Raw genomic sequence first — 56,588 nt, forward strand, 5'->3', positions numbered from 1 at the left:
CCCTTATAAAGGAGGACTAAGGTGATGGCAAAAAAAGCACCTGAAATTGGTGATTACAAATATGGCTTTCATGATAAAGACGTCTCCATTTTCCGATCAAAGCGCGGTTTAACAAAGGAAATTGTGGAAGAAATTTCAAAAATGAAAAACGAGCCTCAGTGGATGCTTGATTTCCGTTTGAAATCATTAGATCTTTTCTACAGCAAGCCAATGCCGCAATGGGGTGGAGATTTAAATTCATTAAACTTTGATGAAATTACGTACTACGTAAAGCCATCTGAGAAATCAGAGAAATCCTGGGATGAAGTTCCAGATGAAATCAAGCAGACGTTTGATAAGCTGGGAATTCCGGAAGCAGAGCAGAAGTATTTAGCAGGGGTTTCTGCTCAGTATGAATCAGAGGTTGTTTATCATAATATGAAGGAAGACCTGGAAGCGCAGGGGATCGTATTTAAGGATACGGATTCTGCTTTACGCGAAAATGAAGATATTTTCCGTGAGCACTGGGCGAAGGTCATTCCGCCGACAGACAATAAGTTCGCAGCGCTTAACTCGGCAGTATGGTCTGGTGGCTCCTTCATCTATGTTCCAAAGGGTGTAAAAGTCGAAACCCCATTACAGGCGTATTTCCGAATTAACTCAGAGAACATGGGTCAATTTGAGCGTACGTTAATTATTGTTGACGAAGGTGCTTCCGTGCATTATGTAGAAGGCTGTACAGCACCTGTCTACACAACGAATTCCCTACACAGTGCGGTTGTTGAAATCATTATTAAGAAAGACGCTTATTGCCGTTATACAACCATCCAAAACTGGGCGAACAACGTGTTCAACCTAGTAACAAAGCGTGCGGTTTGTGAAGCGAACGCGACAATGGAATGGATTGACGGAAATATCGGTTCTAAATTAACGATGAAGTATCCGGCTGTTATCCTAAAAGGTGAAGGTGCACGTGGTCTAACGCTTTCTATCGCGATTGCCGGTAAAGGACAGCACCAGGATGCCGGTGCGAAGATGATTCATTTAGCACCAAATACATCCTCAACCATCGTATCTAAATCGATTTCTAAGCACGGCGGTAAAGTAACGTACCGCGGTCAGGTTCACTTCGGCCGTAAAGCAGAAGGTGCCCGTGCAAACATCGAATGTGATACGTTAATTATGGATAATCAATCAACATCAGATACGATTCCATATAACGAAATCCTAAATGATAATATTTCACTTGAGCATGAAGCGAAGGTATCAAAGGTATCAGAGGAGCAATTATTCTACCTCATGAGCCGTGGTGTTTCTGAGCAGGAAGCAACTGAAATGATCGTTATGGGCTTCATTGAACCATTTACGAAAGAACTACCAATGGAATATGCCGTTGAAATGAACCGCCTCATCAAATTCGAAATGGAAGGTTCTATCGGATAATATCATGTCAAAACCGCTTGCCAAACAGGGCAGGCGGCTTTTTAATGTGGAACTATTTATGGTTTTATCGATAGGTCTCTTCCATAACATACTGCTGGCTACATTTACATTTACCTTCTAATTAGCTATTCTTATATCGTAAACTAGGAGGCAGGAACCTTTCGAGGCTGCCGAAAATAGAAGGTGAATAGATGGAGTTTGTCATTCTTGTCATACTCGGGTTTTTAGCAGGGACAATTGGAAGTCTCGTTGGTCTAGGTGGGGGAATTATTATTGTACCTGCCTTATTATTTTTAGGAGCGTCAACCACATTGATTGGAGAGGTGTCACCGCAGGTTGCGGCAGGTACCTCACTTTTGGTGATTATTTTTACCGGCTTATCCTCGACGATTGCTTATTACAAGCAGAAACGTGTCGATTATAAAAGCGGACTGATCTTTTTTATTGGTAGCGGCCCTGCGGGAATCTTTGGAGCTTGGGTTAATAAACAGCTAGATGTGGATACGTTTTCGATTTGGTTCGGCTTTTTTATGATATTCATCTCGTTTGTTCTCATGTACAAGGACAAATTAAAGCCGTTAAAGCGAAAACCGGAAAAGGGAATTTGGCGGACCTATATCGATTCTGCAGGTAATGAGCAATCCTACGGCTTTCGACCGAGTGTTGGTATTGCGATATCTGTTCTTGTTGGTTTCTTGGGCGGGCTACTCGGTATTGGAGGCGGATCATTAATGGTCCCAGCGATGATTCTTTTATTCTTTTTCCCGCCCCATATAGCGGTTGCGACCTCGATGCTCTTATTATTTTTAACCTCCATTACCAGCTCCATTGCTCATATCGTGATGGGAAATATCAATTGGCTGTATGCACTTGCGCTTATACCTGGTGCCTGGTTTGGGGGAAAAGCTGGTGCACTCTTAAATCAAAAGCTTCCAGGAAAAACAATTGTGACACTATTAAGAATCATCTTAATAATAGTTGGCATTCGTCTCATCCTCAGCGGACTTTAACTTCATTCAGCAAATGCTTTTTGTACCGAAAGCATACGATAGGTACAGAAGTCTTCCACTTCTACAAGTGGGGTTCAAACCCCGGCTGAATGAAGTTAAGCCTCCGGCGGATGTCACGGATTTTTTAAAGGTAGTTTACCCGAGCGAGCTCAGGTAAATCCGGACGCAAATTCGACGGGCGAATTTGATTAAAGGAGTTTTTAGGTCTTTTGTGCTAAGATGTAGAAAAGAAAGCATTATCCAATCACTTAGATGGGGAAGGAAAGGTGATTGAATTTGGAAGTAATCCATATTTATCATACGAATGATTTACATAGCCATTTCGAGAAATGGCCTCGGATAAACCATTTTTTAGCTGAGCGCAGAAAATGGCATCAGGATGCAGGAGAAGAATTCTTTCTATTTGATATTGGCGACCACGCCGACCGTTCACATCCTTTAACAGAAGCGACCCAAGGACAGGGCAATGTGCAGCTTTTAAATGAAGCAGGCTATCACGCGGTCACCATTGGAAATAATGAAGGAATCACCTTTCCATTTGATGAGCTAGATCATTTATATGATCAACGCCAGTTTGATGTATTATTGGCTAATTTATTCTATCAGGATGGCCATTCACCTGGTTGGCTTAAGGAGCATACTATTTATGAAACGAAAAAAGGGGTCAAAATGGGTCTTACAGGACTGACAGCCAATTATGCCCATCTTTATCAGCTTTTAGGCTGGCAGACAGCAGATCCCATTGAAGCGCTTAAACAGCAGGTCACACGGTTAAAAGAAAAGTCAGATATCATCATTCTGCTTTCCCACTTAGGGATTACGGATGATGAACGGATTGGACAGGAATTTCCAGAGATTGATGTTGTCATTGGTGGACATACTCATCATATTCTTCATGAAGGGAAAATGGTCGATACCAGCTTACTAACCTGTGGCGGCAAATGGGGAATGTATGTGGGTCATATTCGCTTGGTGGTCGATCCCGCATCAGGCACCTTGGTCGAGAAAAAGGCTTGGTTATATGATACGAATGATTTGCCTTCCTTTGAGGCTGAAGAGGAGCAAATCAATCATTTATATAAATGGGGCAAGGATATTCTCTCAGCTTCAGTCGTTTCTCACGATTGTGAGGAGAAATCTAAGGATGAGCTTGCCCAGCTGCTTTGTAAAGCGATCCATGACTGGTGCGAGGCAGATTGTGCCTTTATGAATGAAGGTCTCATATTGAATCACTTAGCAGGTGGCACTGTCACGAGGTATGATTTGCTGAAGCTCTGTCCGCATCCAATTAATCCAGCTGTTGTCGAGCTAACTGGTGCAGAACTAAAGGAAGTACTCGTGCAGACGCGTGATGAAAAATGGAAAAATCTGCAGATATTTGGTCTCGGGTTTCGCGGAAAAATTATGGGGGAAATCCTCTACAGCGGTATCGATGTAAAAGTTGAGGCAGATTATCTTCATTTTTATATCCATGGGAAACCGATTGAGAGTGAGAAAATCTATAAGCTGGCCATTCCGGATATGTTCACCTTTGGCCGCTTTTTCCCATCCATTTTTCGTGCCAAGAAAAAGCAATATTTCCTACCAGAATTCCTTCGTCACCTACTAGAGTGGAGATTGGGTGAAACGGAAAAACAAATTGTAAAATAATACACGCATAATGCCTTTCCGACATATTGTGTAATAGGAAAAGGAAAGGAGCATGTATAAATGATCGATGTTTCACCAATTGAAATTAGTGGACATACCTTTTTAAGTATCTCTGTTTCTTTACCCAAAACGAATTTACTTGTTGTCACAAGTGATAAAGGATATATCATGTGCGGCGCCCTTGATGTCGGATTGCTGAATGCGAAATTAAAGGACAGAAAGGTGATTGCCGGTAGAGCTGTAGGAGTCAAAACGATTGACCAGCTTCTAGAAGCACCGCTTGAATCGGTCACCCTTGAAGCAGAGGCAATGGGGATTCATAAAGGCATGATTGGAAAAGACGCCATGCTGAAAATGATCTAAAAGGAGGGGAGTCATCACGACTGCCCTTTTTTTAACGTTCGAAAAGTCGCAATAAAATAAGGACTATTGTAGCTTGATACGATAGAAAAACGAAGGGTATCTTGGAGGTATGTGTATTTTTACATCATTAGCTGGTAAGAAAATATGAACCTGTAGGAGCATATGTATGAGATTAGTAAAGACATCATCTGTAGAGGCAAATACAAAGCTTGGCAAAGCCATATACAATGAACAAGGCAGAATATTAATTAATAAAGGTGTTGCTCTAGAGGGACGTATGTTAAAAAGGCTTTTGGAGCTTGGAATTACCTTTATCTATATCGAGGATCGCCAGACAGAGGATCTTGTCATCCATGACCCAATCTCAGATCCTTTAAAACGAGAAGCGCTGACCACCATTGCGACAACCTTTCATAAGATTTATACCGAGCCGCTTGAATCAAAATCCTTCATTCTGGAAAAATCCATAAAGGAATACAAAGCGGTCATCAAGCATATTATGAGCGAGTTAAATGAAAAGCCTAAATTGATGTCGATCTTGTCAGATGTTTGTGTCCATGATACCTATATTTTTACTCACTCCTTGAATGTAACTCTGTATTCATTGGCCGTCGGCATGGAGCTCAAGCTTCCCTCAGATAAATTAGAAGCCATCGGACTTGGTGCTTTAATGCACGATATTGGCAAAGTCTCGGTACCAAAAGAAATCTTGATGAAGCCTGGAAAGCTGAACGATGAAGAATATGCCGTTGTGAAGCAGCATTCTACCGCTGGATTCGAATTATTACGGAACACTCATACCGTACCGCTGCTTGTCTCCCACTGCGCCTTTCAACACCATGAACGGCTGGATGGCTCAGGCTATCCTAGAGGACTTCGGGGCAATGATATCCATGATTACGCCAAAATAGTAGCGGTTGCCGACGTTTTTGATGCGGTGACCTCACATCGGGTCTACCGGGAGGCGATGCTACCGCATGAAGGCTTGGAAATGCTGTACGCAGGCTCTGAGCGTCATTTCCATCCTAAAATAGTGAAAGCATTTCAAAATTCAGTTGCCATCTATCCAGTCGGCATAACCGTTTCCCTTAATGACGGTAGGAAGGGCGTCGTCGTGAAACAAAATAAATCGCTGAATGACCGTCCGGTTGTTAGAATCATTGAAACCGGTGGCTTTCCAGTTGAACCCTATGAAATCAACCTAGCAGAGGAGCTTTCACTTGTTGTAACAGAATGTGATACAACGTATAACGGCAGGTAAATAATTTTATTGCTTTCATGAGAAAATTTTAGCGTTAGTCCCCCTTTTTTTGCATACATATCATGTAGAGGGGGGAATGGTCTTGGCGAAGCTTTTTCGCAGAATGAAACACAAAAGAGGACCGCTGCCGTTACGATATGTACTCTTAGTGACCTTAGTCTTTTTTATATGTTCAACCCTAATCTGTTTATGGGTAATTGAAAAGGAATTAGAGCCGACCTTGATGAGCTATGCGAAGTCGGAATCAAGAAATATCGCTACATTAGTCATCAACAATGCGGTTGATAAGCAATTTAATGCAGCTGAATCAGAGGACCTTTTTCGGACTATTCCTAACACGGATGGTTCCAATAATATTCAATTAGATACAGAAAAGATCATTCGTAAACAGACCGAGATTGTAAGTCTCATTCATGAAAATATTAAAGAAGCAGAGGAAGGGAATACGGATGTTCTCCGTTCTCTTACAGATGTTGAAATTGAAAAGAAAAAGCACGAGGAAGCAAAAGGAATCAATTTCTCCATTCCATTAGGGCGGGCAACCGATAATGCCTTGCTTGGTAATCTTGGTCCAGATATACCGGTAGAATTTTATGCAATCGGAGATGTGCAATCAGATGTCAAAACGAAAATAGAGGAATTCGGCATCAATGGTGGCATCATTGAAATATTTATTGAAGTGCAGGTCAATATTGAAATTATCGTTCCTTTTTCCTCCGATATTACGGTTGTGAAACGTAATATTCCAATTGGAATGGGTGTCTTCAGAGGCGACGTACCACAATTCTATAACGGCAATGGAAACAGCACTCCAGCCATACAACTGCCAAAGGAATAAAATAAGGGTGTCAGGCACAGCAGTTGGACAAATGATTGATTTTGTCTTTTTGCGGTGCCTGACACCCTAGTTTTCTTGTCTATTTCGCTCGTAGTCTTTCCTGTCGTTCCCACAGCCGTAAATGCGGATACGGATCAAAGGACCATTCTGTTCTTCCATTGTCCTTATACATTCCATAATGCAAATGAGGCGGGAATTTGCCAGATGTACCTGGAGGACCATAACCGGAGCTGCCAACACTGCCAATCATCTGACCTGGTTCAACCACTTGCCCGATATGTAGATCCTTGGCAAATCCATTTAAATGTGCAAAATAGTGGTAATTATTATTAATGTCGCGAATCCCGACCCGCCAGCCGCCGTATTTATTCCAGCCCTTCATCTCGACAATTCCATACGATGTCGCACGAACCGGAACCCCGTAGCTAGCAAAAATATCAGTCCCTTCATGAATCCGTCTGCCGCCCCAGCCCCGTGCATCTCCCCACGTGTTTTTGTAGCTGTGGTTACTGCGAAGCGGAACAGGAAATGCGTGATTCTCTAAATTCAAATGTCCAAAATGCCTGTAAATCTTGGCTTTTCCCATAATAATACTGACCGTTTTGTCACGCTTATAATAGTTCCATAAAGCCAGCTTTATATTATCGTGATCAGTACCATAATCTAAAATATGGCGGGCAAAGGAATAAAGAACATCTGCATCACTTTTAAGGGATGCTTTATTATCTCCGTCACCATCAGAACCAATCCCTTCAAAAAATTGAATCGTAAGCGGGTTTTCATCTGATCGATTTGGATTTGTGAGTCCGACCCATTCCTCCGCTGGAAAATAAATACCTGTTAAACCCTCTGCTTTTGGTAAATCCTTTCGGGATTGGCGGATATTTCGTTCATACTGGTCAACAGCAGCTAAATAATACCAGGGAATATTTGTTACGGATTCGATTTTTTGATATAGCTCCATTCTCCCAGCAAAGTGATCGGTTTGTTTATTTTCTGCCTTTGCCATGACAGGTTCATGTACAACAAGCAGTATGAAACAAAGCGAACAAAGTAAAGCCTGCCGCATACAAATCCTCCCTTCATTTTTAAAAGATAACTTTATCATTCGTTTTTTCAGCCCCTCAACATCTTAGACAATGGTAACCGGGAAGCCTGCACTTTTCTCTTCCTCATTAGTTTGTGAGGAGAAAAGGATTTCATAAATATAAATTTTTGGAAATACATGCTGTGGTTTCGATTTCTTGTTGTTCAATCTTTTTATATGTTAAAGTGGGAATGATAGAATTTCTGTATGGAATATTATTCTGAAATAGAGTGGAGTGAGGATATGTCCAATAAAAAAGACCTACAACGTAAACCAGAATGGTTAAAAATAAAACTCAATACAAATGAACATTACACAAACCTGAAAAAAATGATGCGCGAAAATGATCTACATACGGTATGTGAAGAAGCGCGATGCCCTAATATTCATGAATGCTGGGCGCAAAGAAGAACCGCTACTTTTATGATTCTTGGTGATACCTGTACAAGAGCCTGCCGTTTCTGTGCGGTTAAGACTGGACTTCCGTCCGAATTGGATTGGAAGGAACCGGAAAGGGTAGCAGATTCAGTCCAAATCATGAATTTAAAGCATGTCGTTGTAACTGCCGTTGCACGGGATGATTTAAAGGATGGTGGTGCTGCTGTCTTTGCGGAAACCGTTCGGGCTATCAGAAGAAAAAACCCGCTAACCTCGATTGAGGTATTGCCCTCGGATATGGGTGGGGTGTATGAGAATCTGAAAACATTAATGGATGCGAAGCCGGATATATTAAATCATAATATCGAAACGGTTGAAAGGCTGTCTCCAAGTGTAAGGGCAAGGGCAAAGTATGAACGTTCGTTGGAATTTTTACGCCGTGCGAAGGAGCTTCAGCCGGAAATTCCGACGAAATCTAGCCTTATGGTCGGTCTCGGCGAAACGAAAGAAGAGATACTAGCCACAATGGATGACCTGCGTGCCAACCAGGTTGATATTATGACCATTGGTCAGTATTTACAGCCGACGAAAAAGCATTTAGCGGTAGAAAAGTACTACCATCCTGATGAGTTCAAGGAGTTAAAGGAGATCGCGATGCAAAAGGGCTTCAGCCACTGTGAATCCGGTCCACTTGTCCGCTCCTCCTACCATGCAGATGAGCAGGTAAATGAAGCAGCCAAACAAAAGCATTCATTAGGAGACCAGGAGTTAAAAAATGCTTAGAATCAAAAAGAGCTCAGCTTGGCATCAGGCTGAACTCTTTTTATATTCGCATCAGCATCACTCTTTTTCAACATGGTTTGAGCGGTTTTGGATATGAATCATGTCTCCATTAGCATTTTCCTCATCATAAACCGGCTGACCTTGAGGTGTTTTTAGCATATCTCGAATCAGCTTATCAATGCCTGTTTCGGCATTTCGGCTGTTGGAATCAAGGTAGGAATAGCTTTCCATCGTTTCTCTAAGGTTAAAATTATCGCTGACATAGACACGGTACCAGCGAGGTACAACAGACATACCGGTTTTCTTAACCTGATCTGCAGTCAGATTCCGATTCTTTGTATCGGTAGCATATATAATGAGAACCTCTTCATCTGTCACAAGTGTCGCGGCATCCTGGACATTGGGAAGGTCCGTACAATATTTAGAAATCGTATCGGCGACCTTTTCGCGGTCAAGCGCTGTATAATGGTTATCTGAATGGTTTGTCCCTATTACAGGACTTTTTTGATGCCGTACGTAGCCGAAGTTTTCACTTTTATTCCCGTTTTGATGCTCCTTATATAATTCACGCCGGTCATCATTGACGTTAATCGTGTTGCCGCTATCCTTGTAGATATCCTCTCGTGCGCTATCCTTCTGACAGCCTGCTATGAGAGTGAGACTGCACAGTCCCATTATCAGCCATGTATTCTTCATTTTTGCTACTCACCTCCCTCTATAAATGTTGATTTATCAACGGTTTGACCCGTTGGTGGAGTGTCAAAAAAAAATTTTTCGACACGCTTCCTAACAATATTTTTATATTATGTGAAACTATTCCATCATATGGGTACGCTACGCGGTCACTACTGGATAATTGTGGTAAGTAGTGTCAGAGAATTATGTGATGCACAATGGATCTCTGCGTAACTTATGATGACGTACCCTCCCATATCTCTGGGCATCTGTGTGCCTACATTCCTTCGTTCGGTCTAGTCATAAGGCAGAGGCTAGCGAAGCTCCTTTAGGGACTCTAGGTCGAATGGTGAATATAATGCCAGCTTCTCCGTGTCATCCTGTTGTCTAGGTCTGTAAAGGGGATGTAGAAATCTATATAGTCTCTGCGAGACTCGGAATATCCTTCATCATTCGCTGCGCATCAAATGCTTTGTGCTTCGTGCTGATTCCATGTAACACTTTTAATAGTTTTCCGCATAGAACCACGATGGACTGCTTCTTACGTAATGGATTAACCTGACGATTTGTATAATATTCGTGCAGTTTTCTAAAAGCTTCATTATAGCGAATCATCGGCATCATGACTCTAAATAGGAGGGCACGCAGCTTTCTTCTGCCACGTTTGGAGATGCGCTTTTGCCCTTTGTGCTGTCCGGAAGAACTCTCTCGTAATGTCAACCCCGCGAGTTTGATTAGTTGGCGTGGGTCTTCATAGTATGAAAAGCTTCCGATTTCAGCTAATAAATCAACTATCGTTGTATCTCCTAGTCCTGGTACCGTTGATAGCCACTCGTACTCTACAGAAGTTTTTACAAGCTCAACTAAGTGCCCCGTAATCCTCTCGATATCTTGTTCCAGCTGATGGTAACGGCGAACGAGCGTGGCGATTTCAATACGGGCCATCTCACGTCCTTCTGTTACTCCAATGGAATAAGCAGCGACTTCAATGAGGCGCACTGCTTTTGGTCGTTGGGGAGATTTGAGCCCCTCGATCTTTCGATAAAGGGATAAAACCTCATCAGCTTGTTTCTGATGGAGATCACTCGGAAATGGGGTACATTCTAGTACAGCCATTGCCATCTTTCCAAATGACGGAAAGACCTGAGTAAACTCAGGAAAATAGCGATCTAACCAGCGTATAATCATGTTTTTGACAGCACTAAGTTCCTCTGTCAATTTCCCTCTAAACGTTGATCCAACACGAAGTTCAGCCTCCATGTCTTTCAAGATACGTGGATAACTGAAGCGTCCATCTTTAATAAGACGAGCGATTACTAGCGCATCTTTACGGTCATGTTTTGTTGGTAAATTGTCATCCAATTCCTTTGACTTTTTAACGTGCAAAGGGTTGGTCATGACCAGGGGAATACCCCGTTCTTCAAGGAAATAGGCTAAATTTAGCCAGTAATGGCCTGTTGGTTCAATCCCAACAATGACCTCCGTTTTTTCGTATTCTTTCATTGCAGTCAAAATACGTTGATAAAACCACTGGAAGCCATCACTAGACTGTAATACTGGGAAAGATTTTTGGAGCACCCGACCACGGTCATCTACAAAGCAAGCAAAATGTTTTCGCTTGGCAATGTCAATTCCGACTACGAGTGTATTCTCGGTGACTTGATTTATTTTCTGATTTTCGTTAAAATCCACTTTGGAGTCCTCCTTGGTTAACTAAGTTAGGGGTCATTTCGCCACACGATTTGACACCCCGTATCATACCAAGAGGGCTCTTTTTTGTTCAAGTCCCCGAAAATTCTTCTAACAGGAATGCTCCTTAAGTATATAGTGACCGATGTGACTCTTTTTTCTCATAGCAATTGTTGGCGATTCTGCTACTAGCTTGCACTTTTTTAGAATTTATGGCTAAATCTTCTTATAGCAATCATTCCAAGCACGGCGACAATAGAGGACGTTCGGCAAACATCGAGGTTCTTGGAATGTCATGGGAAGCGTATAGATAAAATACTGTGTCTACATTACGGTTGGCTGAAAAGCCCCCATTTTTGGAGAGACACTTTCGAGGGGTGAAAAGAATGGTTTGCATTGAAAATACCTGTTACGAAATCGTTGAGGAAAGAGGTGATGGCTTCAACGAGGAGGCTTTTCGCAGCCGATTTAGCGATATTTTAACAAAATATGATTATATTGTCGGAGACTGGGGGTACGGGCAGCTCCGTTTAAAGGGCTTTTTTGACGACCAAAATCAAAAGGCCTCATTTGATACGAAAATCAGCACGGCTTCAGAATACCTATATGAATTCTGCAACTTTGGCTGTGCCTACTTTATCGTCAAAAAAGTAAAAAAATAAGGTGTCAGGCACCGCAAAAAGACAAACTGCTAGTATTTGTCGATCTGCGGTGCCTGACACCTTTATTTTATTCATCATGCGGTGGGTGAGCCCCTTCCATCTGCCGGGGCAGATGCTCGTGTAGCGATTTATTCTCATAGTTAAAAGCACTGTAAGGGCGTTGTCCTTCCTGCCATGGGGTGCTTTTATTTTCAACCGGTGTATTTTTGCCAATTGGTGAACCGACAGGCCCTTCGGGAAATTCCTCAGGGACGATATATTCTTCCATCGCTTCCACATTAGAAAAATTACTATATTTTTTAATTTCTTTATCGCCCAATATCATCACCTCTGCTTCAGTATTCGCTAACGGAGGGAAAATATGAGCGATTCTCCATTCAATTAGACGATTTCAGCCAGAAAGCTAGTGAGTTCTGCTGCAGCCTCTTCATCTAAGCGGAATACATGCTCTATATAACCTTCTTCCTCAAGGTCGTCTTGCCCGATAATCGCAAAGTTGCCGCCTTGAATATCGAGCACTAATATTTTTCCGTAATAACGGTCTGAATACGTGATCGCTAAATCAAAGCGATGATTCTCCCCCATAAAGCTAACAAACCTTGTTTTCGTGTTCTCCGTATCATCATATAAGAAAAAGCGCTCTGCCATCATTCTCTCCCCTTTATTCACATTCGTTACAAATATTTCACAATAAAATATTGTTATCCCTATATTAGCAGAAACGAGTGTTATACACTAATGGTTGAGACTGTCAAAAAAATATTTCATAAATAGATTTGGTGAAAATTATGGTACAATATACATAAGTATATTAATATGACGGAACCGGGCTTTGAATTTCTCCAACTAGCGGCAATAAAGTCACTTGGCTTATCAAGCTTGTGAGTAATCGAACTTGTTAAACCGTTTACAATGACAGATTACGTTAACTTCATTCATCAGTAGTCCTCGACTTCTACAAGTTGGGGATGAATGCAAATAGTACTTCGATTCAGAGGGGGTTCAAACCCCTGCTGAATGAAGTTAAGCCTCCGGCGAGTCTTGCGATTTTTAAAAGGTAGTTTACCCGAGCGAGCTCAGGTAATCCGGACGCAAATTCGACGGGCGAATTTGATTTTCAAAGATAGATTGGTTTTCTATGCTTCTGAGAGGAAGGAATATTCGATGAGACTCGATAGGAAATACAGAAAATGGATTGATTGGTGGAAAGTCATTCTTCCGTTACGAAATATCAGATTTTTCCCACCACGTTTTATCATAAGAGATCCGATTGTAGAAGGGGTTTCACAGGCATTTAAGAAAGGGCACGAAGTGGCTGTCATTGTCTATCATATCAGAAATCTTCAGGATATATCGCAGTGGTTTGGTGAAAGTGAAATGGAAATGGCCATTCAAACGTTGAAAAAAACATTTCGTGAAGTAACCGAACAGGAACAGAGAACAGATAGCATAATCCTGATTGATTATCATTATGGAGATGGGTTTACAGTCTATTTTCAAGTAGAAGATGATATCGAGCAGAGAGTATTTGATGTAGAAGCCTTAATGAATAAATTATACATGGACATGAAGCATTCGCTATCTTCTAATCCAATATATGATCAGTTAATTGTTGATAAAGGTTTTATGTTTATTGATAAAAGCTACACATCTGTTCAGGATGCGATTTACTCAGGGCGTAAGCAGGCCTTAACGATGGCTGAAAAAAGGGTCAAAAGTGAATACCTTGAGATGCGTTATAAGATGAAAAAAATCATTCAGAAAAAAGAGATTCGGATGTTTGCTCAGCCAATCATGGATATGATGACAAAGGAAATTCATGCATGGGAGATGCTGACTAGAGGTCCTGAAGGGACTAATCTTGAAATGCCGTTACGTTTATTCTCCGTTGCAAGACAGACAGGAAATTTGTATGATTTAGAAATGATTGTCCTTGAGAGAATCTTCGAAAAAATGAAGGAAACAGGCTGTCATCAAGAGATTTTTGTTAATTTTACACCACTGACACTTGGAAATAAGCGCTTTGTTCAAGATTTGCAAACTCAATTAGCCAACTTCAGCACCGTTAATCCACGTCAGATTATTATTGAGATGACGGAGCAAGATTCAGTGGATGAGAAAAAGGGATTAATCGATAATATTAAAAAGCTGCGAACGCTCGGCTTCCGCTTTGCCTTAGATGATACCGGCGCCGGCTATTCTAATCTTTACTCCATTGGCGAAATTCTGCCGGAAATTATTAAGATTGACAGAGCGTTAATTCAAAATATTCATGAAAGCTCTGTAAATGAATCAATGCTAAGAGGAATTCTGCTTGTCGCTAGAGAAGTAGGTTCTAGAGTGGTTGCTGAAGGTATTGAAAAAGGGGAAGAAATCAGTGTCTTATCCAGACATGAGGTGGACTATGCCCAGGGCTATTATTTTGCGCGGCCAACCGATTTCACCCATCAGTTGCTCGCTTCACATTCATAAAAACGGCACACTCATACATAAGCAAATATTATAGAGCAACAAAAATCAAATGGACTGGAAGAACGATGAGGGAAGGATGATAAAGATGTATTTTGTCGATAGAGAAAAAATTGAAGAAACACTCCATTACCTTGAAGACCGGATTGACTTGTTCGAGGAAAATAGTACATGGGAAACGGAAATGGAAAAAGCGGCCTTGGAAAGAATTCTACATATGATACTTGAGTCGATCCTTGATGTTGGCAATGGCCTAATCGACGGCTTTATTATGCGTGACCCAGGCAGCTATGATGATATTATTGATATTTTAGAGGATGAAAGGGTCATTACAAAGGAAATGTCTGAAAGCTATAAAAAGGTAATTGCTTTCAGAAAAAATCTTCAGCAGCAATATACTCAAATTCAGCATGCAGAACTTCTAGAGGGCTTCCAGCAGGAATTAATCCAGTTAAAACAATTTGCGCCAAAGGTACGAGAATACATGATAAATGAGCTTGGACCGGTTACAGCCTTTAAACCAACGGCAAAATAAGCTGAGTGTAGCAAGCGGGAGGTCTGTAATTCCGCAACTTTAATGGGAAAGGACTCCGAGTTGAAGCTATTTTTCCAGGTACAGAACGCTTAAATGCTTTTCTTACAAGGATGGTGGAGGAAATGTTAATTAATACGCGGAATACAAAGGAACAAATATTGGCCCTTTTAAAGCAATACGGCAGCTTAACAATCATGGAGCTGTCCAATGAATTAGGCATAACAGAGATGGCTGTGAGAAGGCATGTACAGACATTAGAGCGAGACAAGCTCATTCGTTCTAATGTTAAAAAGCAGACAATGGGCAGGCCTTCTAAGGTATACGAGCTTGCCGAGCAGGGAGAGAACTTTTTTCCGAAAAAATATAAAGAACTTAGCCTTGAAATCTTAAAGGGATTAAAGGAAGCTGGGCACGAGAATTTAATCAATGAGATTATCCAAAAGAAGAGAGAGCAGTTTCTTGAACAGTATAAACTTGAGCATAAGAATGAAACATTAGCCGTAAAGCTTGAGAGCTTAAAGCGTATTCAAGAGCGTGAAGGCTATATGCCGCAAATTGAGGAACATGAGGGCAAGCTCCACTTTAAGGAACTGAATTGTCCATATGTTGAATTAGCGAAGGAATTTCCGGCAATTTGCCAGGCTGAGCGCGAGTTTATCAAGCAGTTCCTAGATGCAGATTTAACGACACTGTCATCAATGGCGGATGGACATACATGCTGTCACTATTCGATTCAAGAAAACTAATCACACACTGGCTCCAATTTTTCTTCAAGAAGCTGCAGCAAACGGAGGTGGATGAATGAAATCCTATAAAGGGTATTTAATTGATCTCGACGGTACCATGTATAGAGGAACCGAGGTTATTCAGGAAGCCGTAGATTTTGTTAATAGACTAAATGACCGCGGATTGCCTTACCTTTTTGTCACGAATAATTCTTCACGGACACCGGCACAGGTGGCTGAAAAACTGCGTGGGTTCGGGGTAAAGGCAAAGGAAGAACAGGTGTTTACCACTAGTCTAGCAACGGCAAATTATATTTATGAACAAAAGCAGGATGCCTCAATTTATGCGATTGGTGAGGAAGGACTCTTAACCGCTATAAAGGAAAAGGGCTTTTCCCTTGCAGGAGAAGAGGCTGATTATGTGGTAATTGGCATCGATCGCTCCATTAGCTATGAAAAATTAGCGATCGCTTGTTTAGCTGTCCGTAAGGGTGCTATCTTCATTTCTACTAATGCTGATATTGCACTGCCAACGGAAAGAGGATTCATGCCTGGTAATGGTTCCTTAACTGCCGTGGTTACGGTAAGTACACAAACTCAGCCAATCTTCATTGGCAAACCAGAGTCGATTATCATGGAGCAGGCCTTAAAGGTCATTGGAACAAGTAAAGAAGACACCATCATGATTGGCGATTACTACGACACCGATATTATGGCAGGAATGAATGCGGGTATCGATACATTGCTTGTTCATACGGGAGTGACGACTAAGGAGCTGCTGAAGGGATACGAGAAGCAGCCAACCTATGTTTTGGATAGCCTGAATCAATGGGAAATCATATAAAAAAGCACGCACCAGCTGCGTGCTTTTTTATATAAACCCTTTGCAAACGGCTCATCGGCGAAGGGTATGGATGTTGCGGAGAAATTATTCTACATTTTCAGCACGGTGGGCAAGGCGGCTGGAAGCGGCAGCAGCAATGGCACCGACGATATCATCTAAAAAGGTATGGCAGAAACCGGAGGATTTATCATTTAGCTTTTTTAGAATACCAGGCTTTTGTTTATCAATATAGCCATAGTTTGTGAAACCGATTGAACCATACACATTGACAATGGACAAGGCTAGGATTTCGTCCACGCCATATAGACCCTCATCCGTCCCGATAATGGATTGCAACGGCTCTTCAAGAAGTCCCTTTTCTGCGAGCATGTCAAGCTGAATCCCCGTTAAGATCGCGTTTTGCACCTCTCTTTTCGAAATGACACGCTCCACATTATGCAGACAGTCCTCCATTTTTAGGTTCGTATGATAATCCTTTTGCAGATAATAAACTAACTCGGCGATTTCTTCCGTTTTCACTCCTCTTTCATTCAACCATCTTCTGGCTGTTTCTTCAGTTATATCAATCGCTTTTCCTTCTTCGCTCATCATGTTTCACCTTTTTCTTAAGATTTTCACAACACTCACTGCAAACTATTGAATACACTCCTACATCTTCAGCATTTCCGTTGATTTTACCCTTATTCAAGAAGTGCACAAGTTTCCTGTTCCTTCGTCATAAAATATAATACATCAGCTTTTGCCAAAGAAGCTGAATAATAAATAGTATTAGGATTATTCTATCAACTTTTTGTGTATCTGCCAAAGAAGAACACATATTGTTTTGTAAAAAAAATTTCTTCCGCAATATTCGTCATATTAAAAGAGGTGAGGAAGTATGCTGCAAAAGCTTCTAAAACAATATTATGGGATTGAGGCGTCTGAAGCGATGCCGATAGGTCATTATCATTCCTGTAAAAAAGAGAATCAGCGGTTTATTTTAATTCCAGTTAATCATGCTACAGAAGAGGAGCTGGCAGAATTAGAGCAAATAGCCAATCATCTAAAAAATAATGGAGACCGCTCAGTCAGTACGTTTCTATATACAAAAGAGAATCATAGAGTTTTAGCTTTAGAATCGGATAAGTACTGTGTTCTCGTGATCAGGGAGTCTCCGTCAAGAATCGGTCAAATGGGAAGAAAACTGGCGAAATTCCACTATCGAGGCCGGTCTATTTCTTTTCCAGTACAGAAGATTACAAGAATCGGACAATGGAAGAGCCTGTGGGAAATGAGAATAGACCAAATGGAAAAGGTTTGGAGCAGTATGCTTTACCAGCCTCCCGAAAATGAATTTGACCGCATGTTTATGGAGTCTTTTCCCTATTATATGGCCATCGGAGAAAATGCGATTCAGTATTTAGTGGATACTGAGTTGGATGATGACCCAAAGACGATTGACAATGGAACGGTCTGTCATATTCGTTTTACAACCCAGACCTGGGGTGATTCAAACCTGAGAAACCCGTTTGATTGGGTTTTTGATCATTGTAGCCGTGATTTAGCTGAATGGACGAGGGAATGCTACTTCCATCATTATCGGACGTATCAGCCGGAAATCCAAAGTTTCTATAAGGATTATCAATCCATTGAACCTTTAAGTTCCTTTGCCTGGAGATTATTATATGCAAGATTAATCTTTCCGCTTCATTATATGGAATGTATTGAGGATTATTATTCGACGAGCTCTGAGCAGCAGCAGCGCCTCTTAACGGAAAGGCTGGAAAGCTATTTGCAGCACTCGGGTGATCATGAAAAATTTCTGCAGGATTTTTATCCATTGGTGGAGGCTCCTGTTCATAAATTCCAAATTCCTGTTATGGATTGGCTATAAAAACGCGAGACGATTCGTATTCTGAGAATCGTCTTTTACCTTTCACTTTTTTCATTTCTTTTGTGAAAAAGGCTATTTTCGCAGTATAATAAAAATAATGAAAAAAATAAGAAAATAAGGAGGCTAAGGGAAGTCCTGCATCATACATATGGAGGCAAAAGCAAGGAGAAAAAGGATTTATGTCCATTTTTGTAGCTGTGTATGAAGGTAGAAAAAATTTTCAACCTCACTCTGAGTAGAGGAAAATAAGGTAAGGAACCGTTTTCACTGTCAGACAGTAGAAAATTATTCCTTGTAAAACCAGTATATTCACACTATAATGTCTACTATACACATACAAATGTACACTTATAAAGCACAGCAAAAGGGGAGGGCTAGCAGTGAACGTGATTTCAATTGGTTTATTAGGACTAGGCACAGTGGGTTCGGGTGTTGTAAAAATTATCGAAGATCACCAGGATAAGCTTATGCACCAGGTCGGCTGTCCAATTAAAGTGAAAAAGATTCTAGTGAAAAGCTTGGAGAAAGAACGTCCAATTGATATTGAACCATCTGTTTTAACAACAGATGTTAATGATATATTGTTAGATCCAGAAATTGATGTTGTTATTGAAGTAATGGGTGGTGTCGAAAAGACAAAAGGCTATCTCTTGCAGGCATTAAAAAATAGAAAGCATGTCGTAACAGCTAATAAGGATTTAATGGCCATTCATGGAGCAGAGCTTCTACAGACAGCCTCTGAAAATGAATGCGATTTATTCTTTGAAGCAAGCGTTGCCGGCGGTATTCCTATTTTAAGAAGTATCGTGGACGGTTTGTCTTCAGATAAAATCACCAAAATTATGGGGATTGTTAACGGAACTACGAACTATATATTAACAAAGATGAGTAAAAACGGTGCTGCTTATGATGAAGTACTGAAGGAAGCGCAGGAGCTGGGCTTTGCTGAAGCGGATCCAACTGCGGACGTAGAAGGCTTCGATGCGGCTCGTAAAATGGCTATTCTTGCCACACTTGGTTTCTCCATGGAGATTGATTTGGATGACGTGTCAGTACAGGGAATTTCATCCGTAACAGAAGAAGATATCCAATATGGTAAGCAGCTTGGCTATACGATGAAATTAATTGGCATTGCTAAGCAGGATGACGATAAGGTAGAAGTAAGCGTACAGCCTACCTTTTTATCTGATTCCCATCCGCTTGCAGCCGTTCAGAACGAATATAATGCTGTCTATGTCTGTGGTGAAGCGGTCGGTGAAACCATGTTCTACGGACCGGGAGCGGGCAGCCTGCCGACAGCTACATCCATTGTGTCAGACCTCGTAGTAGTGATGAAAAATATGCGCGATGGTGTAACAGGAAAAAGCATTGTATCACCACAATATCCGAAAAAATTAAAGGACGATAATGAGATTTTCTCAAAATACTTTCTACGTCTGCATGTATCAGATGAAACAGGAGTATTCGCAGAAATTACTTCGCTATTTGCCGAGCATAATATCAGCTTTGAAAAGATTCTTCAGCTGCCTGTTATCAAACGGGAAGTGGCTGAAATCGTTCTGGTTACACATCATGCCTCAAAGCAGGACTTTGAAGATATTTTAGTGAGATTAAGGGATTTAAAATCGGTAAAGGATATAAAGAGTACGTACCGCGTTGAGAGAAGCTCAAATTAATGTGATGGAAGGGGTTGCTTGGAATAGCAGTTCCTTACAGTTACCGGTCATATAGGACCCAAATACAGCCATTCAGTATAGAATAATGACACCAGTAAAGCTGCCATATGACGAGACGCAGGTTGCTGAGCATATCAAGGGAGTTGTCAAGGTTATGAATGAAAGTGACATGCTCATAATAAAGGTTCCCGCCAGTACGGCTAATCTTGGCCCAGGCTTTGATTCGATTGGCATGGCATTAAATCTTTATTTAACTCTAGAAGTAGAAAAAGCAGAAAAATGGGAGGTTGTTCCACTAAGTAAGGAAATGGCCTCCTTTCCGAAGGATGAAAGCAATTTTATCATTCAAATCGCAATGAAAACGGCCGCACGGTACAATCGAGAATTAACGCCGGCAAAAATAGGCGTAAAAAGTGAAATCCCCCTAGCCAGAGGACTTGGGTCCAGTGCATCAGCAATCGTAGCCGGGATTGAACTGGCTGATGTTCTAGGCGATTTAAACCTGACACGGCAGGAGAAATTTGTTATAGCGTCAGAAATTGAAGGTCATCCTGATAATGCAGGGGCGTCTGTATTCGGGGGCTTGATTATTGCCTGTCAAACTGCCGAGTCAATAGACGAGGTTGTGACCCATGAGGTTGATTTTGAAATTGTGGCGGTTGTTCCGCGCACAGAGCTTTTAACAAAAGAGGCTAGAGGGGTCCTTCCTGAGGAGGTAGCCTTTAAAGAGGCAGTGACTGCCGGAGCGGTCTCCAATGTCCTAGTTGCTGCCCTATTTAGCGGGAACTATGATTTAGTTGGAAGGATGATGGAGAAGGATCGCTATCACCAGCCATATCGACGAAAGCTTGTTCCGCACATGGCCATCATTGAAGAGCATGCACCGAAGTATGGTGCTTTTGGAGTAGCTTTAAGCGGTGCAGGGCCAACCATCCTATGTTTAACTAAGCCTGGTGCTGCACAGACTGTAATAGAAGGCTTACAGAAGGTTTTACCGGACATGGATTATTTAAGCCTACAGGTTGATCAATCTGGAAGTAAGGTTTATTCCATGACAGGTATATAAAAAAGAAAGCGACTATGATAGTCGCTTTCTTCATCTTCTGCTTAGAATACTTGTTCAACTTCTACAACACCTGGTACTTCTTCAAGCAGTGCTCGTTCAATACCGGCTTTTAACGTAATGGTTGAGCTTGGGCAGCTTCCACAAGCACCTAAGAGGCGTAATTTTACAATCCCATCCTCAACATCTACAAGTTCACAATCTCCTCCGTCACGAAGAAGAAAAGGACGCAATTTATCTAATACATCTTGTACTTGCTCTGTCATTGTTTGTTCTGACATCACGATCATCTCCTTTCCTACTCATAATTATTATTATAATCAGAAGAGGGGAAAAAAGCTATAAATGAGAATCGAAATCCAGCATTTGCTTTTAATGTTTTAGGTTGAAAATAGTATGATTATAGAATGAAAGGAGGAATGTAAAATGAGTCACAAAGTGGTGGAGATGGCTGTTTATGGAGCAGAGCAGATCTGTGCCAGCTGTGTGAATCTGCCCTCTTCAAAGGATACATACGAATGGCTGGAAGCAGCAGTAAAACGAAAGTTTCCCAACCAACCCTTTACCTATACTTATATAGACCTGTTCGAACCAACTGACGATGAAGAAAAGCAACGAATGATTAAAAAGATTATCGAAGAGGATTTATTCTATCCAGTCGTTGTCATTGAAGGTAACATTGTCGACGAAGGAAATATTCGCTTAAAGAACGTCTATGCGGAACTAAAAAAATATGGGTATCAGGAAGCGGATTAATAAGAATGGTCTTCAACCATAATGGCTAATAAAAAATCCGCAAAATTTTGCGGATTTTTTATTAGCCATTATGATATTTATACATCCAAAGAATACCTGACTTAATCAAGCGGGCAACTCTTCCTGTCACCGGCTTTTCGGCTACAAGACCAAAACCATGCTTTTTCCCAAGGGAGCCAAGGATTCCTTTTAGCTTAATCGTTGGTAAGGCTTCAGGAAGTGGTTCACCCTTCCAACGTGACTGTAAAACCTGTACGATCTGCTCGGCCTGACCTTCGGCTAGCTGAGCACTTGGTGCATGTGGCAAGCTAGCACAGTCACCAACTACATATACATGCTCATTATCAGGAAGATTATGATATGGCGTGATAACCACTCTGCTTTGTTTATCCTTTTGCACGTCCATTTCTCTAACAATCCGGTTCGGCTGTATCCCTGCCGTCCAAACGATGACATCGCATTCAATCGGTTCATCATGATTATAAAGGGTCTTCTCTTCCACTCTCGTGATATTGGAATTGTTGATAATTTCTACTCCGTGATTATCAAACCAATTCTGAACATATGTGCTCAGTCTCTCAGGGAAGGCAGAAAGAATATAGTTGCCTCGATCAAACAGCTTGATTTTAAGGTCCTTACGGCTTTCGTTTAGCTCAGATGCAAGCTCTACACCGCTTAAACCAGCTCCGATAATCGATACAACAGAGCCTGGAGGTAGATTATTCAAGGCTTTGTATGTTTCACGGGCTTTTTCAATGCTCTGAATACTGTAGGTATATTCGGCAGCACCAGGCACGCTATGATATTTATCTTCACAGCCCAAGCCAATAATCAAATCGTCATACGTAACCGGGTCTGCATCAGATAGAATTACTTTGTTTTCTTTTACATCAATTTTTTCAATCTCAGCATAAATGACTTTTAATTTTGCGTGTTCAGGAAGATCAACACGGACATGCTGGTCAGATATCGTACCAGCAGCAAGAGCATAGTATTCGGTTTTTAAACAATGATAGGGTAATCGATCAATTAAAGTAATGGATACATCTTCTGGTAATTGATTCGGCAGTAACCGAGCTAACACTCTCATTCCACCATAGCCTGCACCTAATATAACAAGGTTTTTCATTTCAATTTCCCCTTTTTGCTTCGTTCATCTAGCGGTTGTTTCCTTTCTATTATTTCGATGAAGGAAGTCATTCTCATTAATAGTTAAGTAGTAATATGTTTGTAGAATGCCTTTTCATTTTAAGGCACAATGATGGAAGCTTTTCTGTCTAGACAAAAAGGCTTCTACTATAATGTATTAATTATTCATAAAATACTGTGGATACACAAAGTATATCTAAATTGTGACAAAATAACAACAGATATGGGTAGAAATATTGACAAATTACCTATTCTATTAATTTACATCACTTTTTTAGTAGACAAGCGATTCTTTTGCGATGATGATATAAAAAAAGTATTATGATTTTATAATACGAGGTGAAAAAAATGATTAAACCAATTATAGAATTTTGCGTGAGCAATTTAGCCGAGGGTGCACAGCGGGCCAGGGAAAAATTTGAAAGCGATTATGATTTAGATGTTCTGGAGTACGGGTGCTTAGGCTACTGCGGTAAATGTGCTCATTCTTTTTTTGCTCTAGTCAATGGTGAGGTAGTAACAGGAGAAACACCTGAACAGCTTGTGGAAAATGTATATCAGTATTTAGAAGAAAATCCTCTTTTTTAGATAGAGCTGAAATGGATAAGGGTGCATAGGGTGCACCTTATCCATTGATATCCTGTCGAATATCCTGCCATCTTTCCTTTGCTATTTCTACAATTCTCGTTTCTGTTGCTCTCCGTTGTCCCTCAATAACCTTCGAGAAATACCTTCCTGATTCCTTTTTATTACCAGCTCGGTATGAAAGCTCTGCCAAAAGGTATAGCACACGTATTTCTGATACCTGTGTCCCCTGATAATCCTGGGTCATATAGGCCTCCTCATACTCCTGGATAGCCAGCTTCATAAAACGCTGCTCCTGCTCTGTATTTTCAAGCTCACGATAAAGCCAAGCAATTTTTAGATACATACCAGCTTGTACAATATGCTTTTCTTTTTTTAGCGACGCACAATAGACTGCCAGTTTATAGGTTTTGATGGCATCTTCTGCTGATCGTTTATCTGAAAAGCTATGGGGTTTCCATTGTGAACAGACCTTTTCCTGAATCGCCTCCTTTGTATCAGGTGGAAAGAAAGAGGAAAAATCATCCGAAAAGGAATAACCGCAAGCTGGACAAACTAGGATATGATAGAGCAAGGGATTATTTTCAGTGGGTGAATAGACAGGACATAGGTCTGTATCGGTACGAATTAATTTAATAAACCGCGAACGGAGTTTTTTTGATGTGAAAGAATTCCCACAAAGGGGACAATCACATTTTTTATCAAATAAGGCATCTAGTGCTGTCAATTGTATCACCTCTTATGATGTAAACTGATTCTTCTGTCCTAATATTATAGCTTAGTTAGTACAAAAGAACGAATAATTGTGCTTTTTTTGCTAGGTTAGTTAAGTTGTGGAGTGGTTGGGAAGTGTATATAATATAAAGAAAGTGTTAAAGGAGGAAAGTTCATGAGTGAAACAGTTAAGATAACCGAGGCAGCGGCTCTTCAGATAAAAGAAATGATGGTACAAAATGAAGAAGAAGGATCACTATTACGTGTGGCGGTTAAAGGCGGTGGCTGCAGCGGTTTGACATATGGAATGGGATTTGTTCAGGAAGCAGAGGAAGATGATGTTCAGCATGAGCAGCACGGAATCCAGGTGGTTGTGAAGAAAGAGGATGCGGCTATTCTAAATGGTACAATCATAGATTACAAGCAATCGATGATGGGCGGCGGGTTTACGATCGAAAATCCGAATGCCATTGCAACATGTGGTTGCGGATCATCGTTCCGTACCGCAACACAAACCGGGACACCGGAAAACTGTTAATCCAATAAATAAAAAGCGGTTAGCTTCATGGCTATCCGCTTTTTTGCGACTTTTTATTTAAATAAATCAGAGCTGTGCGGGACATGTTTTTTAGCGCTTGGGTCAAGATACATTTTTGCCTGTGAAACGGCTATTGGTGCTTCTCCAAAGCCATTTGCAATCAGCTTTACCTTTCCGTCATAGGTGCAAATATCACCGCAGGCATAGATTCCGGTAATACTCGTTTCCATTTTCGAATTGACCACAATCGAATTCCGTTCAATCGTTAAGCCCCATTCCTTAATCGGGCCAAGGGAAGAAACAAAGCCATAATTCACAATGACCGCATCTACATCAAGCGCTTCTTTTGCCTCTGTTTTTATGTTCTGAATGAGTACCTGGGTAATCCCATGTTCATTACTCATTAATTCTAACGGGACGTAGGGGGTTTTAATCTTTACCTCTGAATGCTCTAGATTTTCAACGCTATGTTCATGGGCACGAAATTTGTCTCGTCGATGAACAATTGTGACCTGATCGGCAACAGACTCAAGCATTAAAGCCCAGTCAACAGCAGAATCACCGCCGCCAAAGACAACGACCTTTTGACCGGCAAATTGCTGTAAATCATTGATGAAGTAGTGGAGGTTTTTTCCTTCAAATTGAGATGCATTTTCTAATTCAAGTCTGCGGGGCTGGAAGGCACCGTTACCGGCAGTAATGATAACGGCCTTTGAGTAGTGGATTTCTCTATTCGTGGTTAATTTGAAAATACTGTTCGCTTGTTTTTCTATTTTCTCAACGGATTGCTCAAGGATGATGGTTTGTTCAAACTTAGCTAGTTGCACTTTTAGGTTATCAATTAATTCCTGAGCCCGGACCTTAGGAAAGCCAGCGATATCATAGATGAATTTTTCCGGGTATAACGCAGATAATTGTCCGCCTAGCTGCGGCAGAGCTTCGATTAATTTAACTGAAGCTTGTCTCATTCCTCCATAGAATGCTGTAAACAATCCGACCGGTCCGCCGCCAATCACCGTAATATCATAAATATTCTGATCTTCCTTCAATCGTACAACCCCCTATTATGATTATTGATATTACTCAATATAATAACATACTTAAACATTTTTTCTTCGAAAAGGAAGTGTTAATTTCTATATTTTACTGTTAATTTAGATTATTTAGAATAACAAAATACCCAAGGGGAATATCGACTTCAATCTATTGAAAAAAGGGTAAATATAGAATATTATTATAGGAAGAGAGGTTGTTAACCTTTTGTGAATTATTTTATATTATATGAATATGTCTGTATTAGTGAAAAATATCACAATTAAATCTCCTTTTATCGCATCAAGGAGGATTTTATCGACAGGTGGGAAAAACTAATTTAAAGGGGATGATCATTTTGCTTAAGCCAAAAATCGTGATTCTGGGAGCGGGTTATGCTGGATTGATGACGCTTACAAGGCTGCAAAAAACAATCAATGTGAATGAAGCAGAGATCATATTAGTAAATAAACATGATTATCATTATGAAACTACCTGGCTACATCATGCAGCTGCCGGTACGCTGCATCATGATCGCGTCCGCTTTAACATAAACAATTTGATTGACCGTAATAAAGTGAAGTTTATCCAGGGGACTGTCGTTGAAATCAATACAGATAAGAAAAAAGTTAGATTAGAGAATGATGAAGTGTCCTATGACTATCTTGTTGTGGCATTGGGCGGCGAATCAGAAACCTTTGGAATCAAGGGCTTAAAGGAACATTCCTTCGCGATTGTCAGTGTGAATGCGGCACGAAAAATTCGTAACCACATCGAATATCAGTTTGCTACGTATCATACTGCAGGCGAAAAAACAGAGGATAAATTAACGATTGTGGTCGGCGGCGCAGGATTTACAGGTATGGAGTTTCTTGGCGAAATGACGGACCGTATCCCGAAGCTTTGCCGTGATTATGATATTAAAGAAAACCAAGTGAAATTCATTTGTGTGGAGGCGACTGATTCACCATTGACTGGCTTTGACACAGATTTAGTCAGTTATGCAATGGCTTATTTGGAAGGCAGGGGTGTTCAATTCAAACTGAATACGGAGATTAGGGAATGTACACCAGGTGGCGTGATAATCCAGTCAGGTGATGAACAAGAGGAAATAAAGGCGAGAACGGTTATTTGGTCAGCTGGTATCCGTGGCAGCACTGTGATCGATCGCTCAGGCTTTGAGGCAAAAAGAGGACGTGTAGTGGTACAACCTGATTTGCGAGCACCTGGATTGGATAATGTCTTTATTATTGGTGACTGTTCCATTGTCCTAAACAAAAAGGATCAATACGAGTATCCTCCGACAGCGCAAATCGCCATGCAACAGGGAATAACGTGTGCGAATAACCTCAGCAAATTAATTCGCAAAAAAGCAGATTTGGAAACCTTTGTACCTAATATTAGGGGCAGTGTCTGCTCGCTTGGGGAAAATAATGCCATTGGAATTGTCTATGGAAAGAAATTATTCGGTCCAAAAGCATTATTTATGAAAAAGGTCATTGATAATCGTGCCTTATATATGATGGGCGGCGCTTCACTTGTATTTAAAAAAGGAAAACTAAACCTATTTGGTTAATAAAAAAGGACAGAGCCGACTCTGTCTTTTATTTATTAAGAATTCTTTTTTTAAAAAAAGCTCTGTTAAAGCACAGTGTTGATTTTTTAGCAGGTTGATTTTCGTTTCAGGCACGAAGACTCCTGCAGGAGAAGCGAGACAGGCGAGACCCCACAGACACGAAGTGCCCGAGTCGGCTCGGCGGTCGCCTGCGGAAAGCGAAGTGCCTGGAACGAAAATCAACATCCAAGTTTAACAGAGCCTTAAAAAAGTAAAAAAACTATATTGTTATAAAATTGACGCTTCTCTATCCATTCAGTAAACTTAAAATGGATGGTACAGGGAGGGAAACTAGACATGCAGATGAATATTGTTGTACTAATCATATCAATGCTGCTATTTTTTGTATTATTTTATGGTATCGGCTTTATCCTCAATATGCTATTAAGAATGACATGGATCATGACGATTATTTATCCGATTATTGGGATATTCATTGTGGACAAGGTTCGATTTATAGAATATTTTACAAGCAGCAGAGACGCTTTTTCTGATTTATTTTCTCGTATTGCACATTTAGCCGCCGCAGATATATTGATTTTAGTCTCTGGCTGGGCCGGTGCCATTGCTGCCGGATACACGATTAAAGCTCTTCGTAAAAGAGGATATCAGATGTTCTAACCAAAACCTCCGCTTATGCGGAGGTTTTTTCGTTTTCTGCTCCACTTTTTACCTTCATTCAGCAAAAGTCCTCCACTTCTACAAGTGGGGGATGAAGGCAAATGGTTCTTCGATTCAGTGGGGATTCAAACCCCGGCTGAATGAAGATAAGCCTCCGGCGAGTCTTGCGATTTTTTTAAGGTAGTTTACCCGAGCGAGCTCAGGTAATCCGGACGCAAATTCGAGGGGCGAATTTGAATATTTATGAATAATTTCATTCTCCATGGGAAAAGAATAGTTTTGGGAGGAATGAAATTAACATGAAAAGTGTAAAGGTGGTAACCACCCGTTTAATGATGATGATTTTGTTTTTTACTGCTCTATCGACAACGCTCTATTCCGTAACAGGAGTGGAGGTACAAGCTCTCGTTTCTAGTATTTACGAAAAAATAAACGAGGATTCAAATCGTTTTTATCTATCTCATACACTCACGTCATTTGGAGCAGGTCTTCAATCGAATCCAAAAGCAATTAAGACAGCTGTTGAACACGATGCAGCACCGAATGAGGCAGCATCTACCAAAACTCCTGCGCTGGAGGATGCCTTCGATTGGTCGAAATATCCCATTAAGAAAGTGGTTGCAACCGGTTATACAGCGGGATATGAATCTACTGGGAAAGACCCAAACCATCCGGAATACGGGATTACCTATTCTGGAGTCATGGTCAAAAGAGATTTGTTTTCAACTGTGGCGGCCGATTTGGATATATTTCCAATTGGAACGATTTTATTTATTCCCGGCTATGGCTATGGTGTTGTAGCCGATAAAGGTGGCGCCATCAAAGGGAACAGGGTTGATCTTTATTACGAAACTGTAGATGATGTATACAATAATTGGGGTAAAAAGGAAATTGATGTATATGTCATAAAAATGGGTGAAGGCAGGCTGACAGAAACAGACCTGCAGCTCCTGAATGAAGATAAAGCCATGCAGGTATTCCGCCAGCAATACATTAAATCAGAGCAAAATTAAAAGGTGTCAGGCACCACAAAAAGACAAAGTACTTGAAATTGTCCATTTGTGGTGTCAGGCACCTTTCTTGTTTTCCATTAGTTTTACATTATAGATGAAATAGAAAGTGTAATCCTAAGGTGAGGAGTATGCCAGTCAGGCCACCAAAGAATACTTCGATTGGTTCATGACCGAGTAGTTCCTTTAATTCCTTTCGTTTCTCTTGCTCAGGGAGGTCCTGCCAGGTTTTGGCGTCTTGAACTAATTTATTAAATTCTGCTACCAGCTGGTTTAGCACAGTCGCATGCTTTCCGGCCTGTCTACGGACACCGGAAGCATCAAACATGGTTACGATGGCAAATACAGCTGATACTGCAAAAATGGGTGAATCCAGTCCGGATTCAAGTGCTACGCCTGTAGAAAGTGCGGTTACAGCAGCGGAATGAGAACTGGGCATGCCGCCTGTACTGGTCAGAAGTGACCAGTCAAATTTTTTTGTTGCGATAAACTGAATCGGTACTTTAATAAATTGAGCGAAAAAAATCGCTGCCAGTGAAGCCCAAAGTGGAAAATTTTCAAACAAACTCATGTGCAGACCTTCCTTTAATTAAAATCAAAATCGCTCGTCGAATTTGCGTGCTTTATTTGTATTCTATATTCTAACAAATATGTGATACCTTTTATAGTGAATCTCAGCTCGAAAAATATAACTTCATTGAGCATTCATCCTCCACTTCTACAAGTAGGGGATGAAGGCAAATAGTACTTCGATTCAGTAGGGGTTCAAACCCGGCTGAATGAAGTTAAGCCACCGGCGGATGTCACGGATTTTTTAAAGGTAGTTTACCCGAGCGAGCTCAGGTAATCCGGACGCAAATTCGACGGGCGAATTTGATCCCGCTTTAAGCTATAATGGTAGTATGACAAAAGGAGGGTTATATTAATGTTTACAGTTTATCAAGAAAAGCCGTTTTTAAAAACGCATGACTGTCTGATTATTGGTCTATTTGATCAGCCTGTAAAATTCACCGGCAGCCTGTCTGCTGTGGATGAAGCATTCTCAGGCGAGCTAACTGAGCTTGTAAAGAGCGGTGATATCAGTGCCAGGGAAAGCAAAATAGCAAAAATACATACGTTTGGCCGATTGGCAGCCAAGCATCTTTATTTTGTTGGTTTAGGAAAAGAAAAGGAATACTCCTTCGAACGGCTTCGGGAGGCATTTGGCACGGCGTTTAAGAGCATACAGAGTGATAAGCGCGAAGAAGCTGCCATTTACCTTGATTCTTTTATTTCGGAGCAGGTGGATGAAATGGATGCTGCTCACGCAATGAGTGAGGCATTGGCATTATCAACCTATAAGTTTGAGGGCTATAAACAAAAATCCAATGAACCGGAAAAGGAATTAAACTCCGTAACCGTCTATGCAGAAAAGGCTGATGCGGAAGAGGTTCGAGCTGCCCTGACTGTCGGCTATGTATACGGAAAAGGAACCAATTCGGCTCGCACACTTGTAAACATGCCCGGGAATTTATTAACAGCAACCGATCTTGCACAGCACGCAGTGGAGCTAGGGGAGCAATATAATTTTGAGGTTGAAATCCTCGAAAAGGAAGAAATGTTAAAGCTGGGCATGGGAGCCTTACTAGCAGTGAATCAAGGGTCAACAGAGCCGCCGAAAATGATTGTCCTTAAATATCAGGGAAAGGACGACTGGCAGGATGTCATTGGACTGGTTGGGAAAGGAATTACCTTTGATACAGGAGGGTATTCGATTAAGACGAAGGCAGGTATTGTCGGCATGAAAACCGATATGGGCGGTGCCGCTGCTGTTCTTGGTGCGATGGAAATCATTGGTGAGCTAAAGCCTGAGCAAAATGTGGTTGCCGTCATTCCAGCAACCGACAATATGATTAACGGCCATGCGTTAAAGCCTGATGATGTGATTACCTCGATGAGCGGGAAAACGATTGAAGTGTTAAATACAGATGCAGAGGGACGACTCGTGCTTGCTGATGCCGTCACCTATGCTAAACACCATGGAGCTAACTATCTTGTTGATGTGGCAACCTTAACAGGAGGTGTAATAACGGCACTTGGTACAGAAACAACAGGTGCGCTTACGAATCATGAGGCTTGGTTTGAGCAGGTACTTGAGGCTTCGTACGAAGCAGGGGAACCAATTTGGCGTCTGCCAATTTTTGAAAGCCATAAAAAACGAGTAAGAAACAGCAAAATAGCTGATTTAAATAATTCTCCGGGAAGTGAAGGCCATGCCATCATGGGGGGAGCTTTCATTGGTGAGTTTGCCGAGGATACGCCGTGGGTACATCTGGATATTGCCGGAACAGCGACAACCAATAAGGCTGGCTGTCTAGGGCCGTCAGGGGCAACGGGAGTCATGTCACGGACATTGGCATTGCTTGTGGAACGCTTTGAAAAATAGAATAAGGTGTCAGGCACTAGAAAAAGACAAAATGAACTATTTTGTCTTTTTTTGGTGCCTGACACCTTTACTTAAGTGGCGGGCCATCAACCATAGCCTTCAACCTGTTTATCAGCTCCTTTGAATGCGAAGCTGTAATGATTTCGCCATTTACCTTTGCGTATGGACTCTCTTTGCATAATTCACATTCACTTAAGCAGGTGAATTCCTTCACTGTGACCTTGTCGTCATAAAAAAATGCTTGAAATAAAAGCATCGATTCCTCATCTAAAAATTGATCTAAATTTCTTTGGCAAAATTCAATATGAACTTTTTTCCTTCTCTGGAATATTTTTTGCAGCATAGATATCATTTGTAAGGCCCCCGAGTTTGTATGCTATTTATATAAATACTATAACAGCCTTAACGATAAAAAAGTCAAGGGAAATGGTTCTTCTTTGTGACATAATGGGCGGAAGTTTCACATGTGGAAAAACTTTTGGGAAATGTTGGACAACTGCCTAGTCCCTTTTAGTCACTATATGCATATGAAATAAAGTAAGCAAGACTAAGAAGGAGGTAAACTCAGTGTACGAATACAGAGGCCCACATCAAGACCAAAGAATCTGGTTTGCTGCTCCGTTCGTTGGCGGCCTATTAGGTGGCTTTATAGGAGGCGCATTGTCATACCCGCGTCCTCGTCCCTATCCATTTTATCCACCGCCCTATTATTCCTATCCGCCATATCCAGGATATCCACCTTATTATGGAAAACCCTTTTAAATAGCCTATGAAGAGGCTGATATTCAATCCTCAGCCTCTTTTTACTTGCCCAAAACACCCAAGCAGTCATGAATAAATAAGTTGTATCATAAACTATAGCAGGAAAAATCAGCTATAATAATGTTGGTATACATAAGGTTAAATTACATCGGTACAAAGGAGAACGTACATGAATCTTCAAAAAACATTAATGCATTCACTGGGGATAGAATTGAAGCAGATAGAAAAAGGGCGCGTTACAGCAACGATGCCTGTAGATGACCGAACGCGCCAGCCATTTGGACTTCTGCATGGCGGGGCAAGTGTAGCGTTGGCTGAAACCGTTGCAAGTGTGGGTGGTTATGAATTCGTTGATAAAGAGAATGAGGCGGTAGTTGGACTCGAAATCAATGCCAATCATATTAAAGGAAAAAAGGACGGCATCGTTACGGCAGTCGGTGAGGTTATTCATAGTGGCAGAACGACAATGGTCTGGGAAGTGAAAATAACGGATGAACAAGACCAGCTAATCTGTATTTCCCGCTGTACACTTGCCGTTATTAAGATAAGAAAATAGAGAAAAAAGAGGTGAGCACGAATGAGTTTGTGCCACCTCTTTTTATGATTATAGCTGTTGCTTTTTTTCCGTTTTTAATTCATCCCTGACACTCTTTTCCCATAATGGTACTCCTGAGTAGTAGGCCGCTCTGTTAATAAGGTGACCGGAAACAGGAGATGTAAGAAAGAGAAACACAATGGCAAGGAGAATTCTTGCATTAAAATGACCGACCTCAAGGTAATAATATAAAAAGGTTGCCAATAAAATAGCAGAGATTCCGAGCGTTGTTGCCTTTGAGGCAGCATGATTCCGCGTGTACACATCAGGAAGTCTTATTACGCCAAAAGCAGCTACTAAATTTAAAAATGCTCCAAGTATGATCAAAATAAAGATAATCACGTTAACGATTTCGTTCATTTTCGATGATAACCCCCTTTTCAAGATACTTTGAGAAGGCTACCGTTCCAATAAACGCAAGAATGGCAATTAATAATATAATATCAAGGAAAGCACTAGTTTTTAATAGAATCGATGTAAGGGCGACAATGGCGACAAGATTAATTCCAAGTGCATCAAGAGCAATTACTCGGTCCGGTGTTGTAGGCCCCTTAATGACGCGATAGATTAACATGGCCATAGCGATAGCTATCATCAGGAGTGCTATGGATACAATTGTTTCCAGCATTAACGGCTCACCTCCTGAATCAGTCTTTCAAATGAGTGTTTAATACTACTAATTGTTGCTTCTACATCAGGAACATCCATTGCATGAACATATAAAATTTTATTATCGTCAGATACCTTCATGACCAGCGTACCAGGTGTTAGTGTAATCATGCTCGAAAGCACTAAGATTTCCCAGTCCTTTGTCAGCTCTGTCGGCAGGGCAAATATGCCCGGCTGCATATCAAGCTTTGGCTTTAAAACAACCTTCAAAACGGCAAGATTAGATAGGACGATTTCCTTAAGCAGAACAAGAATTAAATGAATGACCGCAACGATACGTGCTCCATAGAACCGAGAGTTGAAGAAGCGTCTAAATACAAAAATGATGATAAAGCCGGTTAAGTAACCGGCAAATAATGATCCGGCATCATACGAGTTTTTTAAAAACATCCAAGTAAGTGCAAGAAAGAAATTTAATGCGATTTGAAATGCCATCCTCACCTCTCCTTTATTACAGCATCAATGTAGATGTCAGGATTTAATAGGGTTTCCGCAGCAATCGAGATATAAGACAGAACGGTCTCAGATCCTACCCCCATGACGATTGATAATACAACCAGTATGACTGGTGCAATTAAGAGTGTTTTCACCGGGACATTCTTTTCCCCTTCATATGAACGGGCTGAGCCCCAAAAGCCAGTAACAAAAATCTTCATCACGGAGAACAAAATGAGTAGGCTTGATAACAGGACAATAACGGCACCCCAGAAAACGCCTTGGCCAAATCCACCTTGGATAATCAACAGCTTGCCGAAAAATCCACTTAACGGGGGAATCCCTGCCAGTGATGCAGCAGCAATAAAGAAAACCCAAGCAAGACCGGGATAGCGTTGAATTAACCCGCTGATCTTAGTTAAATTGCTTGTCCCTGTTATTGAAATCATAATCCCGATGAGCAAGAATAAGGCTGCTTTGATCAACATATCATGGACTAGATAGTAAATACTACCTGTTATCGCAACGGGAGACATAACGGCAACGCCAAATAGAATCACGCCAATTGCAGCAACAATATTGTAGATAATAATTTTTTTGATATCCTGATAGGCGATGGCGCCAATTACCCCTAATACGATGGTCAATAGCGCTAATACACTGATGATTTGATGCGTAAAGCTTTGATCATGGTAAAAGAATAGGGTGTAGGTTCTCATAATAGAATAAACACCGACTTTTGTCAGCAGGGCACCAAACAACGCCATTACAGGCGCAGGTGGTGCGTAATAGGAACCTGGCAGCCAGAAATATAATGGGAAAATAGCTCCCTTTAGGCCGAAGACAATTAAGAAAAGTATCGCAATCACAGTAAGAATTCCGGTTTGTCCCATTTCGCTGATTCGGCTTGAAATATGGGCCATATTCAAGGAACCGATAATGGAATAAAGATACCCTACTGTGATAACAAACAGAGCAGAAGAAATGACATTCACAAGAATGTATTTAATCGATTCTCTTAATTGAATGGCTGTTCCGCCCAGTACAAGCAGTACATAGGATGACATGAGCATCACTTCGAAAAAGACGAATAAATTAAAGATATCTCCTGTTGTGAAAGCACCATTAACCCCCACAATTAAAAATTGAACGACAGCATAGTAATAAAATTTTTCTCTTTCTTTTCCAATTCCAAAAAAGGAATAGATGATACACGAGAATAAGATAATACTTGTGGTTAGTACAAGCAGAGCTGAAAGCATATCTGACACAAGTGTGATGCCAAAAGGGGCTTCCCAATTGCTGAGATTAAGGGTTTGAATTCCATCGGTACGAACTTTCTGGACTAATAATGCTGAAATAATGATGGTTCCAAATGAAGACAGAGCAGAAATCCAACGCTGAGCAGTAATATGCCGAGCAAGAAAGAGCAACAGGATTCCCGTCAGCAATGGAACGATAATCGGTAATAGTAAAAAATTAATCATTTCCTTCTGTTCCTCTCAATCGTTCAGTATTATCTGTCCCAAGCTCTTGATAGGTGCGATAAGCAAGAACAAGGAAAAAGGCAGTAACGCCAAAGCTTATAACAATCGCCGTTAAGATCAGAGCCTGTGGAATTGGATCCGTATAAGAGGAAGCATTCTCGCCAAGGAGCGGTGCCGCTCCTCTTTTTAATCCTCCCATTGTTAGGAGCAGTAAATGGGCTCCATGGCTTAAAAGACCTGTTCCAACAATGATACGTAAGAGACTTTTAGAAAGCATTAAATAAGTGGCCGACATAAATAGTACGCCAATGACAACAGCCATTAAGATCTCCATTATTCATCCTCCCCTATCGTTTGAATAATGGTCATTGTCACACCGATAACAACCAAGTAAACGCCTAAATCAAAGAGTGTTGCCGTATGGAGTGAAGTATCACCTAAAATCGGCAAATCAATATGACCGAATGCATGCGTTAAAAATGGAACATTAAAGAATATCGCTCCTGCCGCCGTTCCAACAGCAAATAACAAACCAACGGCTATCATGATTTTATAATCAATCGGAAGAATCTTCGCCACGGTTTTCTTATCATAAGCAATCAATAGTAAAACAAGGGCACCAGATGTCATAAGACCGCCAATAAAGCCCCCGCCCGGTTCATAGTGACCAGCGAAGAAGGAATGAACCGAAAATAGGATAATGATAAACAGAACGACTTTTGTACAGGTCTGTAAAATAATATCATTTTCTTTTGTTTTCATGATTCTTTCCTCCCCGACAGGCGAAGCTTAATCATCGAGAATATACCAATGGCAGCGATAGCTAACACCGTAATTTCAAACATAGTATCAAAGCCCCGGAAATCAACAAGGATGACGTTAACCATATTTTTCCCTGCCGCTTCCGTATAAGTGTTCTCAACATAATACTGGGCAATCGAATCAAATACTTTATTGCTGTGTGCTGAGATAGCTATAAGCGTAACAACCAATCCTACCCCAATCGATATAATCGCATTGGTTAACTTAAAGCGCATTCGTTCTTCATTGCGTTTTTTCGGCAGATGATAGAAGCAAAGCAGGAATAAAGCAACGGAAACCGTTTCGATCACGAGCTGTGTTAAGGCTAGGTCCGGAGCACGGAATAAAACATAAAAAAGTGAAACCGTGTAACCGACAGCTCCTAATAGAATAATCGAGGTCATTCGGGATTTTGAGAATAGAACGGCAATACAGCTGATCACAATTAACAAAGCCAGAATGATTTCCCAAATTCCAATAGTCCCGAGGTTACTGGTATCTAACGTAAAAGCATTTTTCAAACCCATTGTCGAAAGTAATAGGACAATGAAAAACGTAAAAATATAAAGCAGGTAGGTTCGGATGGAACCATTCATGTAAAAATCGGTAAACGAGCGTGATAAGCTTTGCGAATGATTTAATAACCCATTGTATACATGATTGATAGTTAATTTCTCTGGAAAAATGCGATATATTCCCATCCATTTTTCCCTTGTTAAAAACATTATCGTTCCCAAAAGGATAACGCCTATTGTCATATAGAGCTCGATCGTAAACCCGTGCCAGGCAGCGATATGGACATGAAAGGTTTCTGTCCCAGTCAGAAGACTCGGTAGTATCGAGGCCATTGCCGGAGCAATAAGAGTATCGGCCAATAGATTTGGAAAGAAGAATATAATGATCACAAGAGATACTAATATAATCGGTGAAATCAGCATACCCATTGGTGCTTCATGTGGTTTCTTTTCCAGTTTTTCAGGCTGATATTTTCCAGTAAACGTTTTGAAAACGAGAATCATGCTGTAGATAAAGGTGAAGATACTAGCAATCCAGGCGATAATTGGGAACAGAATTCCCAATGTTTCCAGATTGAATAGTCCTGCTTCTTGAATTCGAACCATTCCAGTAAAAAACATTTCCTTACTTAAGAATCCGTTGAACGGCGGCAGACCTGCCATTGAAAAGGCTCCAATAATGGAAACCGTAAAGGTAATCGGCATGAAGGTCATTAAACCGCCAAGATTACGAATATCACGTGTTCCTGTCTCATGGTCGACAATCCCAACAACCATGAAAAGACTGCCTTTAAACGTGGCATGGTTGATAAGATGAAAGATAGCAGCGGTTGTAGCAACCGTAAAGTAGCTGTCATGGATTCCTTCGAAATGTAGTGCAGCTGCTCCCACTCCAAGTAAGGACATAATCATCCCCAGCTGACTGACTGTTGAATAGGCAAGAATCCCTTTTAAATCAATTTGCTTGACTGCATTAAAGGATCCCCAGAACAGAGTGAACAAACCGATTCCAGATACAAGCCAGAACCAGACAGAGCTCTCACCAAAGAATGGTGTAAATCTAGCGACTAAATAAATACCTGCCTTAACCATTGTCGCTGAATGTAAATAGGCACTGACAGGTGTTGGTGCTTCCATTGCGTCAGGCAGCCAAATATGAAATGGAAACTGCGCGGATTTGGTAAAAGCACCAAGAAGGATAAAGATGAGAGCAGGGATAAATAAGCTGTTATGGAAGAATGAATCCGCTCCCATATTCATTATTTCAGAAATGCTAAATGTACCTGTCATCAGATACAGGAGGATGATACCTCCGAGCATGCATAACCCGCCAAAGACCGTAATCAGCATTGATTTTTGTGCGCCATAGCGTGACTTTTCTCTGTTGTACCAATAGCCGATTAACAGGAAGGACGAAAAGCTCGTCAGTTCCCAGAACATATAAAGGACAATTAGATTGTCAGATAAGACAACGCCCAACATCGCGCCCATGAACATTAATAAATAAACATAGAAGGTATTCAGCTGTTCCTTGTTCTTTCCTAGATAGTAAATAGAATAGAGGACAACTAGTGCCCCGATACCTGTAATGAGAAGGGCGAATAACAACCCAAGTCCATCCACTCTCGCGGCAAAATCAATTCCTAAAGAAGGAATCCAAGAAAGCGTTTGAGCTGCAAATTGGTTTCCGCTTGTGATAGGGATATAGGTAAGAAAGTAACTAAATAATATCACCGGGAGCGGTAACACAAACCAGCCGGTATGTATAGGCCGAAAGTATTTATAGAAGATTGGCACGAATACGGCTAGCAGTAATGGTGACAAGATGGCCAAAAGTAATAATGACAAGTCAAAGCCTCCTTTAAACAAAATTTATTCTATTGATTTAGATTGAAAATGAATAGCTAATCAATCATTATCAACTTCAGAAAAGATTATATCGTAAAATAAATTCCTTTGCATTTAATCAACTAGCGTGCTAAGTGAGTTTTCCGCTTTGATATTAAATAGGTAGAAACATATATATTTTGTGTAAAAAAAATTTTTTTATGTTGTTCATTTTTTACTGACCAATTGCGAGTATAAAATGGGTCTTTCCTTGCCATGCTAATAATGGTGGTGAGTGAGATGATGAAAAAAGTGGCTGCTGCAATGGGGATTTTTGTTTTGTTATTTTCAGGGGCTTGGGTACTAAATCAAAAAAGCCATCAGGCGTCAGATTCTAGCTATGTGGAAAATCAGCCGGGAATCATGAATGTAACTCATACAAACCAACTGGAAAATCGACTTGTGGAACCCTTTATTAAGTTTTATCCGCGTGAATATGTTCGGATTGAGGACTGACTTCGTTTGGAGTCAGTCTTAATTTTGATTTCATTCAGAGAAGTTAAAGGGAATTTATCGAGCTCAGGTCATCCGGACGCAAATTCGACGGGCGAATTTGGTCTATATGTTTGGCACTATTTGGCAAATTAATTGAATAGAAGACTAAAAATGCTCCTTTATTTATGGTATAATAAGAGAATAATTGGATTGAAGGGACTATTTATCACTCTATTATGAGAAATAAAGGTGGTGGAGGGATGGCAGAAGATCAGCAATATCTGTTTATAGATTTTGAGTTTACCATGCCAGAAAAAGGGCGAAGGACAAGGGGATTTTATCCGGAAATAATCGAGGCCGGAATTGTGGCGGTTGTGGATAATCAAATCCTCGAAAAGTATTCTACCTATGTAACTCCAGTTCGTTTTCCGATTCTATCAGGTCATTGTAAATCATTTCTTCAAATTCAACAGGATCAGGTTGATCAAGGAATCACCTTTATTGAGCTTGTTAATAAATTTACACAACTATCACAGGGCTATAAGAATACGGTTGTCACCTGGGGCAATATGGATATGAGGGTATTAAGGCAAAATTGTGAGCAGGCTGCCGTACCATTTCCATTCAGAGCTAAGGAAGTAGACCTTTCTATGGAATATAAACGCTTTTTTGGTGATCAAAACCAAACAGGGCTTTGGAAGGCAGTACAGGAATATGGAAAAGATGGCGTCGGGAAACACCACCGTGCTCTCGATGATGCACTAACAACCTATCATATTTTTAATTTGGTAGAAAAAGATAAAAGCTATCTTCATAATCCAGAGCCAACCACGATTGGCGACCGCATTGACTTAGCACATATACTTAATAAATTTGCCTAAAAGGCCAAATCACGTAAATGATTTGGCCTTTTGTTTTTATCAAAGGAATTACTCCTGCTTAACCAAAATAATCCTGCTCTAATTGATTGATATTGTTCAAGCTTTGCTGTGCCCAGTCCGATGAATCGCTTTTTAGTTCTTCCTTCAGTACTTGAATAGCTGCCTTTAATGATCCCTCATAATCTGGTACCTCTTCATGGAAGACTTTAACCATTTTTTTCGGCACATTGGTTTGTTCTCGGAATGCAAGTGCACGTCTTTCATGAAAAAATGGTACAGCGGCATCCTTAGGGTGATGTAAATCTCCCTGCATTGGGTGCTTAATCACTGCAAGTATTTTGACTAGATAATGTTCAGGGCGGATATCGGTCACTTCTCCTATATATTTCCCTGTTTTATAAATGGCGGTCACTGTATCTCCAACTTTTAAGGTATCCAACTCTCTCTAAACCTCCTGATAGAATAATTGTGTGTGCTTCATATCTGCTTATTATGACGTACGAAAGCAGAAAAACAAAATAATAAGTTGTGCATATCCAGAGATACTAGTCGGAAAATTAGAAGGATTTGAAAAAAACTGTTATAATTGGCTAGTAAATGGCTGATTAGAAAGGACTAGTGCAGATGAATTTATCATTTATTATAGGATTATTTTTATATTTTCCGGAAGACAAATCGGAGTATATTCCAGCACTTATACAATTAATAATCTTTTCATTGCTTGCCTTTTTCGCCGTAAGGCTTTTTGTTAAGCTATCCAAAAGGGAAGAGAATCAAGCAAAAGAATTAGAAGAACGATTGCAGGCTAAGCAGGAGGAGAAGAGCTAAAGCTGTTCTGTTATAAACCGTATAACTTCCGGCTCCTTCGTCAAGACTGAATACAAAATGTCTTGACGGAGGATTTGTATTTATGAAAAGAAACGGGATTTGGATATTACTCTTATGGTTGATGGTCGGATGTGCAGAACAACAAATTACCAATATGGATGTAGAGATGCATAATGGTTCCGGTGACTCACTTGGAATAGTAAAGCTTGAGGAGCAATCAAGCGGTGTCAAGCTTAGTGTTGACTTAGAAGGGCTGCCTCCAGGAGAACATGCGATTCATATCCATGAGAAAGGAACCTGTAAAGGACCTGATTTCAAATCAGCAGGAGGACATTATAACCCGGAGGAAAAGGAGCATGGGCTGTTGCATCCAAAAGGAGCACATGCGGGTGACTTGCCTAATCTCATTGTACAGGATGATGGTACCGTTAAAGCAGAACTAATGGCCCCTAATGTCACCTTCAAGGAAGGAAAGACAACCTTATTAACGAAGGAAGGTCTTACGATTGTTATTCATAATGAAAAGGATGATGGAATGTCACAGCCTGCTGGTAATGCCGGTGATCGAGTTGCCTGCGGCGAAATTTCGAAAAAATAGTATCGTGGAAGCAGTGATAAACACTGCTTCTTTTTATGGATAAAAATATAGATTATGATACTGAATTCCTGGTCTTATTATAAAAAAAAGAGATTAGTCCTAAAAACGCCTGCGATATTTTTTTGATTTTGCATAAAATAACAGTAAAAATTCGAGAAATTTTGCTATAATGTAACTATTTAAAATACTTGGAGGTCTTTCCATGAAGTTAACGCAAAAAGAAATGGAAATAGTGGAGATTCTTGAAAAGGATGCCCGCTTAACAACAGAAGATATTGCTAAAATGGTCTGCTTAACGGTCGAGGAAACAGAGCAGGCAATTAAAAAGCTTGAGGATCATAAAGTGATTGTTAGGTATATTTCACTGATTGATTGGGGAAAAGTGGAGGAATATACAGGCGTTAAAGCTATGATTGATGTGAAGGTTCAACCCAAAAGAGGCGTTGGCTTTGATGAAATAGCGGAAAGAATCTACCGCTTTAAAGAGGTAACCTCTGTGTATTTAATGTCAGGTGCCTATGATTTATCCGTTATTATTGAAGGGAAATCAATGAACGAAATCGCAAGCTTTGTATCACAGAAGCTGTCTACTTTAGATTCCGTTTTATCCACCACCACTCATTTTATATTAAAAAAATACAAGCATGATGGAATTATTTTTGAGCCAGACAATAAAGACAAACGAATTGTGGTGTCACCGTAATGGAATTAGCTAAAAACTCTCATTTATCCAAAATTGCAAAAGACCTTAAACCATCTGGAATAAGGAAATTTTTTGACCTTGCAGCGGGAATGGAAGGCGTGATTTCGCTCGGTGTTGGGGAACCTGATTTTGTTACTTCCTGGTCCGTACGGGAAGCGGCAATACTTTCCCTTGAGCAGGGAATCACCTCCTATACGGCTAATGCAGGTTTGCCGGAATTACGGGAAGAAATTTCTTATTACATGAAAAAACAGTTCAAGGTCGAGTATCATCCGGAAAATGAAATCATAGTAACCGTTGGTGCTAGCCAGGCGATTGACATTGCGATGCGAGCTATTTTAGATCCAGGTGATGAAGTGATTGTCGTAGAGCCATGCTTTGTTTCCTATGTTCCAATGGTACAGCTAGCTGGCGGCGTACCTGTCCAGGTGCAGACCTTAAAGGAAAATGACTTCAAAATTTTGCCGAGTCAAATTGAAGGGGCTATAACGAAGAAAACGAAAGCCGTCATGCTTTGCTCTCCTAATAACCCCACAGGCTCTATGCTGAATAGAAAGGAATTGGAAGAGCTCTCTGCCATGGTTGAAAAGCATGATTTACTTGTCATTGCTGACGAAATCTATGCAGAGCTTGTCTATGATGAGGAATATACGAGTCTTCCTGCTATACCGGGTATGAGAGAAAGAACCATATTAATTTCTGGATTTTCAAAGGGCTTTGCGATGACCGGCTGGAGACTGGGGTTTGTTTGTGCGCCGGTGGAAATAGCCAGTGCCATGCTGAAAATTCATCAATATGCCATTATGTGCGCTCCAACAATGGCACAGTATGCTGCCCTTGATGCCCTTCGCAACGGGCGTAGAGATGTAGAAGATATGGTCAAAAGCTACCGTCGACGCCGTAATTTCATTGTGCAGTCCTTTAATGAAATCGGCCTTACCTGTCATATGCCCGGTGGAGCGTTTTATGCATTTCCATCGATTGAGTCAACTGGATTAAGCTCACAGGATTTTGCCGAGCAGCTTCTGCTTCAGGAAGGTGTTGCCGTCGTACCTGGAGATGTTTTTGGAGAAAGCGGCAAGGGACATATTCGCTGCTCCTACGCTACTTCATTAGAGCAAATTCAAGAAGCCGTCAAACGGATGAAACGATTCATCGACAATCTGCCAGCGCAATAATGGCTTTAAATAAAAAAAAGGACAGCCATAAAGGTTGTCCACTTCAAAAAGGGGGGAATACTAGAAAGTCTTACACTCTAAGTCTTTCCAGTTTCTCCTTTTTTATTCTTTTTTTATGTTTTTTTTTAATAAAATAGGTTAAATTCATTAGATTCTTCAAATACTATTTTTGATAAAACCAAATAGTTATGCTATAATTTTATATTGCGTATAAATATGAATAAAATAATTTTAAAATAGGAGTGTTTTCATGTCAGAAAAGATCGAAGTAGGAAGTGTACTAAAGGGTAAAGTAACTGGGATTCAAGCGTACGGAGCATTTGTTGCACTGGATGAAAAAAATCAAGGATTAGTTCACATTTCAGAAATTACGCATGGTTTTGTGAAGGATATTAATGATCATCTTAAAGTAGGCGATGAAGTTACAGTAAAAGTATTGTCAGTAGATGAAGCAGCTGGAAAAATTGGCTTATCTATCCGTGCAACTGAAGAAGCACCGGCACAAGAGGCTGAAGTAAAAGCGAAAAAGCCTCGCAAACGTCAGGCAGCTGCACCAATTACTACAGAAACAGAGCAGGGCTTTAACACATTAAAAGACAAGCTTCAAGAGTGGATTGAACAGTCTAAGGCAGAAAATCTAATCAATAAGTAATCACAATAATAAAGAAGTATAGGACATTATATAATGTTTTATACTTCTTTTTTTTTGTAAATGAAGGGAACGGAGGGACAGGATGGTCAACCAATCTACTGAAATCATAGCCAAGGCAGATAAATATGGGGCAAGAAATTATCAGCCGCTGCCCATTGTCGTGACAAGAGCGGAGGGAGTCATGGTGTGGGACCCTGAAGGAAATCAGTATTTGGATATGCTTAGTGCATATTCAGCCGTAAATCAGGGTCATCGACATCCGAAAATTATTGAGGCTCTTAAAAACCAGGCAGATCGAGTCACCTTAACCTCGCGTGCTTTTCATCATGATCAGCTCGGCCCATGGTATGAGGTAGTATGCAAGCTAACGAAGAAGGAAATGGTATTGCCGATGAATACTGGCGCTGAGGCAGTTGAGACAGCTTTTAAAGCAGCACGTAGATGGGCCTACCAAATAAAAAATGTACCAGAAAATCAAGCGGAAATTATTGCCTGTACAGGGAATTTCCATGGCCGGACAATGACAGCTGTTTCGCTATCATCAGAGCAGGAATATCAGTCAGGGTTTGGACCTTTGCTGCCTGGAATCAAGCTCATCCCCTATGGTGACCTTATGGCTTTAAAACAGGCAATCACTCCTCATACAGCCGCCCTATTGATTGAACCGATTCAAGGAGAGGCAGGGATTGTTATTCCACCCGACGGTTTCTTACAGCAGGCATACGAGTTGTGTGCACAAAACCGCGTTTTATTTATGGCTGACGAAATCCAGACTGGCTTAGGAAGGACAGGGAAGATGTTTGCCTGCGAATGGGAGCAGGTCGAGCCGGATGTCTATATCATGGGCAAGGCACTCGGTGGTGGTGTCTTTCCCATTTCCTGTGTCGCCGCTAATAGGGAGATTTTAGGTGTGTTCAATCCAGGCTCACATGGCTCAACCTTTGGCGGGAATCCACTTGCATGTGCCGTATCGATGGCCGCCCTACAGGTGATCTTAGAAGAAAACCTCAGCAGACGTTCGCTTGAATTGGGCCATTATTTTCTAAATGAGTTAAATAAAATCAAGAGTCCAATGATTAAGGAGATCCGTGGAAGGGGGCTTTTTATCGGGATGGAGCTCTTCGAACATGCGCGCCCGTATTGTGAAGCATTAAAAAAGGAAGGTCTCTTATGTAAGGAAACGCATGACAAGGTCATTCGATTTGCACCGCCGCTTGTGATTACAAAAGAACAGATTGATTGGGCAGTGGCTCGAATTAAGCGGGTTCTCCAGTAAAAAAGGTAGTGCTAGGCACTACCTTTTTTACTGGGTATAGCGCGGATTATCTAGTTGGACGTGCTTCTGGTGACCTTTCTGCTTCGGTATTGGTCTTAAATAATAGACCTAAATTAATCAATCCTGCAATTCCAACGAGACTGTAGATGATTCGAGAAAGCGTTGAACCATCTCCAAACAGGGATTCGACAAGATTGAAACCGAAGAATCCGATTAAACCCCAATTAATTGCTCCAATGATGGTAAGAAGTAATGCAATTCGTTGAATAGCGCTCAAAAAGAACCGCCTCCATTTTATAGATTGAGCTACACTATTAGGGTGTATTGGATGAAGAGAATTATTCGTCGTTTTTATTAAAAAATACTGTGAGGAGGGAGTGCTTCAAATGTCATGCCTAAAAATAAATAGTGGAAGGAAAAAAATGTGAAAAAAAGTGTCGAAATTGGGCACGCTTACAAGTAAGGGAGTTCCTTGATAATATTTTCACCTTTCGGTAAAGTATAAAGTGATTAAAAAAATGGAGGCCAACATGACACATATTCAATTTGATTATTCAAAAGCTCTTTCCTTCTTTGGTGAGCATGAAATTACATACCTACAGGACGCCGTTAAGGTTGCCCATCATTCTTTACATGAAAAAACAGGCGCAGGAAGTGATTTTTTAGGCTGGATTGATCTGCCTGTTGATTATGATAAAGAAGAGTTTTCCCGTATTCAAAAAGCTGCTGAAAAAATTAAAAATGATTCCGATGTGCTGTTAGTGATTGGAATTGGCGGCTCTTATTTAGGTGCGCGTGCGGCTATTGAGGCACTGCAGCATAGCTTTTATAATGCGTTGCCAAAGGAAATGCGTAAAACTCCGCAAGTCATCTTTATTGGCAATAATATTAGCTCTTCTTACATGAAGGACGTTATGGATCTGTTAGAAGGAAAGGATTTCTCACTTAATGTGATTTCCAAATCAGGTACGACAACAGAACCGGCGATTGCTTTACGAATTTTCCGGAAGCTACTCGAAGAGAAATATGGAAAAGCAGAAGCGGCTAAGCGAATTTATGCCACAACTGATAAGAGTAAAGGTGCTTTAAAAACAGTAGCAGACGAAGAAGGCTTTGAAACCTTTGTGATTCCTGATGATGTAGGCGGTCGCTACTCTGTGTTAACAGCGGTTGGACTTCTGCCGATAGCAGTCAGCGGTGCAGATATTGAAGCCATGATGAAGGGCGCTGCTAGTGCCCGTGAGGATTTCGGAAAATCTGAGCTTCAAGAGAATGCAGCATACCAATATGCAGCAATCCGAAATATTCTTTATAACAAAGGAAAAACGATTGAAATGTTGATTAACTATGAGCCAGGTCTGATGTTTTTCAACGAATGGTGGAAGCAGCTGTTCGGTGAAAGTGAAGGAAAGGACCAAAAGGGAATCTATCCTTCATCAGCCAATTTCTCAACGGATCTTCATTCATTAGGCCAATACGTACAGGAGGGCCGCCGTGATCTTTTCGAAACAGTTATCAAAGTGGAGAAACCAAAACATGAGCTGTCTATTGAAGCGGCTGACAATGATTTAGATGGTCTAAACTATCTTGCTGGTAAAACGGTTGATTTCGTCAACAATAAGGCATTTGAGGGTACCTTGCTTGCCCATACAGACGGTGGTGTGCCAAATCTGATTGTTTCGATTCCGGCGCTTGACGAGTATACCTTTGGTTATCTAGTTTATTTCTTCGAAAAGGCTTGTGCCATGAGTGGTTATTTATTAGGTGTTAACCCATTTGACCAACCAGGGGTAGAGGCATATAAAGTCAATATGTTCGCGCTGCTTGGAAAGCCAGGCTACGAAGAGAAAAAAGCTGAGCTTGAAAAAAGATTATAATTAAATAAAAGGTGCCTGACACTACAGAAAGACAAAATGCGATCATTTGTCCATTTGTGGTGTCAGGCGCCTTTTCTTATGTAATGATAATCAACTGGTCGTGTTTTTCGATAGAGAAGGGCTGCGGTGGGTTTAGGATGGTGGCGCCGCCCCGTTTTACTCCTAGTAGAAGTCTGCCATCCTGAAGGAGAAGAAAGCTCATTTCCGCAAAGTCTTTTTCCAGCATATCCTGCTCCGCATTGAGAAAGACAAGCTTTTTCTCTGTTAGCTGATATAATAAATCTAAAAAGGAAGTGACAATATCCTGTGAGGCTAAGCTTTGCAGCATAACGAAGCTCGACAGCATATTGGTTTGAATGATTTCGTCAGCCCCGGCTCGAGTGGCATTCGCTATTTGCTCATTTGTTAGGATTTCTACAATCGTTTCGACACGCGGATTGAGTCCCTTTACGGCAAGCAGGGTGAGGATAGTATTCATATCTGCCTGCAATTCATCCTTTGTCGGGTCGGCCGTAATAATCACCTTTATGGCTGATTGGACATTGGCCCTTGTTAGCACATCATCCTGGTTCGATCGTCCTTGGACGAAATGAACCGGGCTATGCGGCAATGGGTTCTTCTTCAATGTTTCATCAATTAAAGCGATAGTAGCAGACTTTTGCTCATTTACTAATGAGTAAATGACCTCTCTTGAGCGCTCATTCCATCCGACAATGATATAATGTCCTTCACCTTTGTATGTCATTTTCCCCTCCAAATGTTCATTTTGTCTTGCTGCAGCGGCCGTTGATAAGATTACAAAGAAGGAGGAGAGAAAGCCAGCGCTTGTAATAATTAACAGAATACCAGTTATTTTTCCAATCGTTGAATTGGGGACGAAATCTCCGTACCCAACGGTTGAGGCTGTGATAATGGCCCACCACACTCCATCAAAAATGGTCGGAAAGCTCTCTGGTTCAATAAAGTGGGCGATGATTCCGAAAAATGTAATTAACGAAACGGCTATTAAAAAGGTCCGTACTAACAGCGGTAATCGTATAAACATTAAAAGCATTTGCTGCGGCAAGCTTCTCACCTCTTGTTGATAGAGTCATTTTATTCAGTATAGACGAATAAATCAGCTTTCATAATGGTAAAGAAGCTATAAAACGGATGTTATAAAAGGGAGTTTGTCTGCCATTCTATAGCACGTGCAGTTCTATTTTCTTGCCATTTCCAATCGTTGGTGGTCTAATCAGGATATGGAACAACGACAAAGAGAGGATGAATTTACATCTCATCCTCTTTTCTATCTTCGGCTGTCCGTACCCAAACGCTAGCCCATTGATTAATTTCTTTAAATACATTTTGGAGAGCTAAGCCTTTCTCAGTTAATGTGTATTCAACACGTACCGGTACTTCAGGGAAGACCTCTCTTGAAACAATCCCCTCATTTTCCAGTTCCTTTAATCTTTCGGACAGTAGCCGACCGCTGATGGGCATGGAGGAGTTAATGGTACAGAAACGCTGAGAACCGGACATAAGCTGGTTAATGATCAGTGCATTCCAACGCTTACTGAGGATTTCAACAGCCTTGTGAAATTTAGGACAAATTGTGTTTGCCTCCATTATAACCTCCTTAGCAAAAATGTATTATTACTATAATAATAGTGATTAAATTACTTGACGTCAACTATTTACGAATTTATACTTACTTACATATAGTAAGTAATATGTGGACAGTGTATTCTTTTCCGAGAGGATGAACATGATGATTTCAAATAAAGTTAGAGATATACTAATAGATAGAATGACAATTTTAAAACAGGATCATAAACAGGATATTTGCTTAGTGGGACCGGTGAAGCTCCCTGTCCAGCTGGATGGTGAGACCGTAACCTTTCAATGGTATACATGGCTCACGCTAGACAAACTTCCATCCGATAAGGAACAACTTCTTGAATCGTTGTTAACAGCAGATTTAGCCAGTGCTCAGCAGTCTTCTGTTTTAGTCTATGGTGATTTCAACCATACAGAAGAAGCCTATATTCGGATGCACAGTATTTGTCATACCGGTGATATTTTTGGTAGTCAGCGTTGTGATTGCGGCTTTCAGCTCCGTCAATCGATGAAAATGATTGTGAAAAAGGGAAGCGGAGCGCTCTTTTACTTAGCTAATCATGAAGGTCGAGGCATTGGTTTATTCACCAAATCACTTGCTTATATCCTTCAACAGGAAGGGTATGATACAGTGGAAGCCAATAATGCTCTTGGTTTTCCAGATGATATCAGGTCATATGAAGAAGCCATCCGAGTCATAAAGGGCTTAAGGGAAAATCCAGTTACGCTGATTACGAACAACCCGAAAAAAATTGCGGCCTTAAAAGCTGCGGGGCTGACCATTCATGATCATATTCCGCTTTGGGGCGGCGAGTCCGACTATAACAGCTTTTATTTGGCAACAAAAGTAGAGAAATCAGGACATATTCTTAAAAGTGAAATGAGCATAACCAATTAAGGAGAGTTAATCATGAAAACGGATCACGATTATATGAAGCTTGCACTTGATTTAGCCTCTACTGCAAAAGGAAATACAAATCCAAATCCCCTTGTGGGGGCGGTCATTGTCAAGGATGGAATGATTGTCGGTACTGGACTGCACCGTAAAGCAGGGGAACCGCATGCAGAGGTCCACGCCTTTCACATGGCAGGAGACCATGCTGAAGGAGCCACGCTCTATGTTACACTTGAACCATGCTCCCATTTTGGGAAGACACCGCCCTGTGCCAATTTAGTAGCAGAATCAGGTGTTTCTCGAGTGGTTATTGCGATGAAGGATCCCAATCCGCTTGTAGCCGGAAGGGGTATTAGGATTCTAGAGGCTGCCGGTATTGAAGTGGAGGTTGGTGTTCACGAGCAGGAAGCAAGAAGATTAAACGAACGCTTTATTCACAACATGCTGACACAGACGCCATTTGTCATTTCGAAGGTAGCGATGACGCTTGATGGTAAAATTGCTGCTTATAATGGCGATTCAAAATGGGTAACAGGTGAAGCTTCAAGGCAGAAGGTTCATTATTTGCGGAATGAGATGGATGCCATCCTGGTTGGAATTGGAACGGTGCTGGCGGATGATCCGATGCTAACGACGAGAATACCTGAAGGGGGTAAGAACCCGGTTCGAATCATCATTGATTCTCATTTACGTACTCCTCTCGATGCAAACATCACAGAATGCTCGGAAGCCGAAACGTGGATTTTTACGCAGGAAGGGGTAGATGAAGAGAAGGAAGCGGCTCTCTTAGCGAAGGGTGTTCAGGTTTATGCCGCACCAAAAGGGGACGAGGGGCTCGATATCTCTTTCATTCTAAAGCAATTATTTGAATTAGGTATTACAGATGTGCTAGTAGAGGGCGGAGGCGAAGTGAATGGTGCCTTCTTACGTGCTGGGCTGATTAATAAGTTTCAGGTCTATGTGGCACCTAAGGTACTAGGCGGACGGCGCTCCTTAACCCCGTTTACAGGAGAGGACGTTGAAACGATGGATGCGGCACTAGAACTTGAATTTGACTCTGTTGAGACAATTGGTGCTGACCTGCTCCTAACGGCTTACCCTAAAAACAGCTAGTATAATCATAAGACAAAAAACGACGGGTGATAGAACATGAACTATGATTTTAAGACAGATGTGTGTATTGTAGGCGCCGGACCTGCTGGTGCATTGCTTGCCTATCTGCTTTCAAGTCATAATATCTCAACGATTTTAGTTGAGCGGAACGAGAATATTAACAAAGAGTTTAGGGGAGAGCATCTAAACGAGACCGGCGAGAATATTTTACGTAAATATGATCTTTTTGATGAGCTGGAAAGCATTGGCTTATTAAGAATGGACCGGGTTGAATATTGGGACCATGGGGAAGTATTTCGGACGATTATGCCAGATGAACGAGTCAATCACTGCGGCATTCACGTCCCGCAGAAGCATCTTCTCGGCCTTTTATTGAAAAAAAGTGAACCACTCACCCTATTCAAGCTGTTATTAAATACAAAAGTGGTCGAATTAGTCGAGGCAGACGGTCAATATACGGGTGTGAAGGCAGTTAAGGATGGAAAAGAAATCTTGATTAGCAGTAAATTAATTATTGGTGCAGATGGACGGTTTTCAACAATCCGCAAATTAGCTGGCATTCCCTTTGCTAAAATCAAGCATGGCTATGATCTACTCTGGGCACGTATCCCAGCTCCAGTGGATTGGGAGCCAACCGTTCGCATGGCTTTAGTGAATGATGAACAGCTTGCCTTGTTTACGCAGCAGGGAGGGTTTATTCAAATCGGGTGGAATATTGAGGAAGGCTCGTATTCTGCGCTTCGAAAGCAGTCGATTACACCATTTGTCCAACAGCTAGTGGATGCTTTTCCGCAGCTGGAAGAAACGGTCAAGGCTTCAATTCAATCATGGGATGATTTTGTTTTACTTCAGGTGCAGAGCTCTAAATGTGAGACCTGGGTGAAAAATAATTTAGTCATTATCGGAGATGCTGCGCATACGATGAGTCCGACTGGAGCCATTGGTATAAACAGTGCCATGAAGGATGCCGATATATTATTTCAAATCCTGATGGATGCAGATGTTCACAAAGCTAGCAGTCTTGAACTACAGTTATTTGAACAGCTGCGCAAACAAGAAGTGGATATACAGCAGCAAGAACAGCTACGTAAAGAAGAATCATTTGGAAAGCAATTTATCCCGGTTTAATGAGGTAGCCGGGATTTATTTATGATTGACTGTTGGCATTCCAATGAGAAAAGGAACCTGTTCCGTTACAGCCATGGCATTCGTAGGATTCTGGATAGCAATATTCATTCACAATAGGAATTTGAAAGCCTTTGCCATTACAGTCAGGACAATGCCCTAAGCTTTGCGCCTCAGAAATTCTTTTTTCATATAGACTGGCCTTCCAATCTGATAGATAGCTAAAAAGCCCCATAAAAACCTCTCCTTCACTTTTTTCTTATTTTATGCAAGTCAGCATCTTTTTGAGAAACATGACATAGTAAACATTTGTATTATGTCAAATTATCCTTGAATCTATTCAAGTTATTTAATCAGGCGATATATTAATCATTTATCCATCTAGGGGCCTCTTTATTAGGGCTTTTTTTGTTGTGAAAAAGTTAGCGTTTTTGGATAATTTTAACCCGATTAGTAAAAAGTAAGAGCAATTACGTTCATGGGGTGTTAGCGATTGGATTCTTTACATGCTCATAAGGAGAAAAAATGGATTATCATTGCCCTTATTATTCTTGCTATTTATGTCGCACCACTGTTTATTCTAGGGGAAAATGCTCATATTCGAGTCCACGACAATCTAGATTCTAATCTGGCTTGGTATAAAGTATTGCGGGAAAGTGGACAAATCTTTGGGTCCATTGATGCTGTAGTCCCGCAGGTTATGAACGGAATCCCAAGAAACGCCTATGGTACAGAGTTCAGTGGAATTGTCTGGCTTTACGCCCTATTTCCAACCATGACAGCCTATGCATTAAGTCAAACGATAACAAGAGTATTTGCTTTTATTGGCATGTATTGGCTATTACGCGACCACCTCTTAGCCGGGAAAGAGTGGGGATTCATTAACGTCGGGGCAGCCTTGGCATTTGCTTTAACTCCGTTTTGGCCATCAGGTATGCTTAGCACACTGGGAATGCCGCTAGCTCTCTGGTCGTTTCTGCATATTCGTAGCGGCAGGCGGTCGTGGAAGCAGTATCTCGTGCTGACTCTGCTCCCCTTTTATTCGAGTATTGTCCTTGGCTTTTTCTTTTTTTTGTTTGCCATGGGGGTGCTCTGGATCATTGACGTATTGAGGCGAAAAAAGCATAACCTTGCCTTTTTACTTTCTCTTATCTATATGGCTGCTGTGTATTGCTTTGTTGAATACAGGCTTGTATATTCCTTTCTTTTTTCTACTGAGCCGAACAGTCGCGATGAATACATTCACGCCCGTCTCTCCATATGGAGGGCTATTCGCCTCACCTTTAAGAATTATGTGCTTGGACACACTCATGTCATGACCGTTCACGGCTTAATCATTTTGCCGATTTTACTGGCCGGCTTTTACCTGGTCTGGAGAAAGGGCTGGTGGAGACAGGAAAAATACTTTGTCTTTTTGTTCATCCTGAACTTTGTTTTATCGCTATGGTATGCCTTTTGGTTTTATAAAGGCTGGCAGCCTCTGGCAGAAAGGTTTCATTTCATGAACACCTTTAACTTTGCCCGCTTTCACTTTTTACGGCCGCTTGTCATTTATGCATCCTTTGCCATCGCCTTGAAAATCATCTGGCAAAATAAAAAGGAATTTCGACCACTTGTTTACTTTAGTTTAATGGCCCAGCTCGTACTATTAGGTTTTTTTAACGAAGAGATTGTCTACCGCTCGAAGCCTTCCGTGAAGGAGTTTTATGCTGAGGAATTATTCTCAGAGATTAAAGACTATATCGGTCGACCTGTAGAGGAATACCGGGTGGCAAGCGTTGGACTGCATCCAGCCATTGCTCAGTACAACGGGTTTTATACAGTAGACTCCTATAATAACTTTTATCCCTTGTCTTACAAGCATGAGTTTCGAAAAATCATTGAAAAGGAATTAGCCAAAAACAAGAAAATACGCATTTACTTCGATGAGTGGGGCGGACGCTGCTATTTGTATACGGATGAATTAGGGAAGCATTATATGTTCAAAAAAAATACGAAAAAGAAGCTTAAAGCTGTCCAATTCAATCTTGAACCCTTTAAAAAAATGGGTGGAACGCATATTTTGTCAGCCGTTCCGATTGTCAATGCCGATGAGAACCGCTTAGAGCTTGAGAAAGTATTCTCAAGCAAGGAAGCGATCTGGAAAATCTACCTGTATCGAGCTATTTAACTCGAAAAATGGATATATCCGCGGAATTCGGGGGGATATCCGCGGATTTCGGCCCAATATCCGCGCTTTTGGAGTACATATCCGCGCTTTTTAACTACATATCACCGTTTTTACAGTTTCTGGGAAATATTCAATACAACATCTTGGAGGGATATAACATGAGTACACCAGTTGTTACACTTGTTGTGCCTTGCTATAACGAAGAAGCGGTTTTGCCCCATACGATGAAGGTCCTAGAGCACTATCTTCAGGAGTTAACAAACGATGGTGTTATCTCAGATAAAAGTAGGCTATTATTTGTTGATGACGGCAGCAAGGACGAGACCTGGAAGCTAATTTATAAGGCGAGCTTGAATACTGATAGGATTAGAGGGTTAAAGCTCGCCGGTAATGCAGGTCACCAAAATGCCTTACTGGCAGGCTTATTTGCAGCAAAATCTGTCTCCGATTGCGTGATTTCTCTTGATGCTGATTTACAGGATGATATTACGGTTATCCGCCAGTTTATTGAGAAGTTTAACGAAGGAAATGAAATTGTCTATGGCGTACGCCGTAAAAGGGATACTGATACATTATTTAAACGAAAGACTGCTGAGGGCTTTTATAAAATAATGGCAAAAATGGGGGTTGATTTAGTCTATAATCATGCTGATTACCGGTTAATGAGCAGACGTGCCCTTGAGGAACTGGAACGGTTCGATGAAGCGAATTTATTTTTACGCGGAATTGTACCGTTAATCGGTTTTACCTCTACATATGTGTACTATGATCGTCAGGAAAGGACTGCCGGTGAAACGAAGTATCCGTTGAAAAAAATGCTTTCTTTTGCATTTAATGGGATTACCTCCTTTTCGATTACACCGATACGCATAGTATTACTAACAGGCTGTGCTTTTTTCTTTGTCAGCCTTTTTGTTCTAAGCTATTTCTTAGTCCTGAAATATGTTGGTGAAACCGAAATAGGCTGGACCTCCTTAATTATCTCAATCTGGCTGATTGGGGGCTTACAGCTGATGGCTATTGGGTTAATAGGGGAATATATCGGAAAAGTGTATCAGGAAACAAAGCGAAGGCCAAAATATATTATCGATATGGACCTGCTTAACCTTGGTATTCCTGAGCACATGAAAGAGGGAATACCAGAAAAGGAAACCCTAATCGCAAACAGCCTATCTGAACTAAATGGAAACTAAAGATGAAAGAACCTGACATACATGCAATCAGGTTCTTTTTGCTTTGAAAAATTATACACATATAACAAAATGTAACTTCTCTATCCTTATAACTTTAAGATAACAATAGTAAATATAGTGATAATTCACGGGGCTGTAACAAACTACAGGAGATATTAAAGTATTTCAATATATCTGTTTACTTTTCATTTTTTTATGCAATAATTAACAATGTTGTTTTTGAAATCATAATCGAATTTATATGAGTTGTCGGAAGATTGAAAACCAGATTCTTCATGGGAAACGTTATTAGGGAGGCAATTGTAATGAAAGCAAAAATATCTCGAAATGAAATAATCGCCATCGGACTTATGCTCTTTGCTTTATTCTTTGGTGCTGGTAATTTAATTTTCCCCCCTGCACTGGGACAGGCGGCAGGTACCCATTTTTGGCCGTCCATTATCGGCTTTTTATTGACAGGGGTAGGCTTACCATTATTAGGAGTACTGGCTATCGGGGTGTCAGGTCATGATGATGTACAATCATTAGCAAGCAAAATTAGCCCGACCTTTTCACTCTTTTTTACTGTAACCCTTTATTTATCGATTGGTCCCTTCTTTGCGATACCACGAACAGGGACGGTATCTTATGAAATCGGGATTGCCCCTTTTCTACCGGAAATGTCCGGCGGCTTTAATGTCGCTCTGTTGATTTATACAATGATTTACTTCGGGATTGTCGGCTATTTATCTCTTAATCCGAGTAAGATTGTGGACCGGGTTGGAAAGGTAATGACACCGATTCTGTTATTATGCTTACTTATCGTCTTAGTTACTACCGTTATTAACCCGCTTGACAAACCGCTTGCACCAATTGGAAGCTATATGGATAATGCCTTTTTCAAGGGCTTTCAAGAAGGCTACTTAACGATGGATACACTGGCATCGTTCGTTTTTGGAATTATTGTTATCAACGCAATTAAAGAAAATGGTATTACAACAAAGGGCGGTATTGCCAAAGCAACCATCAAAGCAGGCTTCATAGCAGCAGGTGCGTTAGGACTGATTTATTTAGGACTGGCTTATTTAGGTGCTACGACCAATTTTGCAGCAGGAGAAGCAAATAATGGTGGAGCCCTATTAACCCATTCAGCCAATGCACATTTCTCGGTAATGGGAAATATAATCCTTGGATTAGCGATTCTATTTGCTTGTCTCACTACATCAATCGGTTTAATTACGTCGTGTGCCAGTTATTTTGCAAAAATGTTTCCCGCCTTTTCTTACAAAACATTAGCGATTATTTTTACGATTTTCAGCGCTGCAGTGGCTAACGTTGGCTTAAGCCTGTTAATTACGATATCCGTTCCAGTACTTGTTGCGATTTATCCATTAGCGATTGTCCTGATCTTTTTAACCTTCTCAGACCCTCTTTTTAAGGGGAAACGATCTGTTTATCGCTGGAGTATGCTGTTTACAGGTATTTTT

The 56,588-nt window shown here is 41.0% G+C and carries 63 protein-coding genes (1 of these 63 only partly in view); 39 read left to right on the plus strand and 24 right to left on the minus strand.

Going from position 1 to position 56,588, the window contains the following annotated elements; translation table 11 throughout:
* Positions 1-24 precede the first annotated feature (24 nt).
* The 6 genes from sufB (at position 25) to yunB (ending at position 6,544) form a co-directional block, all read left to right on the plus strand.
* Positions 25-1,422, plus strand: a complete 1,398-nt coding sequence (gene sufB / locus BQ5321_RS06080; RefSeq protein ID WP_071393660.1) for a Fe-S cluster assembly protein SufB — start codon at positions 25-27, stop codon at positions 1,420-1,422.
* Positions 1,423-1,613: 191 nt separating this feature from the next.
* Positions 1,614-2,432 (plus strand): sulfite exporter TauE/SafE family protein, encoded by an 819-nt coding sequence (locus BQ5321_RS06085; RefSeq protein ID WP_071393661.1) that lies wholly within the window; start codon positions 1,614-1,616, stop codon positions 2,430-2,432.
* A gap of 270 nt (positions 2,433-2,702) precedes the next feature.
* Positions 2,703-4,082, plus strand: a complete 1,380-nt coding sequence (locus BQ5321_RS06090) for a bifunctional metallophosphatase/5'-nucleotidase (RefSeq protein WP_071393662.1) — start codon at positions 2,703-2,705, stop codon at positions 4,080-4,082.
* 60 nt (positions 4,083-4,142) lie between these two features.
* On the plus strand, positions 4,143-4,445 hold the full coding sequence (locus BQ5321_RS06095; protein ID WP_071393663.1) for a YunC family protein: 303 nt from the start codon (positions 4,143-4,145) through the stop codon (positions 4,443-4,445).
* 166 nt (positions 4,446-4,611) lie between these two features.
* Positions 4,612-5,706 carry an HD-GYP domain-containing protein gene (locus BQ5321_RS06100; RefSeq protein ID WP_071393664.1) on the plus strand — a complete coding sequence of 365 codons (1,095 nt, stop codon included), beginning with the start codon at positions 4,612-4,614 and terminating at the stop codon, positions 5,704-5,706.
* A gap of 82 nt (positions 5,707-5,788) precedes the next feature.
* Complete coding sequence (gene yunB / locus BQ5321_RS06105; protein ID WP_071393665.1) at positions 5,789-6,544, plus strand: sporulation protein YunB; 756 nt, start codon at positions 5,789-5,791, stop codon at positions 6,542-6,544.
* A gap of 79 nt (positions 6,545-6,623) precedes the next feature.
* Here the strand turns inward: yunB and BQ5321_RS06110 are convergent, their stop codons facing one another.
* Entirely contained in the window at positions 6,624-7,613 is a 990-nt protein-coding gene (locus tag BQ5321_RS06110) for a M23 family metallopeptidase (RefSeq protein WP_084786670.1), read from the minus strand.
* Between the two features lie 261 nt (positions 7,614-7,874).
* Between BQ5321_RS06110 and lipA the strand changes: the two genes are divergently transcribed.
* Positions 7,875-8,792 (plus strand): lipoyl synthase, encoded by a 918-nt coding sequence (lipA, locus tag BQ5321_RS06115; protein WP_071393666.1) that lies wholly within the window; start codon positions 7,875-7,877, stop codon positions 8,790-8,792.
* 57 nt (positions 8,793-8,849) lie between these two features.
* Here lipA and BQ5321_RS06120 read toward each other — a convergent pair whose 3' ends face one another.
* Together BQ5321_RS06120 and BQ5321_RS06125 are read right to left on the minus strand one after the other, a co-directional pair.
* The gene (locus BQ5321_RS06120) at positions 8,850-9,488 is read right to left on the minus strand and encodes a YhcN/YlaJ family sporulation lipoprotein (RefSeq protein WP_071393667.1); all 639 of its coding nucleotides are present in this window, start codon (positions 9,486-9,488) and stop codon (positions 8,850-8,852) included.
* Positions 9,489-9,881: 393 nt separating this feature from the next.
* A complete protein-coding gene (locus BQ5321_RS06125) occupies positions 9,882-11,159 on the minus strand; it encodes an IS110 family RNA-guided transposase (RefSeq protein WP_071393668.1) in 1,278 nt (425 codons plus the stop codon).
* A gap of 383 nt (positions 11,160-11,542) precedes the next feature.
* Here BQ5321_RS06125 and BQ5321_RS06130 point away from each other — a divergent pair, with 383 nt between their 5' ends.
* Entirely contained in the window at positions 11,543-11,818 is a 276-nt protein-coding gene (locus BQ5321_RS06130; protein WP_071393669.1) for a YutD family protein, read from the plus strand.
* A gap of 67 nt (positions 11,819-11,885) precedes the next feature.
* Here the strand turns inward: BQ5321_RS06130 and BQ5321_RS06135 are convergent, their stop codons facing one another.
* Together BQ5321_RS06135 and BQ5321_RS06140 are read right to left on the minus strand one after the other, a co-directional pair.
* Positions 11,886-12,143, minus strand: coding sequence for a cytosolic protein (locus BQ5321_RS06135; protein WP_187143722.1), 258 nt, complete (start codon positions 12,141-12,143; stop codon positions 11,886-11,888).
* Positions 12,144-12,199: 56 nt separating this feature from the next.
* Positions 12,200-12,466, minus strand: a complete 267-nt coding sequence (locus BQ5321_RS06140) for a DUF3055 domain-containing protein (protein WP_071393671.1) — start codon at positions 12,464-12,466, stop codon at positions 12,200-12,202.
* A 516-nt stretch (positions 12,467-12,982) separates the two neighbouring features.
* Here BQ5321_RS06140 and BQ5321_RS06145 point away from each other — a divergent pair.
* From BQ5321_RS06145 to BQ5321_RS06160, 4 genes are all read left to right on the plus strand, one after another.
* On the plus strand, positions 12,983-14,290 hold the full coding sequence (locus BQ5321_RS06145; RefSeq protein WP_071393672.1) for an EAL domain-containing protein: 1,308 nt from the start codon (positions 12,983-12,985) through the stop codon (positions 14,288-14,290).
* Positions 14,291-14,375: 85 nt separating this feature from the next.
* Positions 14,376-14,822 carry a DUF86 domain-containing protein gene (locus tag BQ5321_RS06150; protein ID WP_071393673.1) on the plus strand — a complete coding sequence of 149 codons (447 nt, stop codon included), beginning with the start codon at positions 14,376-14,378 and terminating at the stop codon, positions 14,820-14,822.
* A gap of 122 nt (positions 14,823-14,944) precedes the next feature.
* Entirely contained in the window at positions 14,945-15,568 is a 624-nt protein-coding gene (locus BQ5321_RS06155) for a helix-turn-helix transcriptional regulator (RefSeq protein ID WP_071393674.1), read from the plus strand.
* Positions 15,569-15,623: 55 nt separating this feature from the next.
* Positions 15,624-16,391, plus strand: coding sequence for a TIGR01457 family HAD-type hydrolase (locus tag BQ5321_RS06160; RefSeq protein ID WP_071393675.1), 768 nt, complete (start codon positions 15,624-15,626; stop codon positions 16,389-16,391).
* A gap of 84 nt (positions 16,392-16,475) precedes the next feature.
* Here the strand turns inward: BQ5321_RS06160 and BQ5321_RS06165 are convergent, their stop codons facing one another.
* Complete coding sequence (locus BQ5321_RS06165) at positions 16,476-16,979, minus strand: phosphatidylglycerophosphatase A family protein (RefSeq protein ID WP_071393676.1); 504 nt, start codon at positions 16,977-16,979, stop codon at positions 16,476-16,478.
* A 289-nt stretch (positions 16,980-17,268) separates the two neighbouring features.
* Between BQ5321_RS06165 and yutH the strand changes: the two genes are divergently transcribed.
* The 3 genes from yutH (at position 17,269) to thrB (ending at position 21,006) form a co-directional block, all read left to right on the plus strand.
* Entirely contained in the window at positions 17,269-18,264 is a 996-nt protein-coding gene (yutH, locus tag BQ5321_RS06170) for a spore coat putative kinase YutH (RefSeq protein ID WP_071393677.1), read from the plus strand.
* 380 nt (positions 18,265-18,644) lie between these two features.
* Entirely contained in the window at positions 18,645-19,940 is a 1,296-nt protein-coding gene (locus BQ5321_RS06175) for a homoserine dehydrogenase (RefSeq protein ID WP_071393678.1), read from the plus strand.
* 154 nt (positions 19,941-20,094) lie between these two features.
* A complete protein-coding gene (thrB, locus tag BQ5321_RS06180; protein WP_071393679.1) occupies positions 20,095-21,006 on the plus strand; it encodes a homoserine kinase in 912 nt (303 codons plus the stop codon).
* 41 nt (positions 21,007-21,047) lie between these two features.
* Here the strand turns inward: thrB and BQ5321_RS06185 are convergent, their stop codons facing one another.
* A complete protein-coding gene (locus BQ5321_RS06185; protein WP_234978362.1) occupies positions 21,048-21,293 on the minus strand; it encodes a NifU family protein in 246 nt (81 codons plus the stop codon).
* Between the two features lie 136 nt (positions 21,294-21,429).
* Here BQ5321_RS06185 and BQ5321_RS06190 point away from each other — a divergent pair, with 136 nt between their 5' ends.
* Positions 21,430-21,759, plus strand: coding sequence for a YuzD family protein (locus BQ5321_RS06190; RefSeq protein WP_071393681.1), 330 nt, complete (start codon positions 21,430-21,432; stop codon positions 21,757-21,759).
* 61 nt (positions 21,760-21,820) lie between these two features.
* On the opposite strand, the gene BQ5321_RS06195 is transcribed toward BQ5321_RS06190, so the two are convergent.
* Positions 21,821-22,888, minus strand: a complete 1,068-nt coding sequence (locus tag BQ5321_RS06195) for an NAD(P)/FAD-dependent oxidoreductase (RefSeq protein WP_071393682.1) — start codon at positions 22,886-22,888, stop codon at positions 21,821-21,823.
* Positions 22,889-23,256: 368 nt separating this feature from the next.
* On the opposite strand from BQ5321_RS06195, the gene BQ5321_RS06205 reads away from it, so the two are divergent.
* Positions 23,257-23,496 (plus strand): YuzB family protein, encoded by a 240-nt coding sequence (locus tag BQ5321_RS06205; RefSeq protein ID WP_071393684.1) that lies wholly within the window; start codon positions 23,257-23,259, stop codon positions 23,494-23,496.
* Positions 23,497-23,533: 37 nt separating this feature from the next.
* Here BQ5321_RS06205 and BQ5321_RS06210 read toward each other — a convergent pair whose 3' ends face one another.
* Complete coding sequence (locus BQ5321_RS06210) at positions 23,534-24,220, minus strand: DUF2225 domain-containing protein (RefSeq protein WP_071393685.1); 687 nt, start codon at positions 24,218-24,220, stop codon at positions 23,534-23,536.
* 162 nt (positions 24,221-24,382) lie between these two features.
* On the opposite strand from BQ5321_RS06210, the gene BQ5321_RS06215 reads away from it, so the two are divergent.
* Complete coding sequence (locus BQ5321_RS06215; protein ID WP_071393686.1) at positions 24,383-24,745, plus strand: HesB/IscA family protein; 363 nt, start codon at positions 24,383-24,385, stop codon at positions 24,743-24,745.
* A gap of 53 nt (positions 24,746-24,798) precedes the next feature.
* Here BQ5321_RS06215 and BQ5321_RS06220 read toward each other — a convergent pair whose 3' ends face one another.
* The gene (locus BQ5321_RS06220) at positions 24,799-25,794 is read right to left on the minus strand and encodes an NAD(P)/FAD-dependent oxidoreductase (RefSeq protein ID WP_071393687.1); all 996 of its coding nucleotides are present in this window, start codon (positions 25,792-25,794) and stop codon (positions 24,799-24,801) included.
* A gap of 332 nt (positions 25,795-26,126) precedes the next feature.
* Between BQ5321_RS06220 and BQ5321_RS06225 the strand changes: the two genes are divergently transcribed.
* The 3 genes from BQ5321_RS06225 to BQ5321_RS06235 all read left to right on the plus strand — a co-directional run bounded on the left by BQ5321_RS06225 (position 26,127) and on the right by BQ5321_RS06235 (position 29,026).
* Entirely contained in the window at positions 26,127-27,353 is a 1,227-nt protein-coding gene (locus tag BQ5321_RS06225; protein ID WP_071396801.1) for an NAD(P)/FAD-dependent oxidoreductase, read from the plus strand.
* A 336-nt stretch (positions 27,354-27,689) separates the two neighbouring features.
* Positions 27,690-28,013 (plus strand): YuiB family protein, encoded by a 324-nt coding sequence (locus BQ5321_RS06230; RefSeq protein ID WP_071393688.1) that lies wholly within the window; start codon positions 27,690-27,692, stop codon positions 28,011-28,013.
* A gap of 299 nt (positions 28,014-28,312) precedes the next feature.
* Positions 28,313-29,026 (plus strand): 3D domain-containing protein, encoded by a 714-nt coding sequence (locus BQ5321_RS06235; protein WP_071393689.1) that lies wholly within the window; start codon positions 28,313-28,315, stop codon positions 29,024-29,026.
* 88 nt (positions 29,027-29,114) lie between these two features.
* Here the strand turns inward: BQ5321_RS06235 and BQ5321_RS06240 are convergent, their stop codons facing one another.
* Positions 29,115-29,594 (minus strand): divergent PAP2 family protein, encoded by a 480-nt coding sequence (locus BQ5321_RS06240; protein WP_071393690.1) that lies wholly within the window; start codon positions 29,592-29,594, stop codon positions 29,115-29,117.
* A 354-nt stretch (positions 29,595-29,948) separates the two neighbouring features.
* Between BQ5321_RS06240 and BQ5321_RS06245 the strand changes: the two genes are divergently transcribed.
* Positions 29,949-31,448: a leucyl aminopeptidase gene (locus tag BQ5321_RS06245; protein ID WP_071393691.1), complete on the plus strand. Its 1,500-nt coding sequence runs from the start codon at positions 29,949-29,951 to the stop codon at positions 31,446-31,448.
* 67 nt (positions 31,449-31,515) lie between these two features.
* Here BQ5321_RS06245 and BQ5321_RS06250 read toward each other — a convergent pair whose 3' ends face one another.
* Positions 31,516-31,800, minus strand: coding sequence for a DUF1450 domain-containing protein (locus BQ5321_RS06250; protein ID WP_084786672.1), 285 nt, complete (start codon positions 31,798-31,800; stop codon positions 31,516-31,518).
* 215 nt (positions 31,801-32,015) lie between these two features.
* Here BQ5321_RS06250 and BQ5321_RS06255 point away from each other — a divergent pair, with 215 nt between their 5' ends.
* Together BQ5321_RS06255 and BQ5321_RS06260 are read left to right on the plus strand one after the other, a co-directional pair.
* Positions 32,016-32,210, plus strand: coding sequence for a hypothetical protein (locus BQ5321_RS06255; protein ID WP_071393692.1), 195 nt, complete (start codon positions 32,016-32,018; stop codon positions 32,208-32,210).
* 169 nt (positions 32,211-32,379) lie between these two features.
* Positions 32,380-32,766 (plus strand): PaaI family thioesterase, encoded by a 387-nt coding sequence (locus BQ5321_RS06260; protein ID WP_071393693.1) that lies wholly within the window; start codon positions 32,380-32,382, stop codon positions 32,764-32,766.
* 48 nt (positions 32,767-32,814) lie between these two features.
* On the opposite strand, the gene mnhG is transcribed toward BQ5321_RS06260, so the two are convergent.
* Genes mnhG through BQ5321_RS06295 form a run of 7 tightly spaced genes read right to left on the minus strand, consistent with a single transcriptional unit; the run spans position 32,815 to position 38,560 of the window.
* Positions 32,815-33,165, minus strand: coding sequence for a monovalent cation/H(+) antiporter subunit G (gene mnhG / locus BQ5321_RS06265; protein ID WP_071393694.1), 351 nt, complete (start codon positions 33,163-33,165; stop codon positions 32,815-32,817).
* Positions 33,149-33,400, minus strand: coding sequence for a Na(+)/H(+) antiporter subunit F1 (locus BQ5321_RS06270; protein WP_390622183.1), 252 nt, complete (start codon positions 33,398-33,400; stop codon positions 33,149-33,151). The genes mnhG and BQ5321_RS06270 overlap by 17 nt, the downstream gene beginning before the upstream one ends.
* Positions 33,401-33,432: 32 nt before the next feature.
* A complete protein-coding gene (locus tag BQ5321_RS06275; protein WP_071393696.1) occupies positions 33,433-33,909 on the minus strand; it encodes a Na+/H+ antiporter subunit E in 477 nt (158 codons plus the stop codon).
* A 2-nt stretch (positions 33,910-33,911) separates the two neighbouring features.
* Positions 33,912-35,396, minus strand: coding sequence for a Na+/H+ antiporter subunit D (locus BQ5321_RS06280; RefSeq protein ID WP_071393697.1), 1,485 nt, complete (start codon positions 35,394-35,396; stop codon positions 33,912-33,914).
* Complete coding sequence (locus BQ5321_RS06285) at positions 35,389-35,730, minus strand: Na(+)/H(+) antiporter subunit C (RefSeq protein ID WP_071393698.1); 342 nt, start codon at positions 35,728-35,730, stop codon at positions 35,389-35,391. Before BQ5321_RS06285 ends, BQ5321_RS06280 begins: the two co-directional genes overlap by 8 nt.
* Positions 35,730-36,158: a Na(+)/H(+) antiporter subunit B gene (locus BQ5321_RS06290; RefSeq protein WP_071393699.1), complete on the minus strand. Its 429-nt coding sequence runs from the start codon at positions 36,156-36,158 to the stop codon at positions 35,730-35,732. Before BQ5321_RS06290 ends, BQ5321_RS06285 begins: the two co-directional genes overlap by 1 nt.
* Positions 36,155-38,560, minus strand: a complete 2,406-nt coding sequence (locus tag BQ5321_RS06295) for a Na+/H+ antiporter subunit A (RefSeq protein ID WP_071393700.1) — start codon at positions 38,558-38,560, stop codon at positions 36,155-36,157. The genes BQ5321_RS06290 and BQ5321_RS06295 overlap by 4 nt, the downstream gene beginning before the upstream one ends.
* Positions 38,561-38,839: 279 nt before the next feature.
* On the opposite strand from BQ5321_RS06295, the gene BQ5321_RS06300 reads away from it, so the two are divergent.
* Positions 38,840-39,055 (plus strand): hypothetical protein, encoded by a 216-nt coding sequence (locus BQ5321_RS06300; protein WP_071393701.1) that lies wholly within the window; start codon positions 38,840-38,842, stop codon positions 39,053-39,055.
* A gap of 239 nt (positions 39,056-39,294) precedes the next feature.
* A complete protein-coding gene (kapD, locus tag BQ5321_RS06305) occupies positions 39,295-39,915 on the plus strand; it encodes a 3'-5' exonuclease KapD (protein WP_071393702.1) in 621 nt (206 codons plus the stop codon).
* A 58-nt stretch (positions 39,916-39,973) separates the two neighbouring features.
* Here the strand turns inward: kapD and BQ5321_RS06310 are convergent, their stop codons facing one another.
* Entirely contained in the window at positions 39,974-40,354 is a 381-nt protein-coding gene (locus BQ5321_RS06310) for a kinase-associated lipoprotein KapB (protein WP_071393703.1), read from the minus strand.
* Between the two features lie 185 nt (positions 40,355-40,539).
* On the opposite strand from BQ5321_RS06310, the gene BQ5321_RS06315 reads away from it, so the two are divergent.
* From BQ5321_RS06315 to BQ5321_RS06340, 6 genes are all read left to right on the plus strand, one after another.
* Entirely contained in the window at positions 40,540-40,743 is a 204-nt protein-coding gene (locus BQ5321_RS06315) for a hypothetical protein (RefSeq protein ID WP_071393704.1), read from the plus strand.
* A gap of 121 nt (positions 40,744-40,864) precedes the next feature.
* Positions 40,865-41,341, plus strand: coding sequence for a superoxide dismutase family protein (locus BQ5321_RS06320; RefSeq protein WP_407639275.1), 477 nt, complete (start codon positions 40,865-40,867; stop codon positions 41,339-41,341).
* 202 nt (positions 41,342-41,543) lie between these two features.
* Positions 41,544-42,044, plus strand: a complete 501-nt coding sequence (locus BQ5321_RS06325) for an Lrp/AsnC family transcriptional regulator (protein ID WP_071393706.1) — start codon at positions 41,544-41,546, stop codon at positions 42,042-42,044.
* On the plus strand, positions 42,044-43,222 hold the full coding sequence (locus BQ5321_RS06330; protein WP_071393707.1) for an aminotransferase: 1,179 nt from the start codon (positions 42,044-42,046) through the stop codon (positions 43,220-43,222). Before BQ5321_RS06325 ends, BQ5321_RS06330 begins: the two co-directional genes overlap by 1 nt.
* A 250-nt stretch (positions 43,223-43,472) precedes the next feature.
* Positions 43,473-43,874, plus strand: a complete 402-nt coding sequence (yugI, locus tag BQ5321_RS06335) for a S1 domain-containing post-transcriptional regulator GSP13 (RefSeq protein WP_071393708.1) — start codon at positions 43,473-43,475, stop codon at positions 43,872-43,874.
* 82 nt (positions 43,875-43,956) lie between these two features.
* Entirely contained in the window at positions 43,957-45,150 is a 1,194-nt protein-coding gene (locus tag BQ5321_RS06340) for an ornithine--oxo-acid transaminase (RefSeq protein WP_071393709.1), read from the plus strand.
* Between the two features lie 46 nt (positions 45,151-45,196).
* Here the strand turns inward: BQ5321_RS06340 and BQ5321_RS06345 are convergent, their stop codons facing one another.
* On the minus strand, positions 45,197-45,427 hold the full coding sequence (locus BQ5321_RS06345; protein WP_071393710.1) for a DUF378 domain-containing protein: 231 nt from the start codon (positions 45,425-45,427) through the stop codon (positions 45,197-45,199).
* 253 nt (positions 45,428-45,680) lie between these two features.
* Here BQ5321_RS06345 and BQ5321_RS06350 point away from each other — a divergent pair, with 253 nt between their 5' ends.
* Positions 45,681-47,027, plus strand: coding sequence for a glucose-6-phosphate isomerase (locus tag BQ5321_RS06350; RefSeq protein WP_071393711.1), 1,347 nt, complete (start codon positions 45,681-45,683; stop codon positions 47,025-47,027).
* A gap of 76 nt (positions 47,028-47,103) precedes the next feature.
* Here BQ5321_RS06350 and BQ5321_RS06355 read toward each other — a convergent pair whose 3' ends face one another.
* Together BQ5321_RS06355 and BQ5321_RS06360 are read right to left on the minus strand one after the other, a co-directional pair.
* A complete protein-coding gene (locus tag BQ5321_RS06355) occupies positions 47,104-48,102 on the minus strand; it encodes a potassium channel family protein (RefSeq protein ID WP_390622140.1) in 999 nt (332 codons plus the stop codon).
* Between the two features lie 194 nt (positions 48,103-48,296).
* Entirely contained in the window at positions 48,297-48,635 is a 339-nt protein-coding gene (locus BQ5321_RS06360; protein WP_071393712.1) for a winged helix-turn-helix transcriptional regulator, read from the minus strand.
* A gap of 139 nt (positions 48,636-48,774) precedes the next feature.
* On the opposite strand from BQ5321_RS06360, the gene BQ5321_RS06365 reads away from it, so the two are divergent.
* From BQ5321_RS06365 to BQ5321_RS06375, 3 genes are read left to right on the plus strand one after another with little or no spacing between them, the layout of a single operon-like run.
* Entirely contained in the window at positions 48,775-49,524 is a 750-nt protein-coding gene (locus BQ5321_RS06365) for a GTP cyclohydrolase II (protein ID WP_071393713.1), read from the plus strand.
* Between the two features lie 12 nt (positions 49,525-49,536).
* The gene (ribD, locus tag BQ5321_RS06370) at positions 49,537-50,634 is read left to right on the plus strand and encodes a bifunctional diaminohydroxyphosphoribosylaminopyrimidine deaminase/5-amino-6-(5-phosphoribosylamino)uracil reductase RibD (protein ID WP_071393714.1); all 1,098 of its coding nucleotides are present in this window, start codon (positions 49,537-49,539) and stop codon (positions 50,632-50,634) included.
* 36 nt (positions 50,635-50,670) lie between these two features.
* Positions 50,671-51,762, plus strand: a complete 1,092-nt coding sequence (locus tag BQ5321_RS06375) for an FAD-dependent monooxygenase (protein ID WP_071393715.1) — start codon at positions 50,671-50,673, stop codon at positions 51,760-51,762.
* A 19-nt stretch (positions 51,763-51,781) separates the two neighbouring features.
* On the opposite strand, the gene BQ5321_RS06380 is transcribed toward BQ5321_RS06375, so the two are convergent.
* Positions 51,782-51,994: a hypothetical protein gene (locus tag BQ5321_RS06380; RefSeq protein WP_071393716.1), complete on the minus strand. Its 213-nt coding sequence runs from the start codon at positions 51,992-51,994 to the stop codon at positions 51,782-51,784.
* A 258-nt stretch (positions 51,995-52,252) separates the two neighbouring features.
* On the opposite strand from BQ5321_RS06380, the gene BQ5321_RS06385 reads away from it, so the two are divergent.
* The 3 genes from BQ5321_RS06385 to brnQ form a co-directional block, all read left to right on the plus strand.
* Positions 52,253-53,929, plus strand: a complete 1,677-nt coding sequence (locus tag BQ5321_RS06385; protein WP_071393717.1) for a DUF6044 family protein — start codon at positions 52,253-52,255, stop codon at positions 53,927-53,929.
* A gap of 158 nt (positions 53,930-54,087) precedes the next feature.
* Positions 54,088-55,122 (plus strand): glycosyltransferase family 2 protein, encoded by a 1,035-nt coding sequence (locus BQ5321_RS06390; RefSeq protein ID WP_071393718.1) that lies wholly within the window; start codon positions 54,088-54,090, stop codon positions 55,120-55,122.
* Positions 55,123-55,427: 305 nt separating this feature from the next.
* Positions 55,428-56,588, plus strand: the 5' portion of a protein-coding gene (brnQ, locus tag BQ5321_RS06395; protein ID WP_071393719.1) for a branched-chain amino acid transport system II carrier protein. 192 nt of this gene lie beyond the right edge of the window; only the first 1,161 of its 1,353 coding nucleotides appear in the window; its start codon is at positions 55,428-55,430; its stop codon lies beyond the right edge, outside the window.

This window comes from Bacillus tuaregi, from assembly GCF_900104575.1.
Taxonomy (GTDB): Bacteria; Bacillota; Bacilli; order Bacillales; family Cytobacillaceae; genus Bacillus_BD; species Bacillus_BD tuaregi.

Bases quoted from the DNA above. Each gene is read 5' to 3' on its own strand.
- sufB (WP_071393660.1), top strand. From the start codon at position 25: ATGGCAAAAAAAGCACCTGAAATTGGTGATTACAAATATGGCTTTCAT.
- BQ5321_RS06085 (WP_071393661.1), top strand. From the start codon at position 1,614: ATGGAGTTTGTCATTCTTGTCATACTCGGGTTTTTAGCAGGGACAATT.
- BQ5321_RS06095 (WP_071393663.1), top strand. From the start codon at position 4,143: ATGATCGATGTTTCACCAATTGAAATTAGTGGACATACCTTTTTAAGT.
- BQ5321_RS06100 (WP_071393664.1), top strand. From the start codon at position 4,612: ATGAGATTAGTAAAGACATCATCTGTAGAGGCAAATACAAAGCTTGGC.
- BQ5321_RS06110 (WP_084786670.1), bottom strand. From the start codon at position 7,613: ATGCGGCAGGCTTTACTTTGTTCGCTTTGTTTCATACTGCTTGTTGTA.
- lipA (WP_071393666.1), top strand. From the start codon at position 7,875: ATGTCCAATAAAAAAGACCTACAACGTAAACCAGAATGGTTAAAAATA.
- BQ5321_RS06120 (WP_071393667.1), bottom strand. From the start codon at position 9,488: ATGAAGAATACATGGCTGATAATGGGACTGTGCAGTCTCACTCTCATA.
- BQ5321_RS06130 (WP_071393669.1), top strand. From the start codon at position 11,543: ATGGTTTGCATTGAAAATACCTGTTACGAAATCGTTGAGGAAAGAGGT.
- BQ5321_RS06135 (WP_187143722.1), bottom strand. From the start codon at position 12,143: ATGATATTGGGCGATAAAGAAATTAAAAAATATAGTAATTTTTCTAAT.
- BQ5321_RS06140 (WP_071393671.1), bottom strand. From the start codon at position 12,466: ATGGCAGAGCGCTTTTTCTTATATGATGATACGGAGAACACGAAAACA.
- BQ5321_RS06145 (WP_071393672.1), top strand. From the start codon at position 12,983: ATGAGACTCGATAGGAAATACAGAAAATGGATTGATTGGTGGAAAGTC.
- BQ5321_RS06150 (WP_071393673.1), top strand. From the start codon at position 14,376: ATGTATTTTGTCGATAGAGAAAAAATTGAAGAAACACTCCATTACCTT.
- BQ5321_RS06155 (WP_071393674.1), top strand. From the start codon at position 14,945: ATGTTAATTAATACGCGGAATACAAAGGAACAAATATTGGCCCTTTTA.
- BQ5321_RS06160 (WP_071393675.1), top strand. From the start codon at position 15,624: ATGAAATCCTATAAAGGGTATTTAATTGATCTCGACGGTACCATGTAT.
- BQ5321_RS06165 (WP_071393676.1), bottom strand. From the start codon at position 16,979: ATGAGCGAAGAAGGAAAAGCGATTGATATAACTGAAGAAACAGCCAGA.
- yutH (WP_071393677.1), top strand. From the start codon at position 17,269: ATGCTGCAAAAGCTTCTAAAACAATATTATGGGATTGAGGCGTCTGAA.
- thrB (WP_071393679.1), top strand. From the start codon at position 20,095: ATGAATGAAAGTGACATGCTCATAATAAAGGTTCCCGCCAGTACGGCT.
- BQ5321_RS06185 (WP_234978362.1), bottom strand. From the start codon at position 21,293: ATGATCGTGATGTCAGAACAAACAATGACAGAGCAAGTACAAGATGTA.
- BQ5321_RS06190 (WP_071393681.1), top strand. From the start codon at position 21,430: ATGAGTCACAAAGTGGTGGAGATGGCTGTTTATGGAGCAGAGCAGATC.
- BQ5321_RS06195 (WP_071393682.1), bottom strand. From the start codon at position 22,888: ATGAAAAACCTTGTTATATTAGGTGCAGGCTATGGTGGAATGAGAGTG.
- BQ5321_RS06205 (WP_071393684.1), top strand. From the start codon at position 23,257: ATGATTAAACCAATTATAGAATTTTGCGTGAGCAATTTAGCCGAGGGT.
- BQ5321_RS06215 (WP_071393686.1), top strand. From the start codon at position 24,383: ATGAGTGAAACAGTTAAGATAACCGAGGCAGCGGCTCTTCAGATAAAA.
- BQ5321_RS06225 (WP_071396801.1), top strand. From the start codon at position 26,127: ATGATCATTTTGCTTAAGCCAAAAATCGTGATTCTGGGAGCGGGTTAT.
- BQ5321_RS06230 (WP_071393688.1), top strand. From the start codon at position 27,690: ATGCAGATGAATATTGTTGTACTAATCATATCAATGCTGCTATTTTTT.
- BQ5321_RS06235 (WP_071393689.1), top strand. From the start codon at position 28,313: ATGAAAAGTGTAAAGGTGGTAACCACCCGTTTAATGATGATGATTTTG.
- BQ5321_RS06240 (WP_071393690.1), bottom strand. From the start codon at position 29,594: ATGAGTTTGTTTGAAAATTTTCCACTTTGGGCTTCACTGGCAGCGATT.
- BQ5321_RS06245 (WP_071393691.1), top strand. From the start codon at position 29,949: ATGTTTACAGTTTATCAAGAAAAGCCGTTTTTAAAAACGCATGACTGT.
- BQ5321_RS06250 (WP_084786672.1), bottom strand. From the start codon at position 31,800: ATGATATCTATGCTGCAAAAAATATTCCAGAGAAGGAAAAAAGTTCAT.
- BQ5321_RS06260 (WP_071393693.1), top strand. From the start codon at position 32,380: ATGAATCTTCAAAAAACATTAATGCATTCACTGGGGATAGAATTGAAG.
- mnhG (WP_071393694.1), bottom strand. From the start codon at position 33,165: ATGAACGAAATCGTTAACGTGATTATCTTTATTTTGATCATACTTGGA.
- BQ5321_RS06270 (WP_390622183.1), bottom strand. From the start codon at position 33,400: ATGATAGCTATCGCTATGGCCATGTTAATCTATCGCGTCATTAAGGGG.
- BQ5321_RS06275 (WP_071393696.1), bottom strand. From the start codon at position 33,909: ATGGCATTTCAAATCGCATTAAATTTCTTTCTTGCACTTACTTGGATG.
- BQ5321_RS06280 (WP_071393697.1), bottom strand. From the start codon at position 35,396: ATGATTAATTTTTTACTATTACCGATTATCGTTCCATTGCTGACGGGA.
- BQ5321_RS06285 (WP_071393698.1), bottom strand. From the start codon at position 35,730: ATGGAGATCTTAATGGCTGTTGTCATTGGCGTACTATTTATGTCGGCC.
- BQ5321_RS06290 (WP_071393699.1), bottom strand. From the start codon at position 36,158: ATGAAAACAAAAGAAAATGATATTATTTTACAGACCTGTACAAAAGTC.
- BQ5321_RS06300 (WP_071393701.1), top strand. From the start codon at position 38,840: ATGATGAAAAAAGTGGCTGCTGCAATGGGGATTTTTGTTTTGTTATTT.
- kapD (WP_071393702.1), top strand. From the start codon at position 39,295: ATGGCAGAAGATCAGCAATATCTGTTTATAGATTTTGAGTTTACCATG.
- BQ5321_RS06315 (WP_071393704.1), top strand. From the start codon at position 40,540: ATGAATTTATCATTTATTATAGGATTATTTTTATATTTTCCGGAAGAC.
- BQ5321_RS06320 (WP_407639275.1), top strand. From the start codon at position 40,865: ATGGTCGGATGTGCAGAACAACAAATTACCAATATGGATGTAGAGATG.
- BQ5321_RS06325 (WP_071393706.1), top strand. From the start codon at position 41,544: ATGAAGTTAACGCAAAAAGAAATGGAAATAGTGGAGATTCTTGAAAAG.
- BQ5321_RS06330 (WP_071393707.1), top strand. From the start codon at position 42,044: ATGGAATTAGCTAAAAACTCTCATTTATCCAAAATTGCAAAAGACCTT.
- yugI (WP_071393708.1), top strand. From the start codon at position 43,473: ATGTCAGAAAAGATCGAAGTAGGAAGTGTACTAAAGGGTAAAGTAACT.
- BQ5321_RS06340 (WP_071393709.1), top strand. From the start codon at position 43,957: ATGGTCAACCAATCTACTGAAATCATAGCCAAGGCAGATAAATATGGG.
- BQ5321_RS06350 (WP_071393711.1), top strand. From the start codon at position 45,681: ATGACACATATTCAATTTGATTATTCAAAAGCTCTTTCCTTCTTTGGT.
- BQ5321_RS06360 (WP_071393712.1), bottom strand. From the start codon at position 48,635: ATGGAGGCAAACACAATTTGTCCTAAATTTCACAAGGCTGTTGAAATC.
- BQ5321_RS06365 (WP_071393713.1), top strand. From the start codon at position 48,775: ATGATGATTTCAAATAAAGTTAGAGATATACTAATAGATAGAATGACA.
- ribD (WP_071393714.1), top strand. From the start codon at position 49,537: ATGAAAACGGATCACGATTATATGAAGCTTGCACTTGATTTAGCCTCT.
- BQ5321_RS06375 (WP_071393715.1), top strand. From the start codon at position 50,671: ATGAACTATGATTTTAAGACAGATGTGTGTATTGTAGGCGCCGGACCT.
- BQ5321_RS06380 (WP_071393716.1), bottom strand. From the start codon at position 51,994: ATGGGGCTTTTTAGCTATCTATCAGATTGGAAGGCCAGTCTATATGAA.
- BQ5321_RS06390 (WP_071393718.1), top strand. From the start codon at position 54,088: ATGAGTACACCAGTTGTTACACTTGTTGTGCCTTGCTATAACGAAGAA.